This window comes from Lacihabitans sp. CS3-21 (genome assembly GCF_024343675.1).
GTDB lineage: Bacteria > Bacteroidota > Bacteroidia > Cytophagales > Spirosomataceae > Leadbetterella.
On record NZ_RJUD01000007.1, the window covers coordinates 1 to 57,671 of the forward strand.

Here is a 57,671-nt window from a genome sequence, read left to right on the forward strand (position 1 = left end):
TTTCGATAGCGTATTTATTGTTTGCTTTTCCTACTCAAAACCTATTTATAGTAAAATTAGCATCATCCTTTAGCCTCCTAAAATGGGGATTTACGATGTACAATATTTTGCTCATGCTTACGGGTTTGTTTGCTTGGGGATTTAGGACACTATTGAAAGCTAAAAAGTGACTTATTTCATGGTAAACTTTTTCCCAGGGCTTTGTTTTACCAAATCAGCAAATTCAAGGTTGAGCAATATTGAAGCCAGTTTATTCAAATGAATCTGAGAATGCCAACTCAGGTCATCAATCAGCATTTCACCATTATGCATCAATAAACTCAGTACTTTACTTTCCTCTTGGGTATATTTGGTCAGGTCCAAAACTTCTTTTTCTATAATTCTTGATTTACCATTTTCCGAATTCCACTTCATCCATTCCACAAAATCCTCCGTATTTGTAAAAATCTGTGCTTTGTTGTTCGCTATCAAATAGTTAGGCCCTTCAGAGTACTTTTGAAAAATGCCGCCTGGTATGGCAAATACTTCCTTATTGTAATTGTTGGCATATTCTGCGGTTACCATTGAACCACCTTTTCTCGCAGATTCTACCACAATTGTTGCATCTGCTAAAGCAGCAATAATTCTGTTTCGAGCCACAAAAAATGATGGCTTAGTAATCGTACCAAAAGGCTGTTCGGATATGAGCAAGCCAGTTTCTTCTATTTCCTTTGCCACTTTTTTGTGTGAACTCGGATAAACAGTCTCCAAACTATTGGCCAATACGCCCACTGTAGAAAGTCCAATTTTTAGGGCAGCCTTATGGGCAGCGATATCAATTCCATATGCCAAACCACTCACTATCTGCACATGGTGTTCTTTTAGAGAGGTGACAATCTCTTCAGTCGATTTTTTACCGTATTCCGAAGCGTCTCTTGTACCTACAATGGCCAGCGTTTTGGGATATTCCAAATGCCCTTTTCCTTTAAAAAACAAAATTGGCGGTGCCTCAAAAATACCCTTCAACTTTTGAGGATATTCATCTTGTTTGAAGGTAACGATTCTTATATTGTTTTTGGCACTCTGGCTTACAATGGTCTCGGCCTGAATAAGTGCTTCCTGATTTTCCTTTATTTTGGCAAGGGTAAATTTTCCCATATTGGGCACTTTGAGTAGTTTCGCGGAAGGCATTTCGAAAACCGCTTTGGCACTTCCGAAGGTATTCAATAATTGTTTAAACATCACACCTCCTACTCCCTCAGTTTTACTAAGAGCGATTTCATACACCAAGTCTTGTTGCATAGATTTATATTATTCTAATCCCACTTTTATAAATTCCAGTGTTTTTCTGATCTCTTTTAGCCTTAAAATAACCTCGTCGTTTATCGAAGATTTTATTTCTTTGGCCTTGAGTTTATCTTTTGCTCCTTCAATCGTAAACCCTTCTTTGTGAATCAAATCTACTATTTTTTGGAGCTTTTCGATATCCGTATGAGAATATTTTCGATTTTTGCCAACTTTCAAAATATTCAATCTAAAAGTACGTACATAAAAGTCGACACTTGTAATTGGAATCTCCAATTGCTGTGCTACTTCCTCCGTACTAAAAAATATTTTCATTTGACTTTCACTGATTTTTTCTCCAAATCTACGATTATTTGTTGAAGTTCTGCAAACTTGGTGGGGTCAGATTCGAAATCGTTTAAAGCCAAATATACTTTTTTCAGCCTCGGAATCTGTTTCAAATGGTTTGCTCCCGACCTTATTTTGTTATTAGAAATATCTAAATCTGTTAACTTTTGTGCATATGTAAACGACTCTGGAACAGACTCTATAAGATTAAATCCAACATCTAGGTTTTCAATATTTGGAGGCAAAAAACTTATCGAACTTAACTTATTATGATGAGCATACAAGACTTTCAAATTTGTTAATTCTTCGAAACTTTTAGGAAATTCCCAAAGATTGTTATTAGAAACTGCAAATGTTTCCAATTTCTCTAATTTCATAATATTTTGTGGTAGAAAGGTTAGTTGGTTATGATACAAATCCAATACCTCAAGGTTTTTAAGAAATCCGATTTTCTCAGATAATGTGGAAATCTGGTTATTATAAAAATTCAAAAGTTCTAAGGTTTGCATTTTTTTGAACTTTACGCCTTCAGTTTCAGCTATAAAATTATTAGCCAAATGAAGATCCTTGAGTTTCCTGTTTCTTTGAATCTTTTTGGGGAAAGCTTCAAAATCATTATCACTAAGATTTATCATCTGGACATTATTGTTTCTCTTTATTTTCAAAGAATTTACACTTAACAGATTTTCAGATAAAATAATCCTTTTCAAATTTGGAAGCTTTTTGGCATTGAAACTGAATACTTCAAATTCATTTTTACTTAAATCCAACTCTTCAAGTTTCTTGAAATTATATATAGTTTTGGGTAGTCTTTTTAAACCTAAATTACTCAAATTTAACTTCTTAATAGTATCTGACTTGGATTGAAGAAGTTCGGCAAGCCTGTAATCAGAACCTTTACTTTTGCTCAAAAATTGATTTATTCGCAAACCACCACTAATTTCATAGGGGGTCATTGGATTGAAATAGAAGGTATTTTTCTTTATAACTTGTACAAAAATACGCTCAATTTTTACAAAAATTGCTTCTGAGTTGATTGGGAAATACTCAAAGATATAATTTGTTTTGCCGGCTTCTGTTTTAGGGATGTATTTACCAAAATAGTATTCCAAGCTGTCTATACCATTATTTTTGTTTACATAAATTTTGTAGTTCAAACTTATCTCTTCTTCAAAAACACCTATATTTTCTCCTTTTCTAATCCCTACCACCAATAATTTTTGAAACTTTGAATTGTTTTTCCAAATACCTTTATTCAATTCATCGTCGTATTTTTTTCTAGCAACATTCTTTTTCAACAAATCAAACTCTTTCTGATTTTCAACAAAAATGATTTTTTGAGAAAATATGGGAGAACAAAGAAAATTAAGAACAAAGAAGATAAGTAGTGTTTTCATATAATTTAGTTTAGAATATAAACTTAAAACTAATTCCTTAGTTTTAAAAGAATATTCAATATTTTATTCAAAAAATGACCAAAAAAGCCTAATTTTGCACCTCTTTTTACTGACAATAGAATATACAAAAGAAAATTATATGACCTCGCACCAGATTAGGAAAGCATTTTTAGATTTTTTTGTTTCAAAAGGCCACTTAATTGTCCCTTCTGCCCCATTGGTGGCTAAAAACGACCCAACTTTGATGTTTAACAACTCAGGCATGGCTCAGTTTAAGGACTTTTTCTTGGGCAATGGCACTCCGCCAAAATCAAGAATCGCTGATACCCAAAAATGCTTGCGAGTAAGTGGAAAGCACAACGACTTGGAAGAAGTAGGTTTCGACACCTACCACCACACCATGTTCGAGATGTTGGGCAACTGGTCTTTTGGCGATTATTTCAAAAAAGAGGCCTTGACTTGGTCGTGGGAATTATTGACAGAAGTTTACAAATTGCCTAAAGATAGAATATATGTATCTGTTTTTCAAGGAGATGAAAAAGACGGTGTGCCTTTTGATCAAGAAGCTTTTGATATCTGGAAAGAAATCATTGGTGATGAGGAGAGAATCATTCTAGGAAACAAAAAAGACAATTTCTGGGAAATGGGTGATATCGGTCCATGTGGTCCATGCTCTGAAATCCACATAGATTTACGTGACCAAGAGGAAATTGACCTCATCGGTGGTAAAGAATTGGTGAATAACGACCATCCGCAAGTGGTAGAAATTTGGAATAACGTATTCATGCAGTTTGAGCGAAAAGCAGATGGCTCGCTGCTCACTTTACCAGCCAAACACGTAGACACTGGCATGGGCTTCGAGCGACTTTGCATGGCCATTCAGGGTAAAAAATCAAACTACGATACCGATATTTTCCAAAATACAATATCAGTTATAGAGGAACTTTCAGGCAAAAAATATGGTATAAATGGCACATTACGCTCTGATAATTACGTAGATGTGGCCATGAGAGTAATCTCAGATCACTTGAGAGCTGTGAGTTTTGCCATTGCCGACGGACAGTTGCCGTCTAATGCCAAAGCCGGCTATGTCATCCGTCGAATTTTGAGAAGAGCCGTTCGTTATGGATATTCATATTTAGATTTCAGAGAGCCATTCATGTGTAAATTGGTGCCAGTTTTGGCTGCTCAGTTTGAGTATGTGTTCCCAGAATTGCACGCTCAAGTAGATTTTGTAACCAAAGTGGTGGAAGAAGAAGAAAAAACTTTCTTGCGTACTTTGGAATTGGGTCTTAAAAGATTGGACCATATTTTTGCAGATGCCAAAACCATCGAAACCAAAACTTTGGACGGCAACACAGTTTTCGAACTTTCTGACACATTTGGTTTCCCGGTGGATTTGACGGCTTTAATTGCACGTGAAAAAGGATTTTCGATAGACGAAGAAGGCTTCAAAAGTGCCCTGGCTGAACAAAAAGCCAGAAGCCGTAAAGATGCAACCAAAGAAGCTGCAGATTGGATTGAACTTGGCGATGTAGATGGTGTGGAATTTTTGGGCTATGATTTTGAGGAATCTCCAGCTCAATTGATGAAATACCGCTCAGTAAAAACCAAAGCTGGTGATGAATTACACATCGTATTGGACCAAACCCCGTTTTATGCCGAAATGGGTGGTCAGGTGGGTGATATAGGAACGATCACTTTTGAACTAAATGAACAAAACCACACTTTGCATGTAATAGATACCAAAAAGGAAAACGACCTTTTTGTTCATATTACCAAAAATAGCAAAATGGTAGATGTGCTGGAACAAACACAAACGCCCATCAATGTTTTTGCCAAAATAGACTCAGAAAGAAGAAAAGATATTGAGAAAAACCATACAGCTACACACTTGATGCTTTCAGCCATGCGTAAGGTGCTGGGTCGCCACGTGGTACAGAGAGGTTCTTACCAAAACGACGAAGTAACCCGTTTTGACTTCTCGCATTTCTCCAAAGTAACAGATGAGGAACTTCTTCAAATTGAAAACATCGTCAATGAAAAAATCAGAGAAAATATTGCTTTGGATGAAAAACGCAATGTTCCAATTGCTGATGCCATGAACTTTGGTGCAACAGCTACTTTTGGTGAAAAATATGGCGATTTCGTAAGAGTAATTACTTATGATCCAAATTTCTCCGTTGAGCTTTGCGGTGGTACGCATGTGCCATACACTGGTGAAATCGGCCTATTTAAATTTACATCAGAAGGTTCTGTTTCAGCAGGTGTTCGACGTGTGGAAGCCATCACAGGAAAGAAAGCCTTGGAATTGATGAGAAAACAAGGTGAAACCTTAGACCAAATAAAAGGCCTACTCAAAGGTGCCATAGATTTGCCAAAAACCATTGAAGCTTTAATTGAGGAAAAGAACCAATTGCAAAGGAAAATTGAAAGTCTAGAAAACGAAAAACTTCAAGTGATCAAAACTGAACTTTTGGGTAAAATCCAAAAAAATGGTGACATCATGTTTATAGCTGAAAAAGTTGAAGTTACGTCTCCAGACAGTCTTAGGCAATTGGCCTACGACCTCAAAAAACACATGGAAAATGCTGTGGTGATTTTGGGCACAGTCATCAACCAAAAACCAAGTTTGGCAGTTATGATTGACGAGGCTTTGGTCGCTGAGAAAAGCCTGAATGCTGGCAATACAGTAAGAGAAGCAGCAAAAGCCATGAAAGGTGGCGGCGGTGGTCAACCACATTTCGCCACAGCTGGTGGAAGCGACGCAGAAGGATTAACAAATGCAATAAATAAGGCAAAGGAGTTGATTTTTGGGTAAATGTCAATTGTAAGAAAAATTACTAAATGTTTCACTATATCGCCCAGCACTGTTTGAACACAATCAAAATTCTCTGCAGAGACGTCTCTCTTATTAAGGCACTGATTATGAGAATTTTGAGTGTGTGAGTTTGCTGGGTGCGTTTTTTTTTGTTTCGTTTTTTTTCGAAAAAAAATGAAAGCCCAGGCGGCAGCCGACACAAAGTATATTTTCAAGTTATTTCGATAAAGAAAATAGGACATACAATTTGATCGTTTTTTCTTTGCTGGCCTGATTTTACTTACTATTTTTAGGAGCGATTTTATTTTACAACCTTATAATTATATTAAATTGAAAAGAAGAGACGCATTACAAAGGGTTGCCCTCATGATGGGAGGAGTAGTTTCTGCCCCAACTATGATGGCAATTTTGAACGGTTGCAAAGCATCTGGCGATGCAACATCAGGAGCTGCATTTAGTCTTACCAAAGACTTACAAGCTTTGGTTGCAGAAATAGCTGAGGTAATTATTCCTAAAACTGACACGCCTGGTGCAAAAGACGCAGGCGTAGGTTCGTTCATAGAAATGATGCTCAAAGATTGCTATACCGAAGCTCAACAACAACATTTCATAAAGGGTTTAGAAGACGTGGAAGTCGAATCTAAGAAACTAGGCTCTGGATTTATTGCTTTAGCGGCAGACAAAAAAATCCAAGTTATTGCCACCATGAGAGACAAGGCCAAAGCAGAAGCAGAAAGTGCCAAGAAAGAAGCCAAACAAGTAGACACAGAGTCTGGATTGACCAAAGAAAATACAAGCAAAAAAGTAGAGCCACCAGTTCCTTTCTTTAACCTGATGAAAGAACTAACGGTGTTCGGCTTCTTTACTTCTGAGCCAGGTGCAACCCAAACACTTGACTTTGTGCCAATTCCGGGCAGATACGACGGCTGTATTAAAATGGAGCCAGGTCAAAAAGCTTATGCTATTTAATTATTAATCAACCTTTTATAAATATAAAATGAATTTACAAGGTAAAGGAAAAGAGTCCGTAACTTATGATGCCATCGTAGTAGGTACAGGTATCTCAGGTGGTTGGGCTGCAAAAGAGCTTACAGAAAAAGGACTTAAAGTATTGATGATAGACCGTGGTAGAGACGTAAAACACGTAACAGACTATACTACGGCAATGAAAGAATCTTGGGAATTTGCCCACAGAGGTCGCCCTGACAATCAAGTAAAAAAAGACTATTGGGCTGGGGTAAGAACTGGCTACACAGCCAATGAAGAACACAGACATTTCTTTGAAAAAGATATAGAAAATCCTTATGAAGAAACCCGTCGTTTTGACTGGATCAGAGGTTATCATACAGGAGGACGTTCATTGCTTTGGGGTCGTCAGAGCTACAGATGGAACGAGCGTGATTTCACTGCCAACCTTGAAGAAGGCATAGGTATCGACTGGCCAATCCGTTACAAAGACTTGGCTCCTTGGTATGAGTACGTAGAGAAATTTGCAGGTATTAGTGGTTCAAAAGAAGGTTTGGATGTATTGCCAGACAGCCATTTTCAACCAGCTATGGAGCTTAACTGCGTAGAACGTGAGGTTAAAAAAGGAGTAGAAAGCAAATTTGCGGGACGTCATATTATAGTAGGTCGTGTAGCTCACTTAACTGCTCCAACAGAAGAACAAACTGCTCTTGGTCGTGGCAAATGCCAATTCAGAAACCGTTGTATGAGAGGTTGTCCTTATGGTGCTTATTTCAGTAGCCAATCCGCTACCATTCCAGCTGCCGTAAAAACCAACAACCTTACTTTGGTAAACGACAAAATTGTTTATTCCGTAATTTTTGATGACGAAAAAGGCAAAGCAACGGGAGTAAAAGCCATCGACCAAAACACCAACGAAGAAGTAGAGTATTTTGCAAAAATAATATTCTTGAACGCATCAGCTGTGAATTCGGCTTGGATTATGATGCAATCAAAATCAAAAACCCACCCTAACGGACTTGGAAATGCCTCTGACCAATTGGGCAGAAACATCATGGACCACCACTTGGGCGTAGGAGCATCAGGCACTTGGGAAGGTTTCGACGACATGTATTATTATGGAAGAAGACCAAACGGTATCTACATTCCACGTTTTACCAACTGGGGCAACGACAAACGTGATTTCTTACGTGGATTCGGTTACCAAGGTGGAGCCTCTCGTGGAAGAGCCGAAGACGAGCAAGGCTTTGGGGCTGGTTTTAAAAATGCACAAACCAAACCAGGTCCTTGGACGATAAACATTGGAGGTTTTGGAGAAACATTACCAGATTCCACGAACAAATTTACGCTTACTGACAAAAAAGATAAATGGGGATTACCAATTATCAATTTTGATGCAGCCTGGGGTAAAAATGAGTGGAAAATGAGAGAGGCCATGGAAAAAGAAGCTAAAGACATGCTTGAAGCAGCGGGCGTGAAAAACGTGACCACTTACCACGACAAAGAAAAATCACCAGGTATCGGTATCCACGAAATGGGAACTGCCAGAATGGGTAGAGACGCCAAAACTTCGGTTTTGAACGCCAACAACCAAGTATGGGGAGCACCAAACGTATTCGTAACAGACGGAGCCGCCATGGTATCAGCCTCATGCGTAAACCCATCGTTGACTTACATGGCACTAACAGCCAGAGCCGCCAATTTTGCCGTACAAGAATTGAAGAAGATGAATCTGTAAGGATTTTTTCTGTAAATATTTGAAAGCCACCTCTTATGGTGGCTTTTTTTGTTTCTGTAAATAACAATCCATAAAAAGCAAACGACACAGCCTCAAAATGTTAATGAAAAGAAAACGGCGATTAGAATTTTGAAAAAATACTAATTCTACTTTAAATTGAACAGAACTATATTCTGACAATAATTGAAGTAAGAAATTCTTGAAGAAAAATAAATGAAAAAATCATCTAATTTCGCCATGAATCCCCAAGTCCGTGTTAATAAATTTTCTACTCTCTTTTCAATACTTATACTTTTTCTTTTAAATACCTTAATGTCTTTCGGGCAAAGTTTAGGTGTAAGCCTTGATACGGAAGCCCCGGAAGTGGGTAAAAAAATAAAGGTTAACTACAGTGGCCCGATAGCAAAAGCAGGTTCAAAAATGTTCGCAATTATCTATAAATCGAGCCGTATAGACACCGATATTAAAAGAATTCTTACCAAACTTGAAAATAATTCACTTTCTGGTGAAATTATTTTACCTGACTCAACTTCATTTTTTGTTATCAAAATAGAAAATAAAAATGAAATCGATAATAATAATGGCAAAGGTTATGTTTTCAACATTTTTCAAGATTCTAAACCATTAAAAGGAACATATTTTAACCAAGGTTATGCTACTTATCTAAACAATAATTTATTTAAAGGTGAGGTAAATTTTGATACCGCTTTAGAATTGATAGAGAAAGAGTTTCAATTAAACCCAGAGTTAAAAGAAAAAAACTTTCCGAATTATTTACAAACGCTGGCAAGAGTGCCAGATAAAAAATCTGAGGCCATACAAATTGCAAAACAAAAATTCGACGAAATATTTGAGAGTGGAAATGATGAACGATTTTCCGTGCTCTACTCATATATCGTAGCCGGTAATAAAATTTCAATAACCGATTCATTGGTTACAAAAATGGCCACCAAATACCCCAATGGATCAGCTTCATTTAACAGAAAGTTTTCGATATTTCAGGATATTTCTTTTAAGAATCCTGACAAAGCTAAAGGATATTATGAAGAAATAAAGCAGTTATATCCGTCTTTAAGCGTAATTCAAAGAAGGTTACTATTTGCTGAAATGTTATGGGTTTTCGCCAAAAAGAATGATTTTAAGAATATAGAAGGTATAATTTCCGAGTTTTTAGAAAATGAAAAGACAAAAGAGGCTCAAAGTTATTTAGCCTTCAACCTGAATAACATTGCTTGGAAATTTTCTCAGAATGATTCTACACTCTCTAGAGCCAAAATGTTTGCTGAAAAGGCTATTGAAGCTCGAAAAAATAGTGACACGCTTTCCATTTATTTTGGTAATGTTCTAGATACCTATGCATCTATTTTGTACAAATTTGGTCACAAAGAAGAAGCCTTGAGTAATCAAAGAAAGGCAATGGAATTGATGAATAATAATGACCCGACAATAAACTACCATTTCATTGAATATTTGGTAGCCAACAAAAAAATTGAAGAGGCCATTAAAATTTCGGAAGATTATATAAAAGGGAATGTTTCGAATGCCAAAATTGATTCAATTTATAAATTGATTTCGAAAGAAACTTTTATAACAAAAGAAGCTAGCAATCTTACAAATGCGAAAATTGAGGCTATTAATTCGTACAAATTATCACTAAAAAAAGGTTTAACCCATATTGATGCCCCAGATTTTGAACTTAAAGATTTGTCGGGTAATGTAGTACGACTTTCTGATTTCCTAGGAAAAACAGTTATAATTGACTTTTGGGCAACTTGGTGTACACCTTGCATAAAAGCATTTCCGGCGATGCAAACCGCTATGAAAGAATTGGAAAATCAAAATGTCAAATTTCTTTTTATAAATACTTTTGAGTCTGAAATTAAGAGGATTGAAGGAGAAAACAATTTATCTCAAAACATCGAAAAAATAATAAAAAGTCGAAAACTAGAGAACTTCCATATTTTGTTTGATTCACTCATCGAAAACATTAATCAAACGGCTAATGATTACCATATAACTTCAATACCCGCCAAAATAATAATTGATAAAAATGGAAATATTAGACACAGAAGCTCTGGATTCAGTTCAAGCGAGAGTTTAATAGAAGAACTAAAAACGGTAGTGAGTATAATTAACGAGTAACTTTAGGAACTAAGTCTAGCCCAAAAACTAATCCCTTAGTTAAAATATAATCAATGACTTTTATTTTTAAAAAATTACCCTTAATTTCAGAAAGATTTTAAAATTACTAATTTCCAAATTGAAAAAATATTCGACCTCTAAACAACAATTTAATCAGAATGAAAAAATCCTGTTCATCACCTTTTAGCTTTTTAAATTTTCTTCATCCAAAATTTTTGTTTCTCTTACTTTTTTTGAATCCAGGAATTAGAACAGTCCTCGCTCAAAATTTAACCATCCAAGGGAGTTTTTGGGATGACAAAAACGGAGTTGACCTCAAAACGGAGGTTTATGGCCTTAAAGATGGTAAAAAGGTAAAGTTGGCAGAGACCGACACCAAAAACCTTTTCAATTTCCAACTCCAAACTGATATCCAAGAATTAGTTTTTGAAAGTGATGGTTATATTTCTGTTTCTTTTCCTGTTCAGTTCGTTGGGAAATTCACAAAAGCATCTTCAGCCAACCTCAGTATCAATAGCAAAGGTGGATTTTCTCAATATCCATCCAAAGACATCATGATTTTCTGTCTTCCAAGCACACATCAAAAAGGCAACAAATATGAACTTTTTACAGTAAGAAAAGACAATCGATTCAGAAATTCGGACTTTACCATTTTGGTTGAAAATAAAAATAGTTTACCTTTTCCACTAACAGAAAAATCTTATAACAAAAACTTTAAAATAATCACCACAAACTTTAAAAATGAAATAATTCAAGAAAATGAAGTCAAAGCAAGTGTAGGATTCACTTTTGTAGATATCACCACTTATCCAACCGAAATAGTCTTAGAATCTAAACAGCAAAATATTTTAGCAGAATCCTCAATTAATGATAAAACTGAACCAATTAATGATCAAAAGAATACACTTCCTTATAGTTCATTTAGGAGTAGAAATCTATATTTTGATCAAAGTAAGTTTGAGCTTAAATCAGAAAATCGATTGATTTTGGATAGTTTGGCCATTTATCTGCAACAAAAAATGAACGCCCGCATAAATGTTTCCGGATATACAGATAATGTTGGCAAAGAAACTTTAAATGCAATTCTTGCCAAATACAGAACACAAGTTGTAGCGAACTATTTAAAGAACAAAGGAGTAGATGGGAGTCAGATTGATGTAGATTGGAAGAATCATAATACTGACTCAAAAAAAGCTATTGAGGAATTGAACAAATACAGAAAAGTGGTCATTGAAGAAATCAATTGATCTTAAACAGAATTTAATTTATTAGCCCAAAACAAAAAAGCCATCCTCGCAGATGGCTTTCGTATTTTCAGATACTCATTATTAAATTCCTACATAATCGGCGGTAATCATCGGTACCGCCTTGGCTTCTAGCAATGAATAACCCATCAGGAATTCATCTACCGCTCTAGCGGCCTCTCTTCCTTCCGATATGGCCCAAACCACCAAAGATTGACCTCTACGCATATCACCAGCCGCAAAAACCTTCTTAACTGATGTTTGGTAGTTTGTTGCGTCCACATTTCCTCGGTTATCGAGTTTCACGCCCAAATCTTCAATTAAACCACTGGCTTGAGGATGAAGAAAACCTGCGGCTATCAAAGCCAACTCAGCTGGATAAATTTTTTCTGATCCTTCTATTTCTTTCATGACCATGCGTCCATTCTCCAACACCCATTCAATATTTACCAATTTGAGTGCCTTCAAATTTCCGTTTTCATCACCAATAAACTCTTTGGTATTTACACTCCATGAACGCTCACATCCTTCTTCGTGCGAAGTGGATGTACGAAGCATCATTGGCCACTGCGGCCAAGGTGTACTTTCGGCACGAGAAGCGGGTGGCATTGGCATGATTTCTATTTGTGAAACCGAAGCAGCTTTGTGTCTGTTTGATGTTCCCACACAGTCCGAACCTGTGTCACCACCACCAATCACAAAAACATTTTTTCCAGTTGCTAATAATTCGCCATTTTGGTAAGCCTTACCTTGGTGATCTTTGGCCAAGTCGAGTGATTTACCTCTTTCTGTAGCCACTCTTTTATTTTGCTGACTCAAAAATTCCATCGCAGGGTAAATTCCTTTTAGCTCTCTACCTTTGATTTCAACATCTCTCGGAACTGTGGAGCCTCCAGTGAGAACGATGGCATCATATTTATCCAACAATTTCTCAGCTTTAATATCCACGCCTACATTTACGCCTGTTTTAAATTCAATTCCCTCTGCTTGCATCACTTCCAAGCGTCTGTCAATGATGCTTTTATCCAGTTTGAAGTCTGGGATACCGTATCGTACGAGACCACCAATTTGATCGGCTCTTTCGTACAAAGTCACAGTATGTCCAGCTTTATTGAGTTGTGTGGCTGCGGCCATTCCGGCAGGTCCACCTCCAATCACAGCCACGGTTTTGCCTGTGCGTTTTTTTGGAGGATTTGGTACTACCCATCCGTTTTCAAAAGCTCTTTCAATGATTGATTTCTCAATATATTCGATGGCTACAGCTGGTTTATTGATACCCAAAACACATGAAGATTCACATGGAGCTGGGCAAATTCGGCCAGTAAATTCTGGAAAATTGTTTGTAGAAGACAAAAGCTCGTAAGCATACTGCCAGTTACCATCATAGACAGCATCGTTGAATTCAGGTATGATATTGCCCAATGGACAACCATTGTGACAAAAAGGAATGCCACAATCCATACAACGAGCAGCTTGATCTTTGGTCTGAGCTTGGTCATAGCCAAGTTCAACCTCATTATAATCGTTTTTTCTTTCGTTTACATCTCTTTTTTGAGATGCTTTTCTTTCAAATTCTAAAAAACCACTTGGTTTTCCCATAATCTAAAAATATATTAATCTATTTGAAATTCTTTAATTAAGCGGCAATACTTTCTGCCATTTTTTTCATCAAAATCCTCTTGTAATCCGTAGGATATACTTTTACAAACTTTGCAATTTCGGTTTCCCAATTGTCAAGGATAAACTTGGCCACCTCGCTATTGGTGTTGGAATATTGTTTACCAATCATGTCTCTTAGTAATTCATAATCAGACGATTCCAATTCTTCCAGATTTACCATTTCGGTATTGCATTTTGAATCAAAATCACCTTTTTGGTCATATATAAAAGCCAAACCGCCGCTCATGCCTGCCGCAAAGTTTTTGCCTGTTTCACCCAGAACAACCACCACGCCACCAGTCATATACTCGCATCCGTGATCACCTACACCTTCTACTACCACTTTGGCACCAGAGTTACGAACACAGAAACGCTCACCTGCCATTCCATTGATATAAGCCTCGCCTGAAGTCGCTCCGTAAAAAGAAACATTACCAACAGCCATATTTTCGGAAGGTTTGAAAGTCGCCTTTCTATCCGGAAAAACTACCAATTCGGCACCACAAAGGCCCTTCCCAAAGTAATCATTGGCGTCTCCTTCAAGTTCAAACTTAATACCTTTTGTAGAAAATGCTCCAAATGATTGTCCAGCTGTTCCTCTAAATTTGAAGCTGATAGTTTCGGCTGGCAATCCTTCCCCGTCATAAATCTTTGATATTTCATTAGAAAGCATCGCTCCTATTGACCTATTTAGGTTATTAACTACATATTCGCCAGTTACTTTGGTTTGGTTTTCAAGAGCATCTTTTGCATCCTCTACCAATTTCCAATCCAGAACATGGTCAATTCCATGATCTTGTTCCTCTTGCTTGTAAAGAGCTACTGTTTCGTCAGCTTCTTCTTTGTACAATATTCTTGAAAGATCAAGGTTTTTAATTTTCCAATGCTCAATGTTATTGCGTTTTTCAAGCATTTGTGTTTGACCTACCATTTCGTTGATGGTTCTAAAACCAAGCTCAGCCATGATTTCTCTAACTTCTTGGGCCAGATATTGGAACATGTTCACCACATGTTCAGGCTTACCGCTGAACAAGGCTCTTAACTCCTTATTTTGCGTGGCAACTCCAACTGGGCAGGTATTTAAGTGACATTTACGCATCATTATACAACCTACCGCAACCAAAGCTGCTGTGGCCACACCAAATTCTTCTGCACCAAGTAAGGCTGCTATAACGATGTCTCTACCTGTTCTGATTTGTCCATCGGCCTGAACGGTGATTCTTCCTCTTAATTTATTTTTTACCAGCGTTTGATGTGTTTCCGCTAAGCCCAGCTCCCAAGGTAATCCTGCATGTCGAATAGAAGACAAAGGTGAAGCACCAGTGCCACCATCATATCCAGCAACCAAAACCACATCGGCATGTGCCTTAGCTACTCCAGAAGCAACAGTACCCACACCAGCTTCTGAAACCAATTTAACAGATATCCTAGCAGCTCTATTGGCATTTTTCAGATCATAAATCAACTGAGCTAAATCTTCAATCGAATAAATATCGTGATGTGGTGGCGGTGAAATCAAACCCACACCAGGAGTTGAGTGTCTCACTTTCCCTATCCAATCGTCCACTTTATGCCCAGGCAACTGACCGCCCTCACCTGGTTTAGCTCCTTGAGCCATTTTTATTTGAAGTTCATTGGCGTTGGTCAAATAATAGGACGTTACGCCAAACCTACCAGATGCTACTTGTTTTATACTTGAGCTTAAATTGTCTCCATTTTCTCTAATGGCATAACGAATCTCGTCCTCACCACCTTCTCCAGAGTTTGATCTTCCGCCAATTCTATTCATGGCGATGGCCAAAGTAGTATGGGCTTCCCAAGAAATCGACCCAAATGACATGGCACCTGTGGCAAACCTCTTCAAAATATTCTCTACAGGCTCTACCTCCTCTATAGAAATTGGATTGGCATTTTTGAAGCTCAACAAACCACGCAATGTCATTGCCTGTTCTGTTTGGTCGTTCATTATTTTAGAATACTTCTTAAATATTTCGTATCCTTTATCTTGATCTTTTTCTGCAACTCTAGCCGACTGCTGAAGCAAATGAATGGTTTCAGGATTGAAAAGGTGTTTTTCTCCTCTTTGTTTCCATTGATACACGCCACCAACTTCCAGTCTTTTAACACTCTGAACCGAAACTTTTGGGTAAGCAATTGTATGACGAATCAAACATTCTTTGGCTATTTCTTCCAATCCAAGTCCTTCAATTCTTGAAACTGTTCCGGTGAAAAACCTGTCAACGACAGACTTGTTGAGACCAATACATTCAAAAATTTGAGCTCCTCGGTAAGATTGCAAAGTAGATATTCCCATTTTTGAGAAAATCTTCAACAATTCTTTATCAACAGCTTTTGTATAGTTTTTGAACAATTGCTCGTCTGAAAATTCACCATCAATCATACCTTTTCTGTTGAGCTCAGCAATGGTCTCAAAAGCTATGTATGGACATATTCCTGAAGCACCATAACCTATCAAAGTTGCAAAGTGATGTGTTTCCCAAATATCACCTGATTCTACCAAAATACCTACCTTGCCTCTTATCCCCTCTCGGATCAAATAATGATGAACTGCTGCAACTGCCAACAAAGAAGGAATCGGAGCATGATCTGAATCAATTGCTCTATCTGATAAAATGATGATTTCAAAACCGTCGTTAATAGCGTCTTCGGCATACCTACAGATTCTTTCCAAAGCAAATTCTAGCGATTTTGCAGGATTTACTGAGTCAACATTAAAATAGGTATTGATAGTTTTGGCTTGAAAACCTTCGTAATCTACAAAACGTAGTTTGTCAAATTGCTTGATGGTTAAAACTGGCTGTTCCAATTGTACCTGACGGCAGTGTTTTGGAGATTCTGTAAGAATATTGTCAGCAGCACCAACGAAGGAAATCAAAGACATAATAGATCGCTCTCTGATAGAATCAATAGGTGGGTTTGTTACTTGAGCAAAAAGCTGCTTGAAATAGTAAGAAATATGCTGACTCTGGTTAGAAAGTACCGCCAATGGCGAGTCAATTCCCATGGAACCAATCGCTTCTGCACCTGATGCAGCCATTGGAGCCAATATCATTCTTAAATCCTCAGAAGTATATCCACTAGCCAATTGGCGTTTCAGAAGTGATTTTTCGTCATAGTTTGTATATGGACGAATAGAATCAGGCAATTCTGAAATTTTTATTTTATGCTCATCTAACCATTCTTGATAAGGCTGTCTTGAACAAATATCGGCCTTAAGTTCTTCGTCAGGAATGATTCTTCCTTGCTCCATATCCACAACGAACATTTTGCCAGGTTGCAAACGACCTTTAGAAATAACTTTCGACTGATCAACATCTAAAACCCCGGCTTCAGAAGCCATGATAACTGTGTCGTCATTCAATACCCAATATCTTGATGGACGAAGTCCGTTTCTATCGAGTGTAGCTCCAACTATTTTTCCATCTGTAAAAGAGATAGATGCAGGACCGTCCCATGGTTCCATAATGCTAGAATGGTATTCATAAAATGCCTTTCTAACTGGGTCCATGTGCTCGTTTCCGTCCCATGCTTCAGGTATCAACATCATCATTACATGAGGCAATGAACGTCCTGAAAGATATAATAACTCTATGGCATTGTCCAATTGAGCTGAGTCGGAATTTCCTTTATCACAAATTGGCAAAATCATTTGCATTTCTTTTTCTGAGAAAAACTCAGAGTAAAATGTAGATTCTGCGGCTCTAATCCAGTTAACATTACCTTTCACAGTGTTTATTTCACCATTGTGGGCAATATAACGGAATGGCTGTGCCAATTTCCAAGAAGGAAAAGTATTGGTAGAAAATCTAGAGTGTACGATGGCAAAAGCCGAAACTACATCAGGATTTTTAAGGTCTGGAAAATAATATTTTAACTGATCTGTAGTTAGTTGTCCTTTATAAGAAACTGTGCTAGAAGACAATGAACTGAAATAGAACTGCTCTTTTGTGCCATCTACGGATTCATGTATCAACTTGGTGGCATATTGCCTAAATACGTAAAGTTTTCTTTCAAATGTTATATTATCTTGTAAAGGATCAATTTTGGAAATAAATAATTGCTCCACCCAAGGTTCCACTGAACCCGAGCCTTCTCCTAGGGTTTCGTTTTGGGTAGGTACTTTTCTATAACCCAAAAGCTCGAATCCTAGACTTGTTATTTTACGATTCAAAATCTCTTTACACTCATCTCTCTGCGTTTCATCGCTTGGAAAAAAAATCATTCCCAAGCCATAATCACCCAAAGGCGGTAGTCTGAAGCCAAGATTTAAGCACTCTTCGTATAAAAATTCATGGGGAATTTGTAGCAAAATACCTGCTCCATCACCTGTGTTTGGATCACAACCACAAGCACCACGGTGATCCATACGCTCTAGCATATGAATAGCGTCAGCCACAATTTGGTGTGATTTTCTCCCCTTTAGGTGAGCCCTAAATCCGATACCACAGGCATCGTGTTCAAACTCGGGTAGGTAAAGACCTTGATTTTGATCGATTTGAGTCATTTTTTAATGAAATAGTTTTTTTATTGTACCCTTAATTTAGTAGGCAAATTTCTAAGTATTTTCAAAAATTTCCCTAAAAATAAAAGCTATTTAATTACAGAAAATAAAGTATTTTATTAAACCTGCAATGCAATTTAATAATTAATTGAAAGGTCAAATGCACAATTTGCCAAATTTTATGAATGCCAAATTAATTTGTAATTATATTAATAAATAGTATTGAAATTATACAATTTGACATAAAAAAAGGCGACAGAAACTGTCGCCATTCTTTATTAACCCCTATATATCCCCCAATATTATTTTACAAAGCCAACCCCCACAGTATTGTTATTAAATTCATCTATAATTATGAAAGCTCCATTGGCGGGATTGGACTCAAAATTGTCTGCAAAAATATGAGCCGCTAGTTTAAATGAAACCTCGCCAATTTGATTTAGTTTCAATTCATCTACATTTTCTGACGCTTCAAAAGTAGAAATCTCCAGTCTGCTATCAATAGAAGCCACTTTGGCTTTTACTCTGTTTATGCCGTGCTGCACCAAATAACCTTTACCAACTTTCATTGGCTCGGTGTCCATCCAGCAAATTCTGGCATTTACTTGTTTCTTTAACTCAGGTTGTTCGCCGATTTTCACCAACATATTGCCTCTACTAATGTCAATATTGTCTTCAAGCGTTATCACGACAGATTCTGTTTGATGAGCTGAGTCAAGAGAATCTGTATATTTAAAGATTTCTTTTACCTTGCTTATTTGCTGGCTTGGCAATGCCGCCACCATATCTCCTTTGTTAATTTGGCCTGATGCTATTTTACCCGAATAACCTCTAAAATCATGATATTCCTCCGACTTTGGACGAATTACGTGCTGAACAGGGAATCTAAAAGGCAAAACAGCTGAATCGATATCCTCAGGTGCCACCCCCTCCAAAATATTAAGTAAAGAATCCCCTGAATACCAAGGCATTTTTTCTGATTTGACCACTATATTCTCACCATAAAGTGACGAAATAGGAATAAAAGTGATATTTTGATTTGGTTTTCTGAGTTTATCTGAAAGCTCGAAGAAGTCATTTTTTATTTCCTCATATCGGGTTTCTGAGTAATCCACCAAATCCATTTTGTTTACAGCCACCACCACATTCTTTATTTCTAATAAGGAAGAAATATAAAAATGTCTTCTAGTTTGTTCACCTACACCGTTTCGAGCGTCAATTAAAATAATAGAAACCGAAGCATTAGATGCTCCTGTAACCATATTTCTCGTGTATTCAAAATGTCCTGGAGTATCGGCAATAATGTATTTACGTGTAGGTGTATTAAAATAAATGTGGGCCACGTCTATGGTTATGCCTTGCTCACGCTCTGCTATTAAGCCATCTGTTAATAAAGATAAATCTACAAAATCTAATCCTTTTCTTTGACTTGCAGCCTTCAATGCTTCTATTTTATCTTTGGTAATCGACTGAGTTTCAAACAACAATCTACCTATCAAAGTACTTTTCCCGTCATCAACAGAGCCAGCTGTTGCAATTCTTAATATATCCATTATTTAAAAATATCCTTGTTGTTTACGTTTTTCCATGGCGGCCTCAGAGCGTTTATCGTCTATCCTTGCTCCTCTTTCAGAAATCTCCGCCTCCAAAATCTCCTCTATAATTGTGTCAATATTGTCTGCAGTAGACGAAACCGCCGCAGTGCATGTCATGTCTCCCACTGTTCTGAACCTCACGATAGTCTTGTAAGGCACTTCATCTTCCGATTTGTTGATAAACTCGGAATCAGACCAAATCATACCATCTCTGTCAAAAACCTCACGTTCGTGAGCAAAATATATCGATGGAATCTCCAAATTTTCGGCCTTAATGTAGTTCCAAACATCCAACTCTGTCCAGTTAGAAATTGGGAATACTCTAACGTTTTCTCCTAAATCTATTTTGCCATTGAGCATATCAAAAAGTTCAGGACGTTGTTTTTTGGCATCCCATTCACCAAAATCGTTTCTAACCGAAAATATTCTTTCTTTGGCTCTGGCTTTTTCCTCATCTCTTCTGGCCCCACCAATACAAGCGTCAAACTTGAATTCTTCTATAGTATCCAAAAGTGTAACTGTTTGAAGAGCATTTCTACTGGCGTATTTACCTGTTTCCTCTTTAACTTTTCCAGCTTTTATAGAATCTTCTACATTTCTGATAATTAACTCCACACCTAATTCAGCGGCCAATTTATCCCTGAAGTCTGTAGTCTCAGGAAAATTGTGTCCTGTATCTACATGAACCAATGGAAAAGGGATTTTGCCTGGAAAAAATGCTTTTTGGGCCAATCTTACCAACGTAATAGAGTCTTTACCTCCTGAAAAAAGTATCGCCGGCTTTTCAAATTGGGCCGCCACTTCTCTTAAAATAAAGATGGCTTCGTCTTCTAAAGCTCTCGGAAATTGTTTGTTTATATTCATGCTTATCGTTCAAAAAAACTAAATCTATTATTTTACAGCGTGCAAACCGCACTCTTTTTGGGACTCTTCCCACCACCAACGACCAGCTCTTGGATGCTCGCCATTTTCAATGGCTCTCGTACATGGTTGGCATCCTATGCTCACAAATCCTTTTTTATGAAGTGCGTTTTGAGGGACATTGTTATCTTTCAAATAAGTTTCCATTTGTTCGAATGTCCAATGCACCAATGGATTGAATTTATGGATTTGATTGGATTCATCATATTCCCATATTGCCATAGAACTGCGGTTATCGGATTGTTCTGACCTTAAACCTGTAATCCAGACTTCATTACCTTTTATGGCTCTTTTTAAACCAACAATTTTACGAATTCCACAACATTCTTTGCGATTTTCGACTGACTCATAAAAAGAGTTAAATCCTTTATTTTCAACCAAATTTTCCACCTGTTGGGTGTCTGGAAAATAAGTTTTAAATGAGGTTTTATAGCGAGCTTTTGTTTTATCCATCAACTCGTATGTTTCTGGAAACAGCCGACCTGTATCTAGTGTAAAAACCTGAATATTCAGTCCGTTTTTAAAAATCGCATCTGTAATAACTTGATCTTCCTGTCCAAATGACGTTGAGAAAACCACCTTATTTGGATATTTTTCACTCACTAATCGCAAGGAATCCACTAAATCCAAATTTTCTAATTCTTCAATCATAATCATTACGATATTTTACAAGAAAATAAACCACAAATTTAGTGGTTTACCTTCACTTATTTTATTTGTTCTACTTCTAAATATTGCTGCTCGAAATTAGAAAGACTAAGAGCATGATAATCTACTACTTCACCAATTATTATTATGGCTGGATTGGTCAAATTATTTTCATCTGCTATCTTCATCAACTCTGAGACTTTACCAATAGCCATTTTCTCTTTGCTTGTACTGGCATTTTGAATAATACAAACTGGTATTTCGCTCCGATTGGCTACTGAATACTTTTCAGCAATATAACTGAGCTTCGACATGGCCATCAAAAGTACAACTGTAGAATTAGACTGAACGGCCAAATCGAGATCAGCGGAAAATTTTTTATCTGATTTATGACCAGTAATTACCCAAAAACCATCACTTACTCGCCTGTCTGTCAGCGGAATCAGGTGATTTCCACCTGAAAAAACCGACGAAATACCTGGAATATAAGTGGACGCAATACCACGTTGTTTTGCAAACTCTATTTCTTCAATACCTCTTCCAAAAACAAAAGGATCGCCACCTTTAAGTCTTACTACATGGCCTTTTTCAAAAGCTTTTTCTACAATCAAAAAATTAATTCCATCTTGCGTGATTCCTTTTTGATGTCCTTTCTTACCCACATATATTTTTTCGCACATTGGATGACAATACTCCAATAGTTCGTCGTTTGTCAATGCGTCGTAAAGCACCACATCGGCATTCCTGAGAGCAGTTATAGCCTTCAAGGTTATCAGCTCGGGATCTCCTGGGCCAGCTCCCACCAAGGTGAGTTTGGGTATTTTATTTAACGAAAACATTAAGCAACAACTTGATTTTTTAAGTTTTCTTCTCTTTTCTTTTTCGTTTCTGAACAGAATGTCACTGCATCACGAATATATTCAATCGCAAATTCCTTACTCGGATTTTCTTTGTTTATTCTCAGAATACTTTCAGAAAACCCTTCGTCAAAATTTTGGGTAAATTCTGAAATGACCTTCATTTGTGTGCTGCAATTGACGTCGATATCCAAAAGCATGGCTTTGGCGGCATTTACCTGAGCACTATATGCCAAATAAATGGCATCAGCCCACTTTTCGCTTTCAAATGCACCTTTGGCGTCCGCCAATTTCTCGTCAGCCTCTACAAAAAGTATTGCCACCAAGTCTACCATTACAGCCGCACACTCACCAACTCCGATAGCGGTTTCGAAAGCCACTTCTTGACCCCAATCTATAAAATCAGACTGAACCAAAGCCTCTAAGCTTGCCAAAGGTTTTAGCAGCTCGTAGAAGTAGTTCTTGCCTTGACGATCAAAATAATTATTGAAATACTCTCCTTCTAAACCGTTATCTTGGTAATCAGCAAAAATATATCTCAACACTTGCGGACCTCTTTTTGAAGGAACTTTAATGACTTTTTCTGCTGCTCTACCAAACCCATCACCTGACGATCCGCCACCCAGCAATACTTGTAAAGCAGGAAGGACATTTTTGTTGGCGTCTTTCAAAGAGCTACCATGAAAACCAATATTGGCCATTCCATGTTGCCCACATGAATTCATACAACCCGATATTTTTATTTTAAAATCGTTGTTTTTTACTAAATCAGGAAATTCTTGGTCAATCACTTTTTCTAACTCATAAGTGATGCTCACACTGTCTGAAATGGCCAAATTACAGGTATCAGTTCCAGGACAAGCCGTAATATTAGCAACGCTGTTTGCCCCAAAAGCAGCCAATCCTTCAGAATCAAGAACATTATATACATAAGACAAATTTTCGGCAGGAACATTTCTCAAGAAAAGGCCTTGATTGATGGTCACTCTGATATCGTTTCCTACAAAACCATCCAATTTTTCAATAAGACTTCTTGAAACTACGCTTGAAATATTGCCTAAAGGAATTCTTATAAAAACGCCAAATTTGCCTTTTTGCTTTTGCTCAAATGTATTGGTAGCTTTCCAAATCTCAAATTTTTGAAGATCCGAAGGTGTTTCTACTTTGGTATGAATTTCTTCAGAAAGTTCGAAACGTTCTGTATTTATTTCATAAGATTTATTTTTTATTGCTAATCTTTCGGCGGCCACCAACTCCATAAAAGCCTCAAAACCAATCTTCTGCAAAAGAAACTTCATTCTTGCTTTGCTTCTTGAATTACGCTCACCATGTCGATCAAAAACTCTCAAAACTGCTTCTGCAAATGGTATGAGTTGATCTTCTGGCAAAAATTCATGAGCCAAATCCGCCATTCTTGGCTGGGCACCAAGACCGCCGCCCACCACAACTTTAAAACCTCTTTTGCCATCTTTTATTTTAGGCAAAAAGCCCATATCATGTATAAAAGCCAAAGCTGTATCTTCGTCTGTGTTAGAGAAAGAAATCTTAATTTTTCTTCCCATTTCTTGACAGATGGGATTTCTAAGCAAATACTCAAATAGTGAATGAGCATAGGGAGTTATATCAAATGGCTCATTTGGATCTATTCCTGCGGTTACAGATGCTGTGATATTTCTAACTGTATTTCCACAGGCCTCACGGAGCGTAACATTGTCTTGTTCTAGTTCATGCCATAATTCAGGTGTTCGGTCAAGACTAACAAAGTGAATCTGAATATCTTGACGGGTGGTTAGGTGTAAATTTCCAGTAGAATATTTATCTGAAATATCAGAGATTCTTTTCCACTGTTTAAAAGTCATCTTTCCATAAGGCAGCTTGATCCTTACCATTTGGACACCCTGTTGGCGTTGGCCATAAACACCTCTAGCCAAACGCAAACTTCTAAATTTATCCTCATGGATTGTTCCTTCACGAAACATCCTGATTTTCTTTTCTAAATCTATGATATCTTGCTCCACTACGGGGTTCTCTAACTCTGTTCTGAAACTCTGCATGCTACGATTCCAATTATTTTTCTCAAAGTTATTTATTATCCTACTAAACTCATAGGGTTTGTATGTTAAAAACACCAGAAATTAAACAATAGATTAAAAATATTATATCATTTAATTAAATAATGAAATTTTCGCCCTCCTGAGCAAGAAAAGAATCCTCAAAAACTGTTTTGGCTTCTACTAAAAACTGCTCAGAAGTTTTGTAACGAGAAGAAAAATGTCCAATCACCAAACGTTTGGCATTGGAGGTTTTGGCAATTGTTGCCGCTTGTATGGCAGTGGAGTGAAAAGTAAATTTTGCCCTTTCGGCTTGTTCCTCTAAAAAAGTGGATTCGTGATAGAGCAAGTCAGTATTTTTTATGTAATCTACGATGGATTCATCAAAAATCGTGTCAGAACAATAAGCCAACCGCTTCTCATGATTGCCTTCAATAGTATAATCTGAATTTTTATAGGTTTTACCTGCAAGTTCGTCGTGCACATCCAATCCCTCTTTGAGCAATTTATAAAATGTCACCGGGAAATTCTCAGGTAGTTTTTCAGCAAGTATTTTGCGTTTACTGGACTTCTTTGTTAACAAAAAACCCGTACAATCTATCCTATGTTTTAGTGGGAAAGTATTGATTTTTAAGCAATCATTATCCAAAATCTCATCAAAAGCATTTGGATTTGTCACATGAAATTCCAACTTGAAATTGAGAATAGAGCCTGAATATTTGAGTTGCTGATATATGATTTCATCTAATCCTTGAGGTCCAAAAATATCTAATTGTTCAGTTCTCCGTTGCATATTTAGAGAGCTCAACAAACCAATCAGTCCAAAATAATGATCACCATGGAGGTGGCTAATAAGGATATACTTAAGTCTAGAAATCTTGATCTTGTATTGTAAAAGTCGAAACTGAGTACCTTCTCCACAATCTATGAGGATTAGAAAATTATCAACAGTTACCACAAAAGCTGAGGGGTTACGTTGCAATTGTGGTGTTGCAGATCCAGTACCAAGTATTCTAAATTCCAATATTAAGTGGTTTATTAATAGTCGATTTCGCCTTCAGAACCAAACTCTTCGTCCTGCTCATCTTTAAAGTCATTTTCTAGTTCGTTCATAAAAACCGCATCGATGGCCTCTTCTTCACTCGGCAATATCAACAAAAATTCTTCCGTAGCACCCGAAATGTAATCAATAACGTCATTGTTTGTGGAAACCAAAACCAACAATCCCGATTCGTTTTTGCAGATTTTCTGCACTTTGTTTAATAAGGTGATACCTGCAGGACTAATGGCATCTACTTTTAATAAATTCAATATAAAATTGATCCTACCTTCAGCAGAATACATCACTGCTATGCTTTTTTCAATTGCTAAGGATACAGTTTCATCAAAACTCGCACCCAATGGTTTAAATACAGCGTATTGTTCTTTTTTCGTAATTTCCATTTCTTTCGATATATTTCCGTTCACAAAAATACTTTAATTCATTTATTTCTACTAAAAGAATATTTAAAAGTATTTGGCTTTGAATAAATTTTCAAAAAAACACGATAAATGCTTCTAAAAAACTACTATCTTTCCTTTTTAAAAAAACTTTGAATTTTGTTTTTGAAAAACAAGATATATTTTAAAATATTGTAAGAAAATACATTTAACCTTTATGAGCAAAAAGAAACAACAAAGCCCAGAAAAAGTCGAATTTAAGAATGTTGAACCGTTTTCGCTACTAACGGACTTTGACATCGGCCTTTTCAAGTCTGGCCGCCATTTTAGACTTTATGAAAAATTAGGGTCGCATGTTCGCGAAAATGAAGGTGCTACAGGGACTTATTTTGCTGTTTGGGCACCAAATGCCCAATCAGTTTCAGTTATAGGCGATTTTAATGGATGGAACAAAGAGAGTCATCAGTTGTTGCCTCGTTGGGATGGATCAGGTATTTGGGAGGGGTGGGTTTCTAATATTGGAAATGGAACTGTCTACAAATATTTTATTGATTCAAATATCGGTGGCCAAAAACTAGAAAAAGGGGACCCTTTTGCTCTGAGATGGGAAGAATCACCCAAAACAGCCTCAATCGTATGGGATACTTGGTACGAATGGCAGGACGATGAATGGATGAAAACCAGGAAAAATGCAAATGCTCTATCAGCCCCATGTTCAGTGTATGAAGTTCACATTGGTTCATGGAAAAGAGACCCCGAAGATAATGACAGAAGACTCACCTACAGAGAGATAGCAGATACTTTAGTGCCTTATGTAAAAGAAATGGGCTTTACTCACGTGGAGTTTATGCCCATCATGCAGCACCCTTACGAACCATCTTGGGGGTATCAAATAACTGGATATTTTGCCGCAAGTAGTAGATTTGGAACGCCACAAGACTTCATGTATTTGGTGGAGCAATTGCATAAAAATGGAATTGGGGTTATTCTCGACTGGGTGCCTTCGCATTATCCGAATGATGCACATGGCATTTACAGATTTGATGGCTCAGCTCTTTACGAACATGAAGACCCACGTCAAGGATATCATCCAGACTGGAAATCCTACATATTCAACTATGGCAGATACGAAGTCCGATCTTTTTTGATAAGTAATGCATTGTTTTGGCTTGATAGATTTCATGCCGATGGTCTGAGAGTTGACGCTGTGGCGTCGATGCTTTACAGAGATTACTCAAGAAACGAGGGAGAATGGATACCAAACGTATTTGGAGGCAGAGAAAACTTAGAGGTAATTTCACTATTCAAAGAATTGAATGAAGAGATATATAAATCTTTTCCTGATGTTCAAACCATAGCAGAAGAATCGACGGCATTTCCGGGCGTTTCCCGACCAACTTTCTTAGGCGGCTTGGGTTTTGGCATGAAATGGATGATGGGCTGGATGAACGATACCCTAAGATATTTTGCAAAAGACCCCATGTACAGAAAATGGCACCAAAATGACCTTACTTTTAGTACTGTTTATGCCTTCTCTGAAAATTTCATGTTGCCACTTTCCCATGACGAAGTGGTTTATGGAAAAAACTCACTTTTGAATAAGATGCCTGGTGACGAATGGCAAAAATTCGCAAACTTAAGGATTCTTTTTTCTTATATGTTTACACATCCGGGTTCTAAATTATTATTTATGGGCGGAGAGTTTGGACAGTCTGAAGAGTGGAATTTCTTAAAAAGTCTTGACTGGCATTTATTAAACTACGATAGCCACAATGGTATAAATTTATTGGTACAGGACCTAAACAAAGTTTACCGAAGCGAACCTGCTTTATTTGACAAACAATTTAGCTCTGAAGGATTCGATTGGTTAGATACAACTGATACTGAAAATTGCGTAGTTTATTATAGAAGAAAAGGATTAAATGAGGAAGTATTGGTATTGCTGAATTTAAACCCACTTCCAAAGACCAAATACAGGATTGGTGTTCCAAAAAACAAAGAGTATAATGAAATATTAAACTCGGACGATAGTAAATATTGGGGATCAGGAATTACGAACGGCAAAATAACAACCGAAGCAATAAAGGCCCACGGTTTTGATCAATCCATTGAAATTTCATTACCTCCATTGGGAGCAGTAATATTAAAATAAAAATTAAAGGTGGTAGAGAAATTCTTTACCACCTTATATCAAATTCTTATTCAAATAACTTTTAAAATCTTCAAAATCATTGGCCAAAGAAACCGCAACTTTGGTTTTCTCTAGCAAAATTGACAATCTTTCTGGAATTTCCGGCGTAAAACCAAGGGTGGCCTCCATCTCTGGTAAAAACTTAGCAAAGTGTGCTGTAGACAAGAAAACTCCAATAGATTCTTTGTCTGATGTTTCAATGAAATAATCTTTGAGTGCCAAGTATCCAATCGCCGAATGCGGGCAAGTCAAATAATTGTATTCAGTGAACAACTCCTTAATTCCAATTCTTGTTTGGTCGTCGTTGTAAAAACAACCCACAATATGTTCTTTAATGGCATCCAAACTGTCGCCAAAAAGAGCCTTCATTCTTGGAAAATTACTTGGATTTCCCACATCCATTGCATTGGATATAGTCGATACAGACGGCGAAATTGGCGTATAAGTTCCGCTCTTTAAATACTCAGGCACAACCTTATTGAGGTTTGTGGCCGCAATAAAAGTATCAACTGGCATACCCATTTTCATGGCCAAAAGACCAGCAGTCAGATTCCCAAAATTCCCAGAAGGAACGGAGAAAATAACTTTCTTACCGAGTTTCTTTAGAGCCGCATAAGCTGCAACATAATAGAAGGACTGGGGAATCAGTCTAGCAATGTTTATTGAATTTGCAGAAGCCAAATTAAACCTTTCTTTGAGCTCGATATCCAAAAAAGCCCTTTTAACCAAAGCCTGACAATCGTCGAAGGTTCCATCTATTTCTAGTGCCTTAACATTTTTACCAAGAGTAGTCAATTGCTTTTCCTGAATATCACTCACCTTTCCTTTTGGGTATAGTATGGTGACAGATATATTTTCTTTTTCAAAAAAACCTTGTGCAACAGCACCTCCAGTATCACCAGAAGTTGCAACCAAAATATTTATATTCTGTTGTGATTTTCTCAAAAAATAAGACATAATAGAGGCCATAAACCTTGCTCCGAAGTCTTTAAAAGCCATCGAAGTTCCATGGAATAATTCTAGGCAATAGATATTGTCCGTTACCTGAACCAAAGGAGCTTCAAAGTCAATAGCTTGGTTTATGATCTTTCTTAAATCATCTGCTGGTACATCCTCACCAATCAAACAATTAGAAATTTCAAAAGCAATTTCTTGGAGAGAAAGTTGGTCTACATTTTCCCAAAATCCAATGGACAATTGTGGAATAAATGAAGGCATATAAAGGCCATTGTCTGGTGGTAATCCACGAAAGATTGCTTCTTCAAAACCTACATTTTCACTTATATGATTGGTACTATACAGTTGCATTAAAATCTAGATTAGTTCATCATACTGACAAACTGGTCGAACAAATAATTGGAATCATGTGGCCCAGGTGCGGCTTCTGGGTGATATTGCACCGAGAAAGCTGGTTTATTCTTTAATCTAATGCCCTCTATGGTATTATCGTTAAGATTAAGATGCGTTACTTCAACCTCTTCGCTTTTAAACGCTTCCTCTGGTATAACTGCAAAACCGTGATTTTGAGAAGTCACCTCACATTTACCTGAAATTAGGTTCTTCACGGGGTGATTTAATCCCCTGTGACCATTGTGCATTTTGTAAGTTCCTATACCTACAGATCTGCTCAATAATTGATGTCCCAAACATATTCCAAAAAGTGGTTTCTCAGACTTAAGAAGTTCTTTAATAGTCTCCACTGCATAATCCATCGCTCCTGGGTCTCCGGGGCCATTTGAAATAAAATAGCCGTCAGCATTCCAGTCCAATATTTCAGATAGGTCTGCTTTTGCATTAAATACTTTCACGTAACAATCTCTTTGAACAAAATTCCTAAGGATGTTTCTTTTACAACCGTAATCCATTACAGCCAGTTTGTATTTAGCATCTGGATTACCCAAGAAATATGACTCAGGCGTACTTACCAAAGAACTGAGTTCTAGACCGTCCATCGAAGGACAATCCTCCAAAATCTTTTTTAATTCTATTTCATCTGAAATCTCCGAGGAGATAACACAGTTCATCACGCCAGCATTTCTGATATATCTCACAATTTGTCTTGTATCAATATCACAAATTCCTACAATTCCATTTTTTTCAAAATATTCTTGGAGTGAATAATCTGCAGTTGCACGGGAATAATAATGATCTGCATAGGAATTACAAATCATTCCTTTAATTTTAATACTATCGGATTCTTCTTCCGTATCTAATTTTACGCCATAATTACCAATATGAGCGGTAGTATTGACGATAATTTGACCAAAATAAGATGGATCAGTATAGATTTCTTGGTAGCCAGTCATACCGGTATTAAAACAGATCTCGCCTGTTGTTGTACCTATTTTACCTAAAGCTTTGCCTTTGAAAACGGTGCCATCTTGAAGCATTAAGATAGCGTCTTGGGGAATGAAACTCATTGAAATTTTATTTTCCGATTAGATAAGATTATCGGAGTACAAAGTTATGTCAAATTTTTAACTTATCTAACAAATATTTCTTTATCCATATATATTATGAATAAATTATCATTTTATAAACCTATCAAATATCATTTATTTAATTGAAAGAAAAGAATAACTTTGGAATAGTTTAAAAACAAATCATAAGCAGACCTTAAAATTCAAAACTAGATATTATACAATTATGAAAACTATCGTAGTAGCATTCGACTTTTCAAATGGAGCCACTAATGCCTTGAATTATGCAAAAAATTTGGCCAAAATTATGGAACAAAAATTGGTAATAGTGCATTCGTATTCGCCTCCTATTCTAGACCCTAATGTTCCGGTGGGACTAATAGAGGAAACATTTCGTGATTCAGTAAAAATATTGGAAGAAAAGTTAGAGAAAGAAGTAAATTCAGCAAAAAAAGATGGGTTAGATGCCGAATATAAATTGGCATTCAGTGATTTGAGCTCAATTTTAAATGATGTTAGTAAGTCCGAAGCAGTCAGTTTTGTAGTAGTCGGCAAAACAGGTGAACAGGGATTTATTGAAACGCTCATAGGCAGTACAGCTTCTCATTTAATTGATAATGTGGAGGCACCACTGTTAGTTATTCCTGAAAACTATGAAAGTACCATCTTAACAAAAATAGGCTATGCTAGCCAACTGGAATATGATGAAGAAAATTATATAGAAAAAGCCTTGGACTTCGCAAAATTCTCTCTTCATAATTTAGAATTGGTTCACATACAAGAATCAGAAGATTTGAATATTTACCCTGATGAACAATTTTTAGATTCAATTTTGAAAAAATTCGAAAAAGATAAATTGAATATTATTCAAAAGGAAAGTAAGAGTTTTAAAAAAGGAATAAACGAATTAATCGAAGCGGAAGGTATTTCACTACTCATATTGACTACACATAAGCGAGGATTATTTCAAGGGATATTGAATCCTAGTAAAACTAAACAAGTTATAAAGCATACCAAAATTCCAATTCTGGTATATACATTTAACGAATAATGAAAAAAGGAGCCAATTGGCTCCTTTTTCGATATTTTATCCTAAGAAAAAATATTATTTTGTTTCCTCAGTCGATTCTCCTGCTTCTGGAGCCGATGTTTCTTCCGTTGCTTCTTCTACAACTTCAGCAGAAGTAACTTCTTCCTCAACAACTGCTACTGGAGCTGCCTCAACTACTGGAGTGGCAACTGAAGATGAATCGTCAGTTTTCTTAGTTTTTCCTCTTCTTGAACGCTTAGTTTTAGTATCTGCTTCCTCTACAGCTGAGCTTAACAAGTTTTCGTTGAAATCTACCAATTCGATAAGTGCAACAACTGCATTATCGCCTTGTCTTTGACCCAATTTAATAATTCTTGTGTAACCGCCGTTTCTTTCAGAAACTTTCTCTGCTATTTCACCGAAAAGAATTTTGATTGATTCTTTGTCTTGCAAATAAGAAAAAACTGTTCTTCTTGAGTGTGTATTATCAGTCTTAGATTTTGTAATCAAAGGCTCAATATACATTCTTAAAGCTTTCGCTTTAGCCAATGTGGTCTCAATTCTTTTCGCTTTGATTAACGAAATTGTAAGGTTAGCCAACAATGCATCTCTGTGAGATTTTGTTCTACCTAAATGGTTTACTTTTTTACCGTGTCTCATTTTGTTCTATTTTCGTAAGTAACGGTTAGAAAACAGTTACGCAGCTATGTTTTCCACCTATTACGAGTTTAAAAAATTAATTCTGCGAAATTATTATTACTCTTCGTCCAATTTGTATTTGGCTACATCCATTCCAAAATGTAACTGTTTGTCAGCTATTAATTGCTCCAATTCAGTTAAGGATTTTTTACCAAAATTCCTAAACTTCATCATGTCGGCAACTTCTAATCTAGCCAAATCACCCAACGTACGGATGTCAGCTGATTTTAGACAGTTGTAGGCTCTAACTGACAAGTCAAGATCTTGTAAAGATGTCTTAAGAAGTTTTCTCATATGCAAGAATTCTTCGTCAACCATGTTGTCTTCCTCATCTTTCTTAGAATCAAACACCATGTTTTCATCTGTGAATTTAAGAAAGTGTTGAATCAAAATGTGAGATGCTTCTTGAAGTGCTTTCTCAGGATGAATTGAACCATCCGTTTTGATTTCTAACAAAAGCTTCTCATAGTCAGTTCTCTGCTCAACACGTGTGTTTTCAACGCTGAACTTAACATTTTTAATAGGTGTGTAGATAGAGTCTATTGAAATAAAACCAATAGGCAAATCATTTGCTTTGTGCTCCTCACTAGGAACATAACCTCTTCCTTTATCTACGATTATCTCAAACTCTAACTCTTTTTTAGAATCCAAGCGAGCGATTACCAAATCAGGATTAAGAACTTCGAAACAAGAAGAGAACTTGCTTATTTCGCCAGCTGTTAATTCACTCTGATTTTTAATTTTTACGGTGATTTTATTATCTACAAAATCTGAAATCTTTTTAAATCTTACTTGTTTAAGATTCAAAATAATTTCAGTTACATCATCCACAACACCTTCAATTGATGAGAACTCATGAAGAACACCAGGAAATCTTACCGATGTAATTGCGAAACCTTCTAATGAAGACAACAATATACGACGAAGAGCATTACCGATGGTTACTCCATATCCTCTTTCGAGTGGTTTAAACTCAAAAAAACCATGAAAGTCGTCCGCTTTTTCCATCACGACTTTATCGGGCATTTGAAATGCTAAAATTGACATACTGTGCTGTATATTTTCGTTAACGAAATAATTGTAGGATTATCCCACAATATATTAAAGAAACCACCCCCGTAAAGGGGTGGTATGATATTATTATTTGTTGTACAATTCGACAACTGCCTGATCGTTGAAATTCTCTGGCACTTGGTCTCTATCTGGGTAATTAATAAAAACACCAGCTAAGTCAGTTGAATTAAATTCTATCCAACCATACTTTTTAGACGAATTAATACTAGTACTAGATGTGATATTCTCTAACGCTTTAGACTTCTCTCTTACTGCTACCGCCTGACCTGGCTTAACCAATAATGAAGGAATGTTCGTTATTTCACCATCTACAACTATATGTTTGTGAGCTACCAATTGTCTTGCAGCTCTTCTTGTAGGAGCAATACCCATACGGTAAACAACATTGTCTAATCTTGATTCACACAATTTAATCAAGTTAGCACCTGTTTGACCATCTTTAACGGCAGCCAAATGGAATATTCTTGCAAATTGACGCTCAAGCATACCATAAGTGTACTTGATTTTTTGCTTCTCTTGCAATTGAAGAGCATATTCCGATTTTTTACCTCTTCTACCTCTACCATGCTGTCCTGGAGGATAGTTCTTCTTCGCTAGAGCCTTGCTTGGCCCTAAGACTGCCTCTCCAAATTTTCTTGAAATCTTTGATTTCGGACCTGTATATCTTGCCATGTTTTAAAAAATAATTTGTCAAATAATTAGCCCCAATGTCCAAACTAATATTTGTTTTGAAAATAAATTATACTCTTCTTCTTTTAGGTGGTCTACAACCATTGTGAGGAAGCGGAGTAATATCAAAAATATTAACTACATCAATACCTACGCTTTGAACAGTTCTCATAGCAGATTCTCTACCTGATCCTGGTCCTTTTACATAAATATCAGCTTTTCTCATACCTAAATCATAAGCTACCTGACAACAGTTTTGTGATGCCATTTGTGCTGCATAAGGGGTGTTCTTTTTTGAACCTCTAAAACCCATTTTACCAGCTGATGCCCATGAAATAACTTGTCCAGTACTATTTGTAACTGAAATGATAATGTTGTTGAAAGATGCTCTAACATGAACTTGTCCGTAGGCTTCTACAACTACTACTCTTTTTTTTGCTTTGTCTTTTCTTTTAGCTTGTGCCATTATTGATAGAAAAACTTAAATTAAGGCAGGAAAACTAAATGCCTTCCCCTGATCCAACTAAGTATTATTTAGTTGCTTTTTTCTTGTTAGCGATAGTCTTACGCTTACCTTTTCTTGTTCTTGAGTTATTTTTAGTTTTTTGACCTCTCAAAGGTAAACCCTTTCTATGTCTCAAACCTCTATAACATCCGATATCCATTAAACGTTTGATGCTAAGTGTAACTTCAGAACGTAAAGCACCTTCTACTTTAAATTCATTAGAAATAATAGCACGAATCGCGTTAGCTTCATCGTCTGACCATTCGCCCGCCTTCTTATCAACAGAAATGTTAGCTTGGCCTAAAATATTTTTCGCAGTACTGCGACCTATACCGTATATATAGGTAAGAGAAATTTCACCTCTCTTTTTGTCCGGAATATCAACACCTGAGATCCTCATAAATATTAACCTTGTCTTTGTTTAAATTTAGGATTTTTCTTATTAATTACGTAAATCTTACCCTTACGTCTGATAACCTTACAGTCCTCACTACGCTTTTTTACTGATGCTTTAACTTTCATTTTATTTAATTAATATATTAAAACCGATTATTTATATCGGTAAGTAATTCTTGCTTTTGACAAATCGTATGGAGACATCTCCAACTTAACTTTATCGCCTGGCAAAATCCTGATGTAATTCATCCTCATTTTACCAGAAATATGAGCTATTACCTCATGCTTATTCTCTAACTCTACCCTAAACATGGCATTTGATAAAGCTTCTACTATTACACCGTCTACCTGAATATTTGACTGCTTTGCCATTCTTAAATTATCTCTAAGTTTCTACTAACCAAAACTTCCTCTATAAACTCAAAAGTAGTTAAAATTTCATAACCTCCTTTTGTTACCATTACGGTATGCTCAAAATGAGCAGCTGGTTTTCTATCTTCAGTCCTTATGGTCCAGTTATCATTCTCTTGAACTACAAACCTCTTTCCCAGAGTTATCATCGGTTCAATTGCTATAACCATTCCTACTTGCAATTTGGGGCCATTGCCTCTCTTTCCAAAATTGGGAACCTCAGGAGCTTCATGAAGATATTTACCAACCCCATGGCCAACTAGTTCTCTCACCACTCCATAACCCAAACCTTCAGTAAAGCTTTGCACACCATAACTTATATCTCCTATCCTATTGCCAGGCTTCACTTGAGCTATTCCTTCAAACAAAGACTTCTTTGTATCAGATAACAACTTTTTGGTCAATTGATTCACATCCCCAACCATATAAGTATAAGCACTGTCGGCATGATATCCGTTCTTGAAAACTCCACAATCTACTGAAACTATATCTCCATCTTTTAGCTCTCTTGTACTCGGAATTCCGTGTACTACAACATCATTAACAGAAATACAGAGTGTTGCAGGAAAACCATTATAATTTTTAAATGAGGGCTTACCGCCATTATCTAAAATATATTCCTCAGCAACTTTATCTAAATCTTTGGTCTTTATACCAACTCCAATTAATTTAGCTACCTCTGCTTGTGCCTTACCTAAAATAACACCGTTTTGCTTAATAATATTAGCTTCTTCAGCGTTCTTAAGGTAAATTACTCTTTTCGACATCCTAATTAATTACTAATTACTGCTGTCTGACGACCTTCAATTCTTCCCGACTCCATCAAACCTTCGTATTTCTTCATGAGAAGGTAACTTTCAACTTGCTGTAGGGTGTCTAAAACAACACCTACTAGAATCAATAAAGAAGTCCCTCCAAAGAATGACGAGAAAAGTTGAGTCATACCAAACAAACTAGCAATTGCAGGAAAGATAGCAATCATTGCTAAAAGTATACTCCCTGGAAGTGTAATTCTATCTAATACTTGAGCTACGAAATCTGAGGTAGGTTGACCAGGCTTAATACCAGGTATAAAACCACCACCTCTTTTCATATCATCAGCTATTTGATTAGGATTGATTGATATCGCTGTATAAAAGAATGTAAATGCAACAATCAGAACTAAATAAAGTAAGTTATACTGCCATGAAGTAGGATCGCTGAATATTGTATTAACTGTCTGTGCAAAATCACTCTTTTCAGCAAAAAGAGAAGCAACAAAAGCAGGAATAAACATCAGAGCCTGACCAAATATAATCGGCATAACTCCTGAAATATTTAATTTTAAAGGGAGATATTGTCTCTGTCCAGTAACAGTTTTGTTACCAACTATTTGTTTTGCATATTGAACCGGAATTCTACGAACTGCCTGCGTCATAGCAACTGCAAATATAACCACTAGGAACAAAGCAACAATTTCAATGACGAAGAACAAAATCTGACCATTTGCAGCTCTTGCATTTGCTTCGCCAATGATAGCACCAGGAAAACGTGAAACTATACCAATCATAATTATCATTGAGATACCATTTCCAATGCCTTTCTCTGTAATTCTCTCGCCTAACCACATACTCATCATAGTACCAGCTACCAACATAATCACCCCAGAAAAATAGAATAATCCTTGAGAAATAGTGATAGCATCAGTAGGAATGGTAGTTTTCAAGTAAGTGAAGCCTTGCGTAGCAGTAACTGCTATTGTCAACCATCTTGTTATTTGATTTAACTTTCTTCTACCAGATTCTCCTTCTTTTTGCAATTTGGAAAAATAAGGTAGAGCTAAACCCAAAAGCTGAATAGCAATAGAGGCTGAAATGTAAGGCATAATACCTAAAGCCATAATTGAAGCCTTACTAAAGGCCCCACCAACAAGTGTATCTAATAAGCCTAAAAGACCATTACCACTTGTTAAATCCTGTAACTTTGAAGGATCAACACCTGGAAGCGTAATGTAAGAACCAACTCTGAAAATTAGTATTATAATGAAGGTAGCCAAGATTCTATTTCTTAGCTCTTCAATTGACCAGATGTTCTTAAATGTGCTTATTAATTTTTTCATAAAAATAGCTAAGGTTATTCAGGTTGACTTCCTTCGATTTCACTAGTAGCAGACGACTTAGTAACTACCGTAGCAGTTCCTCCAAGTGCTTCTATAGCTGTAACCGCTGATTTAGAAAAAGCATTCACGCTAACACTAACTTTTGATGTTAACTCGCCTCTACCTAAAACTTTAATTAAGTCAAACTTAGACATTAAACCGTGTTCTTTCAAGAATTTCAAGTCCACTAAGCTAACACCTGTTTTTTCTACCAACGCCTGAATAGTATCAAGGTTAATTCCTTTGTACTCTATTCTGTTGATGTTATTGAAACCAAATTTAGGCAAACGTCTTTGTAATGGCATTTGACCACCTTCAAATCCACGCTTTGAACTATATCCAGATCTAGATTTAGCACCTTTGTGTCCTCTTCTAGCAGTTCCACCACCACCAGAACCTTGACCTCTACCTTGTCTTGTATTATCTCTAACTGAACCTTTGGCAGGTTGTAAAATCTCTAATTTCATTTTGTATTTATTTTACGCAGTGTTAAAACACTACTCGGTTGTCCCTATTAACAATTTTCTACTCTAATCAAATGATTAACCTTTCTAATCATACCTTCAATCGCTGGATTTGATTCAATCTCAACGGATCTACCGATTTTAGTTAAACCTAAAGCTTGCATTGTAAGTTTCTGCTTCTTAGGTCTCTCAATGATACTTTTTACTTGAGTAAGTTTTACTTTAGCCATTACTAAAATTATTTACACGGAAATTATCCGTTGAATACTTTGTTTAATTTAATTCCTCTCATTGAAGCTACTTCATGAGGAGCTCTCATTTTCAAAAGAGCATCTAATGTAGCCTTAACAACGTTGTGAGGATTAGAACTTCCTTTCGACTTTGCAAGTACATTATGTACACCTGCTGCCTCCAACACTGCACGCATAGCTCCACCTGCAATAACTCCAGTACCTGGAGCGGCTGGTTTAACAAATACGAAACCGCCTGAGTATTTTCCCTCCATTTCGTGAGGAACAGTACCATTAATAATTGGCACATTAACTAGGTTTTTACGAGCGTCTTCAATAGCCTTAGATATTGCATCAGTTACTTCGTTTGCTTTACCAAGACCTTGACCTACAGCACCTTGGCCATCGCCAAGTACAACTATCGCTGAGAAGCTAAATCTACGACCACCTTTAACTACTTTCGCAACTCTATTGATGGCTACAACTCTCTCCTTTAATTCTGATTCGTTTACTTTAATTGCTTTCATTTAAATAGTATTAAAAGTTAAGTCCAGCTTCTCTCGCAGCATCTGCCAAAGCTTTCACATTTCCATGGTACAAATAACCACTACGGTCAAATACACAAGCCGTGAGACCAATCTCTACCGCTTTTTTAGCAATGCTTGAACCTACTTGTTTTGAATTCTCTATATTCAAAGATTTAAGACCTAGTTCAACTGAAGAGGCAGATGCTAAAGTTTTTCCTGCTATATCGTCAATTAATTGAACGTATATACCTGTATTACTACGAAAAACAGTTAACCTTGGTCTTTCAGGAGTACCTGAAACCTTTTTCCTAACTCTCCACTTTATTTTTTGTCTTCTTTCAGACTTAACACTAGACATATATTATAAAGTTATAATTTCTTAATTATTTTTTACCTGCAGTTTTACCAGCTTTTCTTCTGATAACCTCTCCTACAAACTTGATACCTTTACCTTTGTATGGCTCAGATTTACGTAGCGACTTTATTTTGGCAGCAACCAAACCTATCAATTGTTTGTCAGTACCTTGTAAAGTAATAATTGGATTCTTTCCTTTCTCCATCTTAGTCTCTACTTTGATTTCAGCAGGAACAACAAGATAAATATTGTGCGAGTATCCCAATGACATATCTATGATATTTCCATTGTTGGTAGCTTTGTAACCTACACCGACTAATTCAAGTTCTTTTTTGTATCCATCAGATACTCCAACGATAAGGTTACTTAACAAAGATCTATAAAGACCGTGCAAAGCTTTGTGTCTTTTCTGCTCAGTTGGACGTGTTACAGTTAATACACCATCTTCAATAGTCAAGCCCATATCAGGGTCAATTTTTTGAGTCAAAGTACCTAACGCACCTTTCGCAGTCACTAAATTATCAGAACCAACAGTAACTGTTACTCCTGAAGGGATTGTAATTGGTTTTTTACCTATTCTAGACATTTTAAAACGTTTAAGGCTTCATTAAAGAAGCGGTCAACAAAAATTAATAAACATAACAAAGTACCTCACCACCAACATTCAGCGTTCTAGCCTCTTTGTCTGTAACAATTCCTTTGGAAGTTGATAAAATAGCAATACCAAGGCCATTGAGTACTCTTGGTAACTCAGTTGACTTTACGTACTTTCTTAAACCTGGCTTTGAAACCCTAGAAAGATTGATAATTGCTGATTTTTTAGTGATTGGATTATATTTCAATGCAATTTTTATAACACCTTGAAGACCATCATCTTCAAACTTATAACTTGCAATATAACCTTTTTCATAAAGAAGAACTGTAAGTTCTTTTTTTAGGTTTGAGGCAGGAATCTCTACGACTCTATGTCTCGCTTTAATAGCATTTCTGATTCTTGTAAGAAAATCTGCTATTGGATCCGTTGTAATCATCTCTAAATTAATATTTTTTTGGATACCTTAGCCAACATTAGACAGTATCACAAGCGTGACTTCTCTAACTGGGCTGCAAAGATAGTAATTCTAAATAAGAAAAAAAACTTTTTACCAAGAAGATTTGGTAACACCAGGAATAAATCCTGAATTGGCCATTTCACGGAAGGTAACACGATTGATACCAAACTTTCTCATGTAACCCTTAGGGCGACCAGTAAGCTTACATCTATTGTGCAATCTAACAGGTGAAGAGTTTTTTGGAAGAGCGTCTAAGCCTTTCCAATCTTGAGCTTCCTTAAGGGCGGCTCTTTTCGTAGCAAACTTAGCTACTAATCTCTCTCTTTTTCTTTCCCTAGCTTTTATTGACTCTTTTGCCATGTCTCTAAATTATTGCTTATTATTTATTTTTATTCACAAACGGCATACCCAATGCTTTCAACAATTCGTAGCTTTCAGCATCGGTCTTTGCAGTTGTTACAAATGTAATGTCCATTCCTTGTATCTTGCTGATTTTATCAATAGATATTTCAGGGAAGATGATTTGCTCAGTAACACCGAAAGTATAGTTTCCTCTGCCATCAAAACCTTTGTCACTGATACCTTGGAAATCTCTAACTCTTGGTAATGCTACTGAAGTAAGACGGTCTAAAAATTCATACATGATATTTGATCTCAGTGTAACTTTAGCACCGATCGGCATACCTTCTCTCAATTTGAAGTTTGATACCGCTTTCTTAGATATGGTAGGAACAGCTTTCTGACCTACAATAGTTGTTAATTCGTCAACACTGTTGTCAACCAATTTTTTATCGCCTGTAGCAGCTCCAACACCTCTGTTGACTACTATCTTAAGCAATTTTGGAACCTGCATGATAGATTTGTACTGATACTTCTCCATCAAAACAGCTACAATTTCTTTTTGATATTTCTCTCTTAACCTTGCCATTTTTCTAAATTTAGTGGATTACCGACCCACTTTAAATTATTAAATAAATTTACCCGAGGCTTTAGAAAATCTTTGAAGATTTCCAGCATCATTTAGTTTTCTACCAACTCTAGTAGGTTTGCCAGTAGACGGATCTACAACCAAAACATTACTGATATGTATAGTACCTTCAAGTTCTTTAATTTCGCCTTGAGGGCTTTGTGCGTTTGGCTTAATGTGTTTTTTAATCAAATTCACACCTTCCACAACAACACGGTTTTTCTTTACCAAAACCTCAACAATTTTTCCTCTTTTACCTTTAGAGTTACCTGCGATAACTTCTACTGTATCTCCGGTTTTAACGTGAAGCTTAGGTTGTTTGTTAAATTTCCTTTCCATTGTAATAAATTAATTACGATATTTTTTTCAGCTATTATAGTACCTCTGGAGCAAGTGAAACAATTTTCATAAACTGTTTTTCTCTCAACTCTCTAGCTACAGGTCCGAAAATCCTTGTTCCTCTAGGCTCGTTTTGATTGTTCAATAAAACAACCGCGTTTTCTTCAAACCTAATGTAAGAACCGTCTTTTCTTCTTACTTCTTTTTTAGTTCTAACAACAACAGCTTTTGACACTGTACCTTTCTTCATGTTTGAAGAAGAAAGAGCTTGTTTAACTGTAACGACAACTTTGTCACCTACAGATGCATATCTCTTTTTAGTACCACCTAAAACTCTTATTACCAAAACTTCTTTAGCCCCGCTATTGTCAGCTACATTGGCTCTTGATTCTTGCTGTAACATTATTATTTCCTTTTACTAATTTTAGAAATATCGGATTATTTGGCTCTCTCAATGATTTCAACCAATCTCCAATTTTTATTTTTGCTCAACGGTCTAGTCTCGCTGATTTTTACAGTGTCGCCGATACCAGCTTCATTGTTTTCATCATGAAACATAAACTTTTTAGTTTTGAGCATAAACTTACCATATTTAGGATGTTTCACCTTACGAATCACTTGGATTACGCCTGACTTCTCCATCTTGTTGCTGGTAACAACACCAATACGTTCTTTTCTTACTTGTCTTTCTTCCATTTTCGGATAAAATTAATGGTTTATGAAAACCATGAAATTTGATAATGATATTTTACTTTGAACTGTTAAGAGCAGTAGAAAGTCTAGCAATATTTTTACGAGTCTCAGTAATTCTCCTAGGATTCTCGATTGGAGTGATTGCATGAGCAAACTTCAATTTAACCAATCTGTCTTTTTCTTCAGATATTTGTTGTTTCAACTGTTCTTCAGTAAAACCACTTAAATCATTTTTTTTCATCTTCTTTATTAATTGAAGTATTTATATATGACTATACTTCGTAATCTCTACGAACTACAAACTTTGTTTTTACTGGTAACTTTTGAGCAGCTAATCTAAGAGCTTCTTTTGCTAGTTCTAATGAAACACCAGTTGCTTCGAATAAAACTGTACCAGGATAAATGTTTGCTACCCAATACTCAGGAGCACCCTTACCTTTACCCATCCTAACCTCTAAAGGCTTTTTGGTAATAGGGGTGTCAGGAAATATACGGATCCAAACCTGGCCTTCACGTTTCATGGCACGTGTAACACCAATACGAGCAGCTTCTATTTGTCTAGCAGTGATTCTACCTGGCTCTAGACTTTTTATTGCAAATGAACCGAAAGCAATCTCATGACCTCTTGTAGCAATACCTTTGATCCTGCCCTTTTGTTGCTTACGAAATTTAGTTCTTTTAGGTTGTAACATAATAATAACGTTTAAGGCAAATTGCCACTAAAATTTAATTTCTCTTTTGGCCGTTTGATCTACCACCACCACCACTGTTGTTGGTTTTCTTTCTTCTGCCATTCTTGTCACCATCTTCGTCTCTACGACCTTTACCTTGATGACCACCGCCAGCACCACCCATAGTAGATTTTTTACTATCAGCAGATTCGGTAGCAAGAGCTGCAACTGATGTTAGATCTCTTTTGCCAAAAACCTCACCTTTGAATACCCAAACTTTGATACCAATTAAACCGTAAACAGTCAATGATTCAGAAATTGCATAATCAATATCCGCTCTTAATGTATGAAGAGGAATTCTTCCTTCTTTGTACATTTCAGAACGAGCCATCTCAGCACCGCCTAATCTTCCTGACAATTTAATTTTTATACCTTGAGCTCCTACACGCATAGCCGACTGAATCGCTTGCTTCATAGCCCTACGGAATGAAATTCTTGCTCTCAATTGTTGGGCGATAGTCTCACCTACTAATTTAGCATCGATTTCAGGTCTTTTAATTTCAAATATATTTATTTGAACATCTTTCTTAGTAAGTTTTTTAAGCTCTTCTCTTAGCTTATCTACCTCACTACCTGCTTTACCAATTACTACACCTGGTCTTGCCGTGTGTATAGTAAGGGTAATTCTCTTAAGTGTCCTTTCAATTACTACTCTTGAAACAGAACCTTTCGGAATACGTGCATTGATATATTTCCTGATTTTGTCGTCCTCAACGAGTTTCTCAGCAAAATTCTTTCCGCCGTACCAGTTGGATTCCCATCCTCTGATGTAACCTAGTCTAAAACCTACAGGATTTACTTTTTGTCCCATTTTAACTAATTATATAATATTCTAATTTCTAAGTATCGTTACTTAATTATACTGCTTGACTTTCCAATGAATCAACAACAATTGTGATGTGTTGAGAACGCTTTCTTACTCTGTAAGCTCTACCTTGTGGAGCAGGACGAAGTCTTTTTAACATTCTACCACCGTCAATCATGATTGTCTTTACATATAGATCTGCCTCTTCGATTTTCAAGTCTTCGTTTTTGTTCTGCCAGTTTGCTACTGCTGACATCAAAACTTTCTTGATTACTGGAGCTGCTTGTTGCGGTTGGAAAGAAAGTATTCCTAAAGCAAGGTTTACTTTTTTGCCTCTGATCAAGTCGGCTACTAACCTAGCTTTTCTAGGTGAAGTTGGAAAATCGTTTAATTTTGCTACTGCTTCCATTTTTTATTCTTATTTAAAGAGCTTAGCTCCTCGGAATATTATCTTTTACCTTTATCTTTTTTGTTCACGTGGCCTCTAAAGTTTCTTGTTGGAGCAAATTCTCCTAACTTATGACCAATCATGTTATCTGTAACATATACCGGAATAAATTTATTACCGTTATGAACAGCAAAAGTATGTCCAATAAAATCAGGGGTAATCATTGATCTTCTAGACCAAGTTTTGATTACAGACTTCTTCCCTGAATCATTCATTACGTCGACTTTATTTTCAAGTCTAAAATCTACGTAAGGTCCTTTTTTAAGTGAACGAGCCATCTATTTTGTATTATTTTGTTCTACGTGAAATTATTAATCTGTTAGAGTATTTGTTCTTAGATCTAGTTTTCTTGCCTTTCGCAATTAAACCATTTCTTGAACGAGGGTGACCTCCTGATGCACGTCCCTCACCACCACCCATCGGGTGATCGACTGGGTTCATGGCAACACCTCTAACTCTAGGAGTAACTCCTAACCATCTTTTACGACCAGCCTTACCCAATACTACGTTCATGTGGTCAGGATTCGATACCGATCCTACAGTAGCTATACAAGCTCCAAGAACCATTCTCATTTCACCTGAAGGCATTTTCAAGGTAACAAACTTACCGTCTTTTGCCAAAACCTGAGCATACGTACCAGCACTTCTGGCCATTTGACCACCTTTACCTGGTGTCAATTCTATATTGTGAACAATTGTACCTAATGGCATATTCTTCAACAACAATGCATTTCCTACTTCTGGAGCCACTTTCTCTCCTGAAACAATCTTTAAACCTACTCTTAAACCCTGAGGAGCAATGATGTATCTCTTTTCTCCGTCAGTGTATTTTACAAGAGCGATTCTTGAAGTACGGTTTGGATCATACTCGATAGTCATAACTTCAGCTTCGATATCTTTTTTATCTCTTTTGAAGTCAATTATACGGTACTTTCTTTTGTGACCACCACCAATATACCTCGCAGTACGGTGTCCTTCGTTGTTTCTTCCACCTGTTTTTCTGATAGCTTCCGTCAAACTTTTCTCTGGCTTACTTGCAGTAATATCAGAGAAATCTGGAGCTATTCTGTGTCTGGTGCCGGGTGTTACCGGATTTAATTTTTTAACTGCCATTTCTCACACATTTGCAGCCTATAAAAGGCTATACTTTAACAATTTAATAAATTATAATTCTGCGTAAAAATCGATTAAATCACCGTCTTTCAAAGTCACCATTGCTTTTTTGAAAGTACTAGTTTTTCCTGAACTCAATCTTGATTTTGTCATTCTAGACTTCTTCTTTCCGATTTGAGTAATCGTATTTACTTTTTCTACCGTTACGCCGTACATTCTCTCCACAGCAGCTGCTATTTCAATTTTGTTGGCATCACGACTTACTTCAAATGTATACTTGCCTTTTGAAGTAAGTAACTGTGTTTTCTCAGTTATTTTTGGTCTTTTTAAAACGCTCATTTCTTTAAAAATTAATCTTTCAAAATTGATTCTAAATGAGAAACTGTACTTTCAGCCAACAATATGATTTCAGTATTGATCAAATCATACGTATTTACAGAATCTTTATCAACCACTTTGGTCTTAGGAATATTACGAGCAGATAAATAAAGATTATTTTCTCCACCGTTAACCACGAAAAGTGTTTTCTTTCCTGATAAACTCAAAGCATTCAAAAATTGAATATATGCTTTTGTTTTTGGTGAATCAATGCTGAAATCTTCAACGATGATCACATTGTTTTCAGCTACTCTCGAAGACAAAACTGACTTACGAGCTAACACTTTGATTTTCTTGTTCAATTTGAAGTCGTAATCTCTTGGACGCGGACCAAATACAGTACCACCACCCACATAAGTTGGTGCTTTTGCAGAACCGTGTCTTGCACCTCCAGAACCTTTCTGACGAACAAGTTTTTTAGTAGAGCGAGAGATCTCAGCTCTTTCTTTTGACTTGTGCGTTCCTTGACGTTGGTTAGCTAAGTAATGCTTTACGTCTAACCAAACAACGTGTTGGTTTGGCTCAACACCGAAAACCTCTTCGCTTAGCTCAACAGTCTTACCTGTTTCTTTGCCTTCTTTGTTTAAAACTTTAACTTTCATTTTTATTCAGCCCCTTTTTCGATGTCGTTGGCTACCGACCTTTTATTTATGTAATGTAATAATTGAGTTTTTGGCACCTGGAACCGAACCTGATACTAATATCAAATTTTTCTCAGGGAAAAGTCTCAATACTTTAAGGTTTTGAATAGTTACATTGGTATGTCCCATTCTACCGCCCATTTTAATTCCTTTGAATACTCTAGCTGGATACGAACAAGCTCCAATTGAACCTGGGTGTCTGCCTCTGTTGTGCTGACCGTGTGTACTTTGACCTACACCACCAAATCCGTGTCTCTTAACAACACCTTGGAATCCTTTTCCTTTGGTTTTTCCGCTGATATCAACAAATTCACCTTCTTCGAATACATCTTCTACTCTGATAGTCTCACCCAAAGCCAAATCTTTTTCGAATTCTTTGAACTCTACTAATTTTCTTTTTGGAGTGGTATCAGCCTTCTTAAAATGACCCATCAAAGCTTTTGTTGTACGCTTTTCTTTCTTCTCTCCGAAGCCCAATTGAATTGCTTTGTAACCATCATTCTCTTCTGTCCTGACTTGTGTTACAACACATGGACCAGCTTCAATTACCGTGCAAGGCACAGCTTCACCATTTGTAAAAATGGTAGTCATTCCAATTTTCTTTCCAATAATTCCAGACATAGTCTTAACTTTAATATAATCGCTAAATGTTAACCAAATTTGAATCGGGCTGCAAAAGTACGGATACACTTGCTAAAATCCAAATTTTAATTCTTTTTTAAACCCAGAGGTTGGTAAACGAACCAACTTGCCAACACTGAGAACCGTTTTACGGGTAAGGCATTTTTAATTATGCAGGAACACGCCTTGTTACCTCTCTGTGACTCCAAAAAAATTAATCGCGAATCGGAGACTGCCTATAAGTGAAATTCACAGTCGAAATTAAAATGGTTTCGTTCGATGCCGACTTCTTTTAATTATTGATAAGGAGATTCCTCCGTCGAATTGAGGTGCAAAATTATACCTTTTTTCTCAAATAAAAAATTTATTATAAAAAAAACTCCTTTTTTCTTAAAAAACTTTTCGAAGCAGAGATTTTTAACCAATAAAATCAGTGAATGTACAAAATTTTTATAGAAAACATCGGATTTTTGATACACTTGAATCATGAAGAATCTATTACAATGGTCTGAAAACAAAAAAACAGCTGAAAAATTCAACTGTTTTTAACCTATCATTTATTCAACCACTCTTAAAAAACGAGATGTTTCAGAAGAGATTTTTTTAATTTCTTATGTTTACAAAGAGAGTCATTCCTTGAAACGTTTTGCAAAAGTAATTCTTTTTTAAAACTGAAAAAACAAAAAAAAAGAAATTATTTTTGCAACTTATTTTAATTTTAACAGAATTCTATGCGAAATCCTAAAAACGAAAATTACTATTTCCCAGCTGAATGGCACCCACATGAAGCCACGTGGTTGAGCTTTCCTATAAACACAGATACCTGGGAAGATAGATTTGAGAGGATTTATCCAGCATATTTCAAATTTATTGAGACCATTTCGTTAAGCGAAAAAGTCAGAATCAATGCAAATAATAAAAATACCATAGATCAAATTAACAGACTTTTTGATAAATTTGAAATAAATCAGGCAAATATTGAGCTATTTGAACATCCAACCAACGATTCTTGGTGCAGAGATCATGGCCCAGGCTTTTTAATAAATAAGAACAATAACCGCAGACTCATAGTAGATTGGGAGTATAATGCTTGGGGTGGAAAATACCCTCCTTATAATAATGACAATGAAATTCCTCAAAAAATAGCAAAGGTTCTTGGCCTCGATTATGTAAGTCCTGGAATTATTATGGAAGGTGGCTCAGTGGAGTTTAATGGTAATGGCACGCTTATGACAAGCAAGTCGTGTTTGCTTAATCCAAACAGAAACCCTCAACTGAAACCATCACAAATAGAGGAAATGCTCTTACAATATTATGGTGTGGAACAGATTCTTTGGATTGAAGATGGCATAGTGGGCGACGATACGGATGGTCATATTGATGACACCGTAAGGTTTGTATCGGAAAATAAAGTGATCACTATGGTGGAGTCCAATAAATCAGATGAAAACCATGCAATTCTTGAAGAAAATCTGAAACTATTAAAAGGTATGCGGGTTATCAATGGTAAACAATTGGACATTGTAGAAATAGAAATGCCTAAACCGGTAATTGACAGTGGTGAAAGATTACCCGCCTCATATGCAAATTTTTGTATTACAAACGGCCATGTGATAGTCCCGACCTACCGTTGCAACCATGACGATAAAGCATTGGAAGTAATACAAAGTTGTTTTCCAGATAGAAAAGTAGTTGGAATAGATTCCACCGAAATCATTTGGGGATTGGGAAGTTTTCATTGCTTGTCGCAACAGGAACCTTCCCCAAATTTCGTTTAAAAGGTCTTCGACCGAAATAAAATCTAAAAATTTGAGTTATACATCATAGCCATATTGAATAAAATAAATTTTGAATTAATCAGCAATTATACACCCAGGTGCAATTAATTCTCACCAGTTTGAAAAAAATAGGATGCTTTTAAGAACATATATATACCTATCTCTAGTATTGATTGCTTTTGGATCTTGCACAAAACCCATCGGTTCAAAACCAATTGTTTTGCCTAAACCAGAGCTCAATGACGTTGTGGTGGAACCTACAATTGTTTCAGTTGGAGAAGATTCACTTACAAAATCAGATTTAATTGCCGAGTTTGAAAATTTATCTGATTTAGATTCTAGCCTAAACGAGTCTTTGATTAATCAGGTCATACAAAAAAAACTATTTCTTAAGGAAGCTATTGCGATGAAAATGGATACTTCGGACTTGTTTATAGAAGAAGTAGAAACTTACAAAAGAATAGAAATTCAGAATTTCACGGAAGATAAAGCCACGCTTACAAGGTTAGCTGAAGATTCTTACGAAAAATATCAAACAGAGATTAATGCTTCACATATATTTATACCACTATCATGGTATGCCTCTCCAGAAGATACTTTAAAAGTTTATAAGGAACTCATGGAGCTTAGAAAATATGCGATAAAAAACGACAATTTTGCGATATTGGCCAGAGAATGGTCTAAAGACAGTAAGACTTACGACAAAGGTGGAAGTCTTGGTTGGTTTACAGCCTTTCATTTGATTTACCCACTTGAAATTGCGGCTTATTCAACACCTATTGATTCTATTTCTTTACCCATAAAGACAAAATCGGGTTATCATTTGGTAAAGGTAAATGATAAAAGAAAAAACAGCGGTTATGTTAAAGTACAACACATATTTAAATATCTAAAGTCTGAAATCAATAAGGATGAATACGATAAAACCTATCAAACCCTAGATTCATTAAAAAATCTACTTCAGAATGGAGCAAGTTTTGAAGAATTGGTAAATAAATATTCCGATGACTTCAATTCCAAGGATGCTCAAGGTCAATTGCCCGTTTTTGGAATAGGTACCAGAGAAGAATCCACTTTTGAAGAAGCTGCTTTTTCTCTAGAAAAAGGAGAAGTATCCAAACCCGTTCGATCTAGTAGTGGTTTACACCTCATTAAACTAATTGAAAAATACCAACCAGATAATAAAGAATCTTATCTAAAGAAAATTCAGCCAAAACTTACCACAGATTCAAGAGCCGAATACTTGCAAATCAAGAAATTCAATGACTTAAAAAAGAAATTTGAGCTAGTGGTAAATGATGAAATTCTAACCCAATGCCTCAATTACGCTGATGATAGGATTTTAAGACGAGAATGGAAGATGTCCCACAATGAACTTTCAAATTTTGTTCTTTTCTCAACCAATCAAAAAAAGTATTTTGTTTCTTCTTTCTTTAGTTATATAATCGAACGCCAAGAATTTGAGAAATGGAGAGCCGAAGAAAAGCCAGTAGAGATATTTAAAATGCTCTTCGACAAATTTGTGAATCAGCAACTCACTAACTTGGAGGAAAATAATATTCTGACCAACAACCCAAATCTCGAAAGGCTGTTCAAATTTCAAAAAGATAACCTCCTCTATTCGAAATTTTACAACAGGATGATAATCGAAAAATCTTTAGATGATTCAAGTGGCCAAAAGAAGTTTTTTGATTCCAACCCAGAATTGTTTCCGAGTGTTGAAATGGGCTCGTTTACCGTAGTTAGTTTTGCAGATAGCCTGATTTATGACAGATTTAAAGTCGCGAGAACGAAAACGAAGCCATACCAACTTAACAGAGGGATAAAACCTCTTTACTACGAAAAAGATAAATATATTATTGACATAGAAGAAAAAAGGAAACTTACCGGTTTAGTTTCTATACTCAAGAAAAACCCTGGATATATAGTAGAAATTGGCGGACACATTGACAAAAATGAGTATGAGCAGGTTGCAGAGCTAAGAATTCAGCAAATCGTTGATTTTTTGGTTGAAAATGGCTTACCTTTGACGAGAATTTTGGAAGTAAACTATAAGAACAGTAAAGTTCAAGATAGATTTGATTGGACAAAAAACCAAAGAGTTACTTTCCAGTTTTTCAGTAATCTAGAGTCTGATTTGATAAAAGTTTTCACTGAAAAACAATCTGATGCCATACGCTTCAAAACTTACAACATAGATAAGCAAGAATTTGAAGATAAGTTGAAGCTCAAATGGGAGAGTCAGACGGGTATTGTGGCAATTGATGGTAGAATAGAAGAGTTTTCATTAAGAATCAAAAAAGCTAGTAGATCTTTTAATGACTATAAATATCAAGTCATAGACAAATACCAAGCGTATTTAACTGAAGAGCTAACCAAACATTTAGCAAAGAAGTATAAAATAAGTGTAGATAACACAGAGTTAAATAAAATAATAGAGGAAGTAAAAAGTAATAATAAATGATAAAGAGGTTAGTATTGGCATTGATTGCCATTCCATTTATAAGTTTTGGACAGACATCCACCAATGTAGACAAGATTGTAGCAAAAATAGATAACTATTATATCTTAAAATCTGAGGTAGAAACCATAGTTGAAAGAGGCAAACAGGAAGGTCAGGAAATGAACAGATGCCAAGCTTTGGAAAGTTTGGCGATTCAGAAGCTTTTGGTGGCCAAAGCCGAGATTGACTCCGTGATTGTGGACGAAGACATGGTAAATGGCCAGTTAGATGCCCGTATGCAGGAAATGATCAGGGCTTACGGAAACGAAAAAAATATCGTACAACAATTTAGCAAGTCGATAGAAACCTTGAAATCTGAACTAAAAAGTCAGGTTCGTGAGCAGCTAACTTCCGATAAAATGAGGAATACGATTACTGAAAATGTAAATGTTACCCCTCTCGAAGTAAAAAACTTCTTCAGCAAAATACCTGCTGACAGCTTACCGATTATACCCACTGAAGTGATTATATCACAAATTGTGCGATTGGCTCCTGTAACAAAAGCCATGAAAGATGAATTAGTGGAAAGATTGAATGGCTTCAAGAAAAGAATTGAATTGGGTGAAAATTTTGCCGAATTGGCCAAAGAGTTTTCAGAAGATCAAGGCTCTAAAGTACAAGGCGGCGACTTGGGTTGGGCCAAAAGAGGGCAAATGGTTGCCGAATTTGAAGCCTCTGCCATGACACTTGACTCTGGAAAACTTTCAGAGGTGATTGAATCTGAATTTGGCTTTCACTTGATCCAAACGCTAGAAAAAAGAGGCCAAGAATATCGTGCAAGACACATACTATTGAGACCTGATTATAGCAGACTAGACCTTACTGAGCCTAAGAGATTTCTGGATAGCTTGAAAAATCAAATTGAGATTGATAGCATCAAATTTGAAAAAGCAATAAAATTGTACTCTCAAGATAAAAACACTGCAGATGCTGGAGGAATCATCATGAATCCTGAAACTGGAAGCAATTGGCAAGCAGTAGATGTTTCTATGGAACCTAATTTGTACTTTACGGTAGACCCCATGAAGGTTGGCACAATAAGTGGTACTTTGAACTACAGAACGGCAGATGGTAAAACAGGCATGAGACTAATCAAAATCAAAGATAAAAAAGAAGCCCACAGAGCCAACATGAAGGATGATTATGAAAAGTTGAAAAACTACGCCATGAACAATAAGCAAAACGAGTCCATTGAAAAATGGTTTAAGGATGCCATTGCAGAAGTGTATATCAATATCGAAAAAGAATACGAAGCTTGTAAATTATTTGAACAATAAACCCTTTTCACCAAAGTGCAATTGAAGAATTTCAACTCGGATGTAGAAGCAGCAGATGCTTTAAAAAACACATATCAAGAACTTTCAAAAGAGATAGGTAAAGTAATTGTCGGACAAGAAGAGACCGTAAAATTATTGTTGACTGCTATATTTTGTCAAGGTCACTGCCTACTTGTGGGCGTACCTGGATTGGCCAAAACTTTGTTGGTACAAACTATCGCCTCAGCATTAGATTTAGATTTCAATAGGATACAGTTTACGCCTGACTTAATGCCATCGGACATTGTTGGATCAGAGACCTTGGACAACAACCGAAATTTCAAATTTGTAAAAGGACCCGTATTTGCTAATATCATTTTAGCCGATGAGATAAACCGTACGCCACCAAAAACACAATCGGCCTTGTTGGAGTCTATGCAAGAATACTCAGTAACCGTGGCGGGTGAAAGACACCAATTGTCGAAGCCGTTTTTTGTATTGGCTACCCAAAACCCCATTGAGCAGGAAGGAACTTATCCCCTACCCGAAGCTCAATTAGACCGTTTTATGTTTATGGTCAATTTGGATTATCCGAGTTTTGAACAAGAAATGGCGATTGTAAAAAGTACCACATCGAATGTAAAGACAGTAGTAAACAAAATATTGGGAGCAGAAGACATTATCCTTTTCCAAGATTTGGTTAGAAAAGTACCTGTGGCTGACAATGTGGTAGAATATGCAGTGAGATTGGTACACAAAACCAGACCTAACATCGAAGGTGCTTCAGAAGAATCTAAGAAGTTTCTAGAATGGGGAGCTGGCCCAAGAGCCTCTCAGAACTTGGTTTTAGCTGCCAAATGCCATGCCTTGATCAACGGAAAATACTCGCCAGACATAGAAGACGTAAAAGCCGTGGCCTTCCCAGTTTTACGACACAGAATAGTACGAAATTTCAAGGCAGAAGCCGAGGGAATGAGTACCGAAGAAATCATAAAGAAATTAATGTAAAATAAGGAGAGTCGAAAGGCTCTCCTTATTTTTTGGAGAACACTTTCATGATTTCCTCTTTGCTCAGGCAATTCAGAGTCATATCTACCGTCAAGCCCGCCTTTCTGGCCACAGCCACGCCATAATGCATGTCATGAATTCCCTTGGTCTCATGGGCATCGGGGTTTATACTGATCATCACGCCTTTTGAGAGACAATAATCTATCCATCGCCAATCAATGTCCAAGCGGTATGGGCTAGCATTAAGTTCCATAACCACTTTATTGGCTGCACAGGCATCAATGATCATTTTATAATCAAAAGGATATCCCTTTCTCGAAAGTAATAGCCTGCCTGAAGGATGCCCCAAAATACTCGTATAAGGATTCTCCACGGCCTTTAGCAGCCTTCTTGTGGCTTTTTCCTTGTCCATGTTCAGAACAGCATGAACGGAGGCCACCACGTAATCAAACGAAGCCAAAACATCCTTTTCATAATCCAGATCACCGTTGATCAATATGTCAGACTCTATGCCTTTTAAAATGGCAAAATCGGTGTAAGCGGCATTTAGGGCATCTATTTCTTGGTGTTGTTTGACTACGGTTTCTGGCCAAAGTCCGGAGGCGTAGGAAGCGGTTTGGCTATGGTCAGCTATTCCAAAATACTTTAGGCCGAGGCCTTTGCAATAATCAGCCATTTCTTTGAGCGTATGGCTGCCGTCGGAATACGTAGAGTGATTGTGCACCGTTCCTTTTAACTTTTCCCAAGTGACCAAGTCTTCATTTTTGTGGGTCTGAATCCACTCAAACTCCTCTCTGCCCTCACGCATTTCGGGAACGATATAGCCAAAACCGAACGAAGCATATGCCTCGGCTTCGTCCGTAAAGGTGTTTTTACTCAGGTGATTCAAAAACGTTAGGCCTTCTTTGTTTTGGTATTTCAGGTGTTCTTCGTCCGAATTTTTTATGAGATTTTTGACCACGAAGTCTCTCGAAGATACTTTTTCTATTTCTATAGCCACCGCATAGTCGCCATACAAACCTCTCCAAACACTGGGCGACGAGGTCTTCATATCTTGGTGAAACAGCTCCGCATCGAACTTCAAGCCACCAAAACCATCTTTCACCACCAAAAACTGTAGCATATCTACCGTTTCAGATTTTCTGACCACCTGCCCTACCTCATGGGCATGTTCATAGGTTGTTGTGATTTTTTGCAGAATTTCGGCACTCAGTTCTGCGGCTTTGTTCATTCTGAGTTTGCCCATCTGCTCCTGCATAAAGGCCAAAGACTCCAGAATAGCGTCTTGTGTTTTTTGCCCAAAACCCTTGGTTTGGGCTATTTTGTGGTTTTCACAAGCTATTTTGAGGTCATTGATGTTGTCAATGCCCAATTCTTTCCAAAGCGTTTTTATCTTTTTTACGCCCAAGCCTTTTACTTTGAAAATATCAAAAATACCTTCTGGCGTAATTTCAATGAGATCGTTGAGCTCTTTTAAAGTACCGGTTCTGACAATTTCTTCGATATTGCCCGACAACACTTTACCAAAGCCACGGATTAAACCCACTTCCTTAGGCGACATTTCAGCAATAGGCGTATCAAGCCTTTCCAAAGTAAAAACACTGGAAATATACACCTTAGACCGCATTTCGTCACGGTCGTGCAGGTCAAGAAGTTTACCCGTAAGCTGGATAATATCGGCGATGTCAGAATTGCTCATTTTTGCTTTATAATTGGAAAGTAAAATTATAGGATTTTGGGGGGAAATCAAATGGTTGTTGGAAGGTTTGGTTCTTGAATTTTCAATGGTTCTGAGATTGATTTCTAAACCACATTCAATTGATCAAATAAGTAAATCAAGTTTGTTTACTTTAAACAAACAAATAGCGTTTAGACGCTTGTGATTAAATTAATCACCAACAATGATTAATCATTATACATTTAATAATTCTCTTATTTGAATTGGACTGTAAACCCTATTTTTTCAGTTAAAAAAAAGAGTAAATCTCAGTTAGTCAGGAAATTTCATTTTATAACACCAAAGTATCAAACACAATTTGATTCCTTCTGCCCATTATATGGCCAGTATTTTTTTTCAAATAAAGATTTTATATAGCTGTTCTAATTAAAAAGCTCAATTGCAAAAAAAGAGACTTTAACAAGGATTCCCACTAAGTTGAAACCTTGCAAAATTTTTATAAAGTAAGATTAACCTTTTTTTAATTTCATTTTAATCTAAAAGGTATCATTTATATATATATTTGTTACCTTTTCACAATTTCCAATTTAAAGAATGATTAGAAACACTTTAATTATAATAACTGCATTGAATTGGGGTTGTGCTTCTAAAGAAGAAAATTTGTCTCTAGCTGGCAAATGGGTTAATACACAATGTGACGATAAGGTTAAACCGTGCAAGAGTGATTTCCATGAAATAATTATTGATTCAGCTATACCCGATAGTATTTTAGTTAAGACCAAATCAGGAAGTTGGGAGAAATTACGGACCTTGCACAAATGGCAATCGTTTACATTAACCCTTGAAAATGGTTACCAAACACTTTTGTATCCAAACTATAAGACCCAAAATCTCCAATATTACGATAACCGAAACAAAAAGTTTGTGTATTATCGTAAATCTTTACAGAATAATTAAAACATGCAATTCTCAAAAGAAATAAAAAACATCACGCTTTATTTGTTAATATTTGGAATAGGGTGTTTATTAATTCCAAACGTCTATGTTTGGGGAAATAGTGACCGTGACTGCTGGATAACTTGGTCTAATTACATTGGCCATCATGGCCTTCAAAATATTTACAAATTGGGGGCTGACTATCCTCCTCTGTGGCACTATTTTCTATGGCTATTTAGTAAATTTAACACCTCAGAGCGTATTTTTTTGAATGTGGTTTACCTTAAATACTTCGTATTTTTCTTCGAGGTTTTGGGTATTTTTACAGCATATAAAATACTGCTTTTCCATAAAGTAAAATATGCAAATACCCTTCCACTCCTGATACTCATAAACATTGCATTTTGGTATAATAATTTCTTGTTTGGCCAAATAGACGGTGTTCATTCTGTTTTCGCATTTATTTCAATAACATTCGCTCTCCTAAATAAACCAATTTTTAGTTTTATTTTTTTGGTGCTTTGCATAAACTTTAAATTTCAGGGAATTATTTTTTTGCCAATTATTTTATTGGTAAATTATAATAATGTTCGGGGTTATTCTTTTCTAAAAATACTTTCATTGATAATACCATCATTACTTTTACAAGTACTCATATTTATGCCATTCATTTTGTCAGGCAACGTAAAACTCGCTATCAATTCTTTTACAGAAAGCCTTGGTAGATTTCCTGTTGTAAACATGGGTGCTTACAATATTTGGTGGTTGCTACTCGATAACCCACAGGCCATAAATGATAATAATGGAATATTTGGTTTTAGCTATAATACGTATGGGATGCTGGCGTTCTTTGCCCTCTCTGGTCTTGTACTCCTCCCGTTTGGATTAAAGAGCCTAAATATTTTTACAAAAAATCTAAATATTGAATTCAGTTTCGTAAATATATTCCAGGCTACTGTATTAATTATCCTTATTTTCTTCTACTTTAATACACAAATGGCCTCTCGATACTCGCACCCCGTTATTTTGTTCGCTGGCACATTAGCCATTCTTAGAAAAGACTATCTAAGATTTTTTTTATTAAGTTTGGCAGTATTTCTTAACATGGAGGGGGCTTCCAAAATACTTAAAGGAAACATAGCCGATTTTGAAATATTTTTATTTCAACCTTGGTTTGTTTCTTTAATTTTCTTAATCGTTATTGGTCTTTACTTTTGGGATTATCTTAAAATCATCAATCAAAGTTACACAAGAAGCCATACTTAGGATATAACTAGAAACGTAGGATAACAAACCAAATTAATTGTTTGGCATTAGTTTTAATTAAACTTCAATTAAGGTATTCTGCATCCAGATTTATCTTTAAATTGAATAAATAACTAACAAACGATATATTTGTTAATTTGCAACTCTAGTTATTACCTCGCTTTTTACAGAGAAATACACTTATTATCAAGGATTTATTTTTACTTTTAAAAACATATTTTGTTGATAGCTAACAGAATTAAGATTTTTTTACCAAAAAATAATTGTTGAATTCTATTTATGTCGAAAAATATGAAACAAACAGAAATTGACTTTTTTAAATCTGCACTTACAAAAGATTCTGAAACCATGCCTTCGGCGAAGGTCCTCAATTGGATAAATGAAAAAAACAATGAAACCAAATACAATATAAATCAAATCCCTCTCGACAAACTGAAACTTTGGAATTTTGACAATATTAGCGGTAATATCATTCATGAAACAGGTAGTTTTTTTTCAATAGAAGGTATTGAGGTTACTACCAATTGGGGTAAAATTCAAAGCTGGCAGCAGCCGATTATTAATCAACCTGAAATTGGTTTTCTTGGGATTCTGACAAAAAAAATAAATGGCATCCTTCATTTTTTACTTCAAGCCAAAATAGAACCTGGCAATATTAATATTGTCCAGCTCTCCCCTACATTGCAGGCTACTAAAAGCAATTATACCAAGGCCCATAAAGGCAATGCCCCTCTTTTC

At 36.3% G+C, this 57,671-nt stretch carries 58 protein-coding genes (1 of these 58 running past the window's edge); 14 read left to right on the forward strand and 44 right to left on the reverse strand.

Annotation, left to right across the window (positions count from 1 at the left end; translation table 11 throughout):
- Nucleotides 1-171: 171 nt before the first annotated feature.
- From dprA to EGI24_RS06160, 3 genes are read right to left on the reverse strand one after another with little or no spacing between them, the layout of a single operon-like run.
- Nucleotides 172-1,281, reverse strand: a complete 1,110-nt coding sequence (gene dprA, locus EGI24_RS06150; RefSeq protein WP_255047483.1) for a DNA-processing protein DprA — start codon at nt 1,279-1,281, stop codon at nt 172-174.
- 9 nt (nt 1,282-1,290) lie between these two features.
- The gene (locus EGI24_RS06155; RefSeq protein WP_255047484.1) at nt 1,291-1,599 is read right to left on the reverse strand and encodes a MerR family transcriptional regulator; all 309 of its coding nucleotides are present in this window, start codon (nt 1,597-1,599) and stop codon (nt 1,291-1,293) included.
- Nucleotides 1,596-3,008, reverse strand: coding sequence for a leucine-rich repeat domain-containing protein (locus EGI24_RS06160; protein WP_255047485.1), 1,413 nt, complete (start codon nt 3,006-3,008; stop codon nt 1,596-1,598). The genes EGI24_RS06155 and EGI24_RS06160 overlap by 4 nt, the downstream gene beginning before the upstream one ends.
- Nucleotides 3,009-3,147: 139 nt before the next feature.
- On the opposite strand from EGI24_RS06160, the gene alaS reads away from it, so the two are divergent.
- From alaS to EGI24_RS06185, 5 genes are all read left to right on the forward strand, one after another.
- Complete coding sequence (gene alaS, locus EGI24_RS06165; protein ID WP_255047486.1) at nt 3,148-5,829, forward strand: alanine--tRNA ligase; 2,682 nt, start codon at nt 3,148-3,150, stop codon at nt 5,827-5,829.
- Between the two features lie 330 nt (nt 5,830-6,159).
- On the forward strand, nt 6,160-6,798 hold the full coding sequence (locus EGI24_RS06170) for a gluconate 2-dehydrogenase subunit 3 family protein (RefSeq protein ID WP_255047487.1): 639 nt from the start codon (nt 6,160-6,162) through the stop codon (nt 6,796-6,798).
- Between the two features lie 28 nt (nt 6,799-6,826).
- Nucleotides 6,827-8,533 (forward strand): GMC oxidoreductase, encoded by a 1,707-nt coding sequence (locus EGI24_RS06175; RefSeq protein WP_255047488.1) that lies wholly within the window; start codon nt 6,827-6,829, stop codon nt 8,531-8,533.
- Between the two features lie 312 nt (nt 8,534-8,845).
- Complete coding sequence (locus tag EGI24_RS06180; RefSeq protein ID WP_255047489.1) at nt 8,846-10,675, forward strand: redoxin domain-containing protein; 1,830 nt, start codon at nt 8,846-8,848, stop codon at nt 10,673-10,675.
- 215 nt (nt 10,676-10,890) lie between these two features.
- A complete protein-coding gene (locus tag EGI24_RS06185) occupies nt 10,891-11,922 on the forward strand; it encodes an OmpA family protein (protein ID WP_255047490.1) in 1,032 nt (343 codons plus the stop codon).
- Between the two features lie 81 nt (nt 11,923-12,003).
- Here EGI24_RS06185 and EGI24_RS06190 read toward each other — a convergent pair whose 3' ends face one another.
- The 9 genes from EGI24_RS06190 to EGI24_RS06230 all read right to left on the reverse strand — a co-directional run bounded on the left by EGI24_RS06190 (nt 12,004) and on the right by EGI24_RS06230 (nt 25,615).
- Nucleotides 12,004-13,518 carry a glutamate synthase subunit beta gene (locus EGI24_RS06190; RefSeq protein WP_255047491.1) on the reverse strand — a complete coding sequence of 505 codons (1,515 nt, stop codon included), beginning with the start codon at nt 13,516-13,518 and terminating at the stop codon, nt 12,004-12,006.
- A gap of 37 nt (nt 13,519-13,555) precedes the next feature.
- Complete coding sequence (gene gltB / locus EGI24_RS06195) at nt 13,556-18,103, reverse strand: glutamate synthase large subunit (protein WP_255047492.1); 4,548 nt, start codon at nt 18,101-18,103, stop codon at nt 13,556-13,558.
- A gap of 299 nt (nt 18,104-18,402) precedes the next feature.
- The gene (locus EGI24_RS06200; RefSeq protein ID WP_255047493.1) at nt 18,403-19,653 is read right to left on the reverse strand and encodes a sulfate adenylyltransferase subunit 1; all 1,251 of its coding nucleotides are present in this window, start codon (nt 19,651-19,653) and stop codon (nt 18,403-18,405) included.
- Between the two features lie 3 nt (nt 19,654-19,656).
- Complete coding sequence (gene cysD / locus EGI24_RS06205) at nt 19,657-20,559, reverse strand: sulfate adenylyltransferase subunit CysD (protein WP_255047494.1); 903 nt, start codon at nt 20,557-20,559, stop codon at nt 19,657-19,659.
- A gap of 27 nt (nt 20,560-20,586) precedes the next feature.
- Entirely contained in the window at nt 20,587-21,267 is a 681-nt protein-coding gene (locus tag EGI24_RS06210) for a phosphoadenylyl-sulfate reductase (RefSeq protein WP_255047495.1), read from the reverse strand.
- A gap of 56 nt (nt 21,268-21,323) precedes the next feature.
- Nucleotides 21,324-22,103 carry a uroporphyrinogen-III C-methyltransferase gene (gene cobA, locus EGI24_RS06215; protein ID WP_255047496.1) on the reverse strand — a complete coding sequence of 260 codons (780 nt, stop codon included), beginning with the start codon at nt 22,101-22,103 and terminating at the stop codon, nt 21,324-21,326.
- Nucleotides 22,103-24,175: a nitrite reductase gene (locus EGI24_RS06220; RefSeq protein WP_255047497.1), complete on the reverse strand. Its 2,073-nt coding sequence runs from the start codon at nt 24,173-24,175 to the stop codon at nt 22,103-22,105. The genes cobA and EGI24_RS06220 overlap by 1 nt, the downstream gene beginning before the upstream one ends.
- Before the next feature lie 115 nt (nt 24,176-24,290).
- Nucleotides 24,291-25,196: a ribonuclease Z gene (locus EGI24_RS06225; RefSeq protein ID WP_255047498.1), complete on the reverse strand. Its 906-nt coding sequence runs from the start codon at nt 25,194-25,196 to the stop codon at nt 24,291-24,293.
- Between the two features lie 14 nt (nt 25,197-25,210).
- Nucleotides 25,211-25,615 carry an STAS domain-containing protein gene (locus tag EGI24_RS06230; RefSeq protein WP_255047499.1) on the reverse strand — a complete coding sequence of 135 codons (405 nt, stop codon included), beginning with the start codon at nt 25,613-25,615 and terminating at the stop codon, nt 25,211-25,213.
- Nucleotides 25,616-25,829: 214 nt separating this feature from the next.
- Here EGI24_RS06230 and glgB point away from each other — a divergent pair, with 214 nt between their 5' ends.
- Nucleotides 25,830-27,764, forward strand: a complete 1,935-nt coding sequence (gene glgB / locus EGI24_RS06235; protein WP_255047500.1) for a 1,4-alpha-glucan branching protein GlgB — start codon at nt 25,830-25,832, stop codon at nt 27,762-27,764.
- 33 nt (nt 27,765-27,797) lie between these two features.
- Here the strand turns inward: glgB and thrC are convergent, their stop codons facing one another.
- Both thrC and carA read right to left on the reverse strand, forming a co-directional pair.
- Entirely contained in the window at nt 27,798-29,111 is a 1,314-nt protein-coding gene (gene thrC, locus EGI24_RS06240) for a threonine synthase (protein WP_255047501.1), read from the reverse strand.
- An 11-nt stretch (nt 29,112-29,122) separates the two neighbouring features.
- Nucleotides 29,123-30,223: a glutamine-hydrolyzing carbamoyl-phosphate synthase small subunit gene (gene carA, locus EGI24_RS06245; protein WP_255047502.1), complete on the reverse strand. Its 1,101-nt coding sequence runs from the start codon at nt 30,221-30,223 to the stop codon at nt 29,123-29,125.
- 226 nt (nt 30,224-30,449) lie between these two features.
- Between carA and EGI24_RS06250 the strand changes: the two genes are divergently transcribed.
- Nucleotides 30,450-31,274: a universal stress protein gene (locus EGI24_RS06250; RefSeq protein WP_255047503.1), complete on the forward strand. Its 825-nt coding sequence runs from the start codon at nt 30,450-30,452 to the stop codon at nt 31,272-31,274.
- A 54-nt stretch (nt 31,275-31,328) separates the two neighbouring features.
- Here EGI24_RS06250 and rplQ read toward each other — a convergent pair whose 3' ends face one another.
- The 29 genes from rplQ to rplC form a co-directional block, all read right to left on the reverse strand.
- Complete coding sequence (gene rplQ / locus EGI24_RS06255; protein WP_255047504.1) at nt 31,329-31,913, reverse strand: 50S ribosomal protein L17; 585 nt, start codon at nt 31,911-31,913, stop codon at nt 31,329-31,331.
- Between the two features lie 96 nt (nt 31,914-32,009).
- Nucleotides 32,010-32,999, reverse strand: a complete 990-nt coding sequence (locus EGI24_RS06260) for a DNA-directed RNA polymerase subunit alpha (RefSeq protein WP_255047505.1) — start codon at nt 32,997-32,999, stop codon at nt 32,010-32,012.
- A 93-nt stretch (nt 33,000-33,092) separates the two neighbouring features.
- The gene (gene rpsD, locus EGI24_RS06265; RefSeq protein ID WP_255047506.1) at nt 33,093-33,698 is read right to left on the reverse strand and encodes a 30S ribosomal protein S4; all 606 of its coding nucleotides are present in this window, start codon (nt 33,696-33,698) and stop codon (nt 33,093-33,095) included.
- A 67-nt stretch (nt 33,699-33,765) separates the two neighbouring features.
- Nucleotides 33,766-34,161 (reverse strand): 30S ribosomal protein S11, encoded by a 396-nt coding sequence (gene rpsK / locus EGI24_RS06270; RefSeq protein WP_255047507.1) that lies wholly within the window; start codon nt 34,159-34,161, stop codon nt 33,766-33,768.
- A gap of 64 nt (nt 34,162-34,225) precedes the next feature.
- Nucleotides 34,226-34,600: a 30S ribosomal protein S13 gene (gene rpsM, locus EGI24_RS06275; protein ID WP_255035164.1), complete on the reverse strand. Its 375-nt coding sequence runs from the start codon at nt 34,598-34,600 to the stop codon at nt 34,226-34,228.
- Nucleotides 34,601-34,605: 5 nt separating this feature from the next.
- Nucleotides 34,606-34,722, reverse strand: coding sequence for a type B 50S ribosomal protein L36 (gene ykgO, locus EGI24_RS06280; protein WP_013408562.1), 117 nt, complete (start codon nt 34,720-34,722; stop codon nt 34,606-34,608).
- A 27-nt stretch (nt 34,723-34,749) separates the two neighbouring features.
- Entirely contained in the window at nt 34,750-34,968 is a 219-nt protein-coding gene (gene infA, locus EGI24_RS06285; protein ID WP_255047508.1) for a translation initiation factor IF-1, read from the reverse strand.
- 2 nt (nt 34,969-34,970) lie between these two features.
- On the reverse strand, nt 34,971-35,774 hold the full coding sequence (gene map, locus EGI24_RS06290; protein ID WP_255047509.1) for a type I methionyl aminopeptidase: 804 nt from the start codon (nt 35,772-35,774) through the stop codon (nt 34,971-34,973).
- 5 nt (nt 35,775-35,779) lie between these two features.
- Complete coding sequence (gene secY, locus EGI24_RS06295; protein WP_255047510.1) at nt 35,780-37,105, reverse strand: preprotein translocase subunit SecY; 1,326 nt, start codon at nt 37,103-37,105, stop codon at nt 35,780-35,782.
- A 14-nt stretch (nt 37,106-37,119) separates the two neighbouring features.
- Nucleotides 37,120-37,611: a 50S ribosomal protein L15 gene (gene rplO / locus EGI24_RS06300; protein WP_255047511.1), complete on the reverse strand. Its 492-nt coding sequence runs from the start codon at nt 37,609-37,611 to the stop codon at nt 37,120-37,122.
- A 47-nt stretch (nt 37,612-37,658) separates the two neighbouring features.
- Nucleotides 37,659-37,838 (reverse strand): 50S ribosomal protein L30, encoded by a 180-nt coding sequence (gene rpmD / locus EGI24_RS06305; protein WP_255047512.1) that lies wholly within the window; start codon nt 37,836-37,838, stop codon nt 37,659-37,661.
- Nucleotides 37,839-37,861: 23 nt separating this feature from the next.
- A complete protein-coding gene (gene rpsE, locus EGI24_RS06310; RefSeq protein ID WP_255047513.1) occupies nt 37,862-38,365 on the reverse strand; it encodes a 30S ribosomal protein S5 in 504 nt (167 codons plus the stop codon).
- A 10-nt stretch (nt 38,366-38,375) separates the two neighbouring features.
- Complete coding sequence (gene rplR / locus EGI24_RS06315; RefSeq protein WP_255047515.1) at nt 38,376-38,723, reverse strand: 50S ribosomal protein L18; 348 nt, start codon at nt 38,721-38,723, stop codon at nt 38,376-38,378.
- 25 nt (nt 38,724-38,748) lie between these two features.
- Nucleotides 38,749-39,306 (reverse strand): 50S ribosomal protein L6, encoded by a 558-nt coding sequence (rplF, locus tag EGI24_RS06320; RefSeq protein WP_255047516.1) that lies wholly within the window; start codon nt 39,304-39,306, stop codon nt 38,749-38,751.
- A 43-nt stretch (nt 39,307-39,349) separates the two neighbouring features.
- A complete protein-coding gene (gene rpsH, locus EGI24_RS06325; RefSeq protein WP_255047517.1) occupies nt 39,350-39,751 on the reverse strand; it encodes a 30S ribosomal protein S8 in 402 nt (133 codons plus the stop codon).
- 111 nt (nt 39,752-39,862) lie between these two features.
- Nucleotides 39,863-40,132 carry a 30S ribosomal protein S14 gene (rpsN, locus tag EGI24_RS06330; protein ID WP_255035152.1) on the reverse strand — a complete coding sequence of 90 codons (270 nt, stop codon included), beginning with the start codon at nt 40,130-40,132 and terminating at the stop codon, nt 39,863-39,865.
- Nucleotides 40,133-40,151: 19 nt separating this feature from the next.
- The gene (gene rplE, locus EGI24_RS06335; RefSeq protein WP_255047518.1) at nt 40,152-40,700 is read right to left on the reverse strand and encodes a 50S ribosomal protein L5; all 549 of its coding nucleotides are present in this window, start codon (nt 40,698-40,700) and stop codon (nt 40,152-40,154) included.
- A gap of 39 nt (nt 40,701-40,739) precedes the next feature.
- A complete protein-coding gene (gene rplX / locus EGI24_RS06340) occupies nt 40,740-41,078 on the reverse strand; it encodes a 50S ribosomal protein L24 (RefSeq protein ID WP_255047519.1) in 339 nt (112 codons plus the stop codon).
- Between the two features lie 34 nt (nt 41,079-41,112).
- Entirely contained in the window at nt 41,113-41,481 is a 369-nt protein-coding gene (rplN, locus tag EGI24_RS06345; RefSeq protein WP_255047520.1) for a 50S ribosomal protein L14, read from the reverse strand.
- Between the two features lie 35 nt (nt 41,482-41,516).
- The gene (rpsQ, locus tag EGI24_RS06350; protein WP_255047521.1) at nt 41,517-41,774 is read right to left on the reverse strand and encodes a 30S ribosomal protein S17; all 258 of its coding nucleotides are present in this window, start codon (nt 41,772-41,774) and stop codon (nt 41,517-41,519) included.
- A gap of 52 nt (nt 41,775-41,826) precedes the next feature.
- Complete coding sequence (gene rpmC / locus EGI24_RS06355; RefSeq protein ID WP_255047522.1) at nt 41,827-42,012, reverse strand: 50S ribosomal protein L29; 186 nt, start codon at nt 42,010-42,012, stop codon at nt 41,827-41,829.
- A 31-nt stretch (nt 42,013-42,043) separates the two neighbouring features.
- Nucleotides 42,044-42,463, reverse strand: coding sequence for a 50S ribosomal protein L16 (gene rplP, locus EGI24_RS06360; protein ID WP_255047523.1), 420 nt, complete (start codon nt 42,461-42,463; stop codon nt 42,044-42,046).
- 34 nt (nt 42,464-42,497) lie between these two features.
- Complete coding sequence (gene rpsC / locus EGI24_RS06365; protein WP_255047524.1) at nt 42,498-43,313, reverse strand: 30S ribosomal protein S3; 816 nt, start codon at nt 43,311-43,313, stop codon at nt 42,498-42,500.
- Between the two features lie 46 nt (nt 43,314-43,359).
- A complete protein-coding gene (gene rplV, locus EGI24_RS06370) occupies nt 43,360-43,716 on the reverse strand; it encodes a 50S ribosomal protein L22 (protein ID WP_255047525.1) in 357 nt (118 codons plus the stop codon).
- Nucleotides 43,717-43,754: 38 nt separating this feature from the next.
- Entirely contained in the window at nt 43,755-44,033 is a 279-nt protein-coding gene (rpsS, locus tag EGI24_RS06375) for a 30S ribosomal protein S19 (protein ID WP_255035143.1), read from the reverse strand.
- A 10-nt stretch (nt 44,034-44,043) separates the two neighbouring features.
- Nucleotides 44,044-44,868: a 50S ribosomal protein L2 gene (gene rplB, locus EGI24_RS06380; protein ID WP_255047526.1), complete on the reverse strand. Its 825-nt coding sequence runs from the start codon at nt 44,866-44,868 to the stop codon at nt 44,044-44,046.
- A gap of 51 nt (nt 44,869-44,919) precedes the next feature.
- Nucleotides 44,920-45,207, reverse strand: coding sequence for a 50S ribosomal protein L23 (gene rplW, locus EGI24_RS06385; protein ID WP_255035141.1), 288 nt, complete (start codon nt 45,205-45,207; stop codon nt 44,920-44,922).
- An 11-nt stretch (nt 45,208-45,218) separates the two neighbouring features.
- The gene (gene rplD, locus EGI24_RS06390; RefSeq protein WP_255047527.1) at nt 45,219-45,848 is read right to left on the reverse strand and encodes a 50S ribosomal protein L4; all 630 of its coding nucleotides are present in this window, start codon (nt 45,846-45,848) and stop codon (nt 45,219-45,221) included.
- A gap of 42 nt (nt 45,849-45,890) precedes the next feature.
- Nucleotides 45,891-46,508, reverse strand: coding sequence for a 50S ribosomal protein L3 (rplC, locus tag EGI24_RS06395; RefSeq protein WP_255047528.1), 618 nt, complete (start codon nt 46,506-46,508; stop codon nt 45,891-45,893).
- Nucleotides 46,509-47,239: 731 nt separating this feature from the next.
- Here rplC and EGI24_RS06400 point away from each other — a divergent pair.
- From EGI24_RS06400 to EGI24_RS06415, 4 genes are all read left to right on the forward strand, one after another.
- Entirely contained in the window at nt 47,240-48,286 is a 1,047-nt protein-coding gene (locus EGI24_RS06400; protein ID WP_255047529.1) for an agmatine/peptidylarginine deiminase, read from the forward strand.
- A 133-nt stretch (nt 48,287-48,419) separates the two neighbouring features.
- Nucleotides 48,420-50,750 (forward strand): peptidylprolyl isomerase, encoded by a 2,331-nt coding sequence (locus EGI24_RS06405; RefSeq protein ID WP_255047530.1) that lies wholly within the window; start codon nt 48,420-48,422, stop codon nt 50,748-50,750.
- Nucleotides 50,747-52,066: a peptidylprolyl isomerase gene (locus EGI24_RS06410; RefSeq protein ID WP_255047531.1), complete on the forward strand. Its 1,320-nt coding sequence runs from the start codon at nt 50,747-50,749 to the stop codon at nt 52,064-52,066. The genes EGI24_RS06405 and EGI24_RS06410 overlap by 4 nt, the downstream gene beginning before the upstream one ends.
- Nucleotides 52,067-52,087: 21 nt before the next feature.
- Complete coding sequence (locus EGI24_RS06415) at nt 52,088-53,053, forward strand: MoxR family ATPase (RefSeq protein WP_255047532.1); 966 nt, start codon at nt 52,088-52,090, stop codon at nt 53,051-53,053.
- Nucleotides 53,054-53,078: 25 nt separating this feature from the next.
- On the opposite strand, the gene EGI24_RS06420 is transcribed toward EGI24_RS06415, so the two are convergent.
- Complete coding sequence (locus tag EGI24_RS06420; protein WP_255047533.1) at nt 53,079-54,752, reverse strand: DNA polymerase/3'-5' exonuclease PolX; 1,674 nt, start codon at nt 54,750-54,752, stop codon at nt 53,079-53,081.
- Nucleotides 54,753-55,325: 573 nt separating this feature from the next.
- Here EGI24_RS06420 and EGI24_RS06425 point away from each other — a divergent pair.
- From EGI24_RS06425 to EGI24_RS06435, 3 genes are all read left to right on the forward strand, one after another.
- Nucleotides 55,326-55,688: a hypothetical protein gene (locus EGI24_RS06425; RefSeq protein ID WP_255047534.1), complete on the forward strand. Its 363-nt coding sequence runs from the start codon at nt 55,326-55,328 to the stop codon at nt 55,686-55,688.
- A gap of 3 nt (nt 55,689-55,691) precedes the next feature.
- Nucleotides 55,692-56,933 carry a hypothetical protein gene (locus EGI24_RS06430; protein ID WP_255047535.1) on the forward strand — a complete coding sequence of 414 codons (1,242 nt, stop codon included), beginning with the start codon at nt 55,692-55,694 and terminating at the stop codon, nt 56,931-56,933.
- Nucleotides 56,934-57,224: 291 nt separating this feature from the next.
- Nucleotides 57,225-57,671 carry the beginning of an NDP-hexose 2,3-dehydratase family protein gene (locus EGI24_RS06435; RefSeq protein WP_255047536.1) on the forward strand. It continues 963 nt past the right edge of the window, so only the first 447 of its 1,410 coding nucleotides appear in the window; the start codon lies at nt 57,225-57,227; its stop codon lies beyond the right edge, outside the window.

Excerpts from the sequence above, each read along its gene's own strand:
- dprA (WP_255047483.1), bottom strand. The coding sequence starts at position 1,281 with ATGCAACAAGACTTGGTGTATGAAATCGCTCTTAGTAAAACTGAGGGA.
- EGI24_RS06155 (WP_255047484.1), bottom strand. The coding sequence starts at position 1,599 with ATGAAAATATTTTTTAGTACGGAGGAAGTAGCACAGCAATTGGAGATT.
- EGI24_RS06160 (WP_255047485.1), bottom strand. The coding sequence starts at position 3,008 with ATGAAAACACTACTTATCTTCTTTGTTCTTAATTTTCTTTGTTCTCCC.
- alaS (WP_255047486.1), top strand. The coding sequence starts at position 3,148 with ATGACCTCGCACCAGATTAGGAAAGCATTTTTAGATTTTTTTGTTTCA.
- EGI24_RS06175 (WP_255047488.1), top strand. The coding sequence starts at position 6,827 with ATGAATTTACAAGGTAAAGGAAAAGAGTCCGTAACTTATGATGCCATC.
- EGI24_RS06180 (WP_255047489.1), top strand. The coding sequence starts at position 8,846 with ATGTCTTTCGGGCAAAGTTTAGGTGTAAGCCTTGATACGGAAGCCCCG.
- EGI24_RS06190 (WP_255047491.1), bottom strand. The coding sequence starts at position 13,518 with ATGGGAAAACCAAGTGGTTTTTTAGAATTTGAAAGAAAAGCATCTCAA.
- gltB (WP_255047492.1), bottom strand. The coding sequence starts at position 18,103 with ATGACTCAAATCGATCAAAATCAAGGTCTTTACCTACCCGAGTTTGAA.
- EGI24_RS06200 (WP_255047493.1), bottom strand. The coding sequence starts at position 19,653 with ATGGATATATTAAGAATTGCAACAGCTGGCTCTGTTGATGACGGGAAA.
- cysD (WP_255047494.1), bottom strand. The coding sequence starts at position 20,559 with ATGAATATAAACAAACAATTTCCGAGAGCTTTAGAAGACGAAGCCATC.
- EGI24_RS06210 (WP_255047495.1), bottom strand. The coding sequence starts at position 21,267 with ATGATTGAAGAATTAGAAAATTTGGATTTAGTGGATTCCTTGCGATTA.
- cobA (WP_255047496.1), bottom strand. The coding sequence starts at position 22,103 with ATGTTTTCGTTAAATAAAATACCCAAACTCACCTTGGTGGGAGCTGGC.
- EGI24_RS06220 (WP_255047497.1), bottom strand. The coding sequence starts at position 24,175 with ATGCAGAGTTTCAGAACAGAGTTAGAGAACCCCGTAGTGGAGCAAGAT.
- EGI24_RS06230 (WP_255047499.1), bottom strand. The coding sequence starts at position 25,615 with ATGGAAATTACGAAAAAAGAACAATACGCTGTATTTAAACCATTGGGT.
- glgB (WP_255047500.1), top strand. The coding sequence starts at position 25,830 with ATGAGCAAAAAGAAACAACAAAGCCCAGAAAAAGTCGAATTTAAGAAT.
- thrC (WP_255047501.1), bottom strand. The coding sequence starts at position 29,111 with ATGCAACTGTATAGTACCAATCATATAAGTGAAAATGTAGGTTTTGAA.
- carA (WP_255047502.1), bottom strand. The coding sequence starts at position 30,223 with ATGAGTTTCATTCCCCAAGACGCTATCTTAATGCTTCAAGATGGCACC.
- EGI24_RS06250 (WP_255047503.1), top strand. The coding sequence starts at position 30,450 with ATGAAAACTATCGTAGTAGCATTCGACTTTTCAAATGGAGCCACTAAT.
- rplQ (WP_255047504.1), bottom strand. The coding sequence starts at position 31,913 with ATGAGACACGGTAAAAAAGTAAACCATTTAGGTAGAACAAAATCTCAC.
- EGI24_RS06260 (WP_255047505.1), bottom strand. The coding sequence starts at position 32,999 with ATGTCAATTTTAGCATTTCAAATGCCCGATAAAGTCGTGATGGAAAAA.
- rpsD (WP_255047506.1), bottom strand. The coding sequence starts at position 33,698 with ATGGCAAGATATACAGGTCCGAAATCAAAGATTTCAAGAAAATTTGGA.
- rpsK (WP_255047507.1), bottom strand. The coding sequence starts at position 34,161 with ATGGCACAAGCTAAAAGAAAAGACAAAGCAAAAAAAAGAGTAGTAGTT.
- rpsM (WP_255035164.1), bottom strand. The coding sequence starts at position 34,600 with ATGAGGATCTCAGGTGTTGATATTCCGGACAAAAAGAGAGGTGAAATT.
- ykgO (WP_013408562.1), bottom strand. The coding sequence starts at position 34,722 with ATGAAAGTTAAAGCATCAGTAAAAAAGCGTAGTGAGGACTGTAAGGTT.
- infA (WP_255047508.1), bottom strand. The coding sequence starts at position 34,968 with ATGGCAAAGCAGTCAAATATTCAGGTAGACGGTGTAATAGTAGAAGCT.
- map (WP_255047509.1), bottom strand. The coding sequence starts at position 35,774 with ATGTCGAAAAGAGTAATTTACCTTAAGAACGCTGAAGAAGCTAATATT.
- secY (WP_255047510.1), bottom strand. The coding sequence starts at position 37,105 with ATGAAAAAATTAATAAGCACATTTAAGAACATCTGGTCAATTGAAGAG.
- rplO (WP_255047511.1), bottom strand. The coding sequence starts at position 37,611 with ATGAAATTAGAGATTTTACAACCTGCCAAAGGTTCAGTTAGAGATAAT.
- rpmD (WP_255047512.1), bottom strand. The coding sequence starts at position 37,838 with ATGGCTAAAGTAAAACTTACTCAAGTAAAAAGTATCATTGAGAGACCT.
- rpsE (WP_255047513.1), bottom strand. The coding sequence starts at position 38,365 with ATGAAAGCAATTAAAGTAAACGAATCAGAATTAAAGGAGAGAGTTGTA.
- rplR (WP_255047515.1), bottom strand. The coding sequence starts at position 38,723 with ATGTCTAGTGTTAAGTCTGAAAGAAGACAAAAAATAAAGTGGAGAGTT.
- rplF (WP_255047516.1), bottom strand. The coding sequence starts at position 39,306 with ATGTCTAGAATAGGTAAAAAACCAATTACAATCCCTTCAGGAGTAACA.
- rpsH (WP_255047517.1), bottom strand. The coding sequence starts at position 39,751 with ATGATTACAACGGATCCAATAGCAGATTTTCTTACAAGAATCAGAAAT.
- rpsN (WP_255035152.1), bottom strand. The coding sequence starts at position 40,132 with ATGGCAAAAGAGTCAATAAAAGCTAGGGAAAGAAAAAGAGAGAGATTA.
- rplE (WP_255047518.1), bottom strand. The coding sequence starts at position 40,700 with ATGGCAAGGTTAAGAGAGAAATATCAAAAAGAAATTGTAGCTGTTTTG.
- rplX (WP_255047519.1), bottom strand. The coding sequence starts at position 41,078 with ATGGAAAGGAAATTTAACAAACAACCTAAGCTTCACGTTAAAACCGGA.
- rplN (WP_255047520.1), bottom strand. The coding sequence starts at position 41,481 with ATGTTACAGCAAGAATCAAGAGCCAATGTAGCTGACAATAGCGGGGCT.
- rpsQ (WP_255047521.1), bottom strand. The coding sequence starts at position 41,774 with ATGGAAGAAAGACAAGTAAGAAAAGAACGTATTGGTGTTGTTACCAGC.
- rpmC (WP_255047522.1), bottom strand. The coding sequence starts at position 42,012 with ATGAAAAAAAATGATTTAAGTGGTTTTACTGAAGAACAGTTGAAACAA.
- rplP (WP_255047523.1), bottom strand. The coding sequence starts at position 42,463 with ATGTTACAACCTAAAAGAACTAAATTTCGTAAGCAACAAAAGGGCAGG.
- rpsC (WP_255047524.1), bottom strand. The coding sequence starts at position 43,313 with ATGGGACAAAAAGTAAATCCTGTAGGTTTTAGACTAGGTTACATCAGA.
- rplV (WP_255047525.1), bottom strand. The coding sequence starts at position 43,716 with ATGGAAGCAGTAGCAAAATTAAACGATTTTCCAACTTCACCTAGAAAA.
- rpsS (WP_255035143.1), bottom strand. The coding sequence starts at position 44,033 with ATGGCTCGTTCACTTAAAAAAGGACCTTACGTAGATTTTAGACTTGAA.
- rplB (WP_255047526.1), bottom strand. The coding sequence starts at position 44,868 with ATGGCAGTTAAAAAATTAAATCCGGTAACACCCGGCACCAGACACAGA.
- rplW (WP_255035141.1), bottom strand. The coding sequence starts at position 45,207 with ATGAGCGTTTTAAAAAGACCAAAAATAACTGAGAAAACACAGTTACTT.
- rplD (WP_255047527.1), bottom strand. The coding sequence starts at position 45,848 with ATGAAAGTTAAAGTTTTAAACAAAGAAGGCAAAGAAACAGGTAAGACT.
- rplC (WP_255047528.1), bottom strand. The coding sequence starts at position 46,508 with ATGTCTGGAATTATTGGAAAGAAAATTGGAATGACTACCATTTTTACA.
- EGI24_RS06400 (WP_255047529.1), top strand. The coding sequence starts at position 47,240 with ATGCGAAATCCTAAAAACGAAAATTACTATTTCCCAGCTGAATGGCAC.
- EGI24_RS06405 (WP_255047530.1), top strand. The coding sequence starts at position 48,420 with ATGCTTTTAAGAACATATATATACCTATCTCTAGTATTGATTGCTTTT.
- EGI24_RS06410 (WP_255047531.1), top strand. The coding sequence starts at position 50,747 with ATGATAAAGAGGTTAGTATTGGCATTGATTGCCATTCCATTTATAAGT.
- EGI24_RS06420 (WP_255047533.1), bottom strand. The coding sequence starts at position 54,752 with ATGAGCAATTCTGACATCGCCGATATTATCCAGCTTACGGGTAAACTT.
- EGI24_RS06425 (WP_255047534.1), top strand. The coding sequence starts at position 55,326 with ATGATTAGAAACACTTTAATTATAATAACTGCATTGAATTGGGGTTGT.
- EGI24_RS06430 (WP_255047535.1), top strand. The coding sequence starts at position 55,692 with ATGCAATTCTCAAAAGAAATAAAAAACATCACGCTTTATTTGTTAATA.